General features: G+C 65.7%; 51 protein-coding genes, 1 tRNA gene and 1 pseudogene (1 of these 53 cut by a window edge). 17 read left to right on the top strand and 36 right to left on the bottom strand.

Annotated features, from left to right (window positions below; genetic code table 11):
- Window position 1: 1 nt before the first annotated feature.
- The 28 genes from AC0GNO_RS05310 to AC0GNO_RS05175 form a co-directional block, all read right to left on the bottom strand.
- Entirely contained in the window at window positions 2–622 is a 621-nt protein-coding gene (locus tag AC0GNO_RS05310; protein WP_472903215.1) for an NADH-quinone oxidoreductase subunit C, read from the bottom strand.
- A gap of 41 nt (window positions 623–663) precedes the next feature.
- Window positions 664–1,143 (bottom strand): NuoB/complex I 20 kDa subunit family protein, encoded by a 480-nt coding sequence (locus AC0GNO_RS05305; RefSeq protein ID WP_472889591.1) that lies wholly within the window; start codon window positions 1,141–1,143, stop codon window positions 664–666.
- Window positions 1,144–1,203: 60 nt separating this feature from the next.
- Window positions 1,204–1,563: an NADH-quinone oxidoreductase subunit A gene (locus AC0GNO_RS05300; RefSeq protein WP_305362421.1), complete on the bottom strand. Its 360-nt coding sequence runs from the start codon at window positions 1,561–1,563 to the stop codon at window positions 1,204–1,206.
- Between the two features lie 49 nt (window positions 1,564–1,612).
- Window positions 1,613–1,697 (bottom strand) — tRNA-Leu (locus AC0GNO_RS05295).
- Window positions 1,698–1,879: 182 nt separating this feature from the next.
- Complete coding sequence (gene secG, locus AC0GNO_RS05290; RefSeq protein WP_472889590.1) at window positions 1,880–2,275, bottom strand: preprotein translocase subunit SecG; 396 nt, start codon at window positions 2,273–2,275, stop codon at window positions 1,880–1,882.
- A 35-nt stretch (window positions 2,276–2,310) separates the two neighbouring features.
- A complete protein-coding gene (gene tpiA, locus AC0GNO_RS05285; RefSeq protein ID WP_472889589.1) occupies window positions 2,311–3,060 on the bottom strand; it encodes a triose-phosphate isomerase in 750 nt (249 codons plus the stop codon).
- Between the two features lie 14 nt (window positions 3,061–3,074).
- Window positions 3,075–4,064, bottom strand: a complete 990-nt coding sequence (locus AC0GNO_RS05280; protein WP_472889588.1) for an NAD(P)H-quinone oxidoreductase — start codon at window positions 4,062–4,064, stop codon at window positions 3,075–3,077.
- Between the two features lie 19 nt (window positions 4,065–4,083).
- Entirely contained in the window at window positions 4,084–6,222 is a 2,139-nt protein-coding gene (pnp, locus tag AC0GNO_RS05275) for a polyribonucleotide nucleotidyltransferase (protein WP_472903214.1), read from the bottom strand.
- Window positions 6,223–6,485: 263 nt separating this feature from the next.
- Window positions 6,486–6,752 carry a 30S ribosomal protein S15 gene (gene rpsO, locus AC0GNO_RS05270; protein WP_472889586.1) on the bottom strand — a complete coding sequence of 89 codons (267 nt, stop codon included), beginning with the start codon at window positions 6,750–6,752 and terminating at the stop codon, window positions 6,486–6,488.
- 134 nt (window positions 6,753–6,886) lie between these two features.
- Window positions 6,887–8,077, bottom strand: a complete 1,191-nt coding sequence (locus AC0GNO_RS05265; RefSeq protein ID WP_472903213.1) for a pyridoxal phosphate-dependent aminotransferase — start codon at window positions 8,075–8,077, stop codon at window positions 6,887–6,889.
- A gap of 27 nt (window positions 8,078–8,104) precedes the next feature.
- A complete protein-coding gene (locus tag AC0GNO_RS05260) occupies window positions 8,105–9,394 on the bottom strand; it encodes a branched-chain amino acid ABC transporter substrate-binding protein (protein WP_472903212.1) in 1,290 nt (429 codons plus the stop codon).
- A 146-nt stretch (window positions 9,395–9,540) separates the two neighbouring features.
- Entirely contained in the window at window positions 9,541–10,617 is a 1,077-nt protein-coding gene (tsaD, locus tag AC0GNO_RS05255; RefSeq protein ID WP_472903211.1) for a tRNA (adenosine(37)-N6)-threonylcarbamoyltransferase complex transferase subunit TsaD, read from the bottom strand.
- A gap of 77 nt (window positions 10,618–10,694) precedes the next feature.
- The gene (locus AC0GNO_RS05250) at window positions 10,695–11,399 is read right to left on the bottom strand and encodes a Crp/Fnr family transcriptional regulator (protein ID WP_472903210.1); all 705 of its coding nucleotides are present in this window, start codon (window positions 11,397–11,399) and stop codon (window positions 10,695–10,697) included.
- Between the two features lie 74 nt (window positions 11,400–11,473).
- Window positions 11,474–13,309, bottom strand: coding sequence for a nitric oxide reductase activation protein NorD (locus tag AC0GNO_RS05245; RefSeq protein WP_472903209.1), 1,836 nt, complete (start codon window positions 13,307–13,309; stop codon window positions 11,474–11,476).
- Between the two features lies 1 nt (window position 13,310).
- The gene (locus AC0GNO_RS05240; RefSeq protein ID WP_472903208.1) at window positions 13,311–14,369 is read right to left on the bottom strand and encodes a 4Fe-4S binding protein; all 1,059 of its coding nucleotides are present in this window, start codon (window positions 14,367–14,369) and stop codon (window positions 13,311–13,313) included.
- 53 nt (window positions 14,370–14,422) lie between these two features.
- Window positions 14,423–15,235, bottom strand: coding sequence for an AAA family ATPase (locus tag AC0GNO_RS05235; protein ID WP_472889579.1), 813 nt, complete (start codon window positions 15,233–15,235; stop codon window positions 14,423–14,425).
- Window positions 15,236–15,254: 19 nt separating this feature from the next.
- Window positions 15,255–16,706, bottom strand: coding sequence for a cbb3-type cytochrome c oxidase subunit I (locus AC0GNO_RS05230; protein WP_472903207.1), 1,452 nt, complete (start codon window positions 16,704–16,706; stop codon window positions 15,255–15,257).
- A 14-nt stretch (window positions 16,707–16,720) separates the two neighbouring features.
- Window positions 16,721–17,155 (bottom strand): c-type cytochrome, encoded by a 435-nt coding sequence (locus tag AC0GNO_RS05225; RefSeq protein WP_472903206.1) that lies wholly within the window; start codon window positions 17,153–17,155, stop codon window positions 16,721–16,723.
- Between the two features lie 110 nt (window positions 17,156–17,265).
- Entirely contained in the window at window positions 17,266–17,541 is a 276-nt protein-coding gene (locus tag AC0GNO_RS05220) for a cytochrome C oxidase subunit IV family protein (protein ID WP_472903205.1), read from the bottom strand.
- Between the two features lie 11 nt (window positions 17,542–17,552).
- Window positions 17,553–18,239 (bottom strand): cytochrome c oxidase subunit 3, encoded by a 687-nt coding sequence (locus tag AC0GNO_RS05215; RefSeq protein ID WP_472903204.1) that lies wholly within the window; start codon window positions 18,237–18,239, stop codon window positions 17,553–17,555.
- Between the two features lie 2 nt (window positions 18,240–18,241).
- On the bottom strand, window positions 18,242–19,777 hold the full coding sequence (locus AC0GNO_RS05210; protein ID WP_472903433.1) for a cytochrome D1 domain-containing protein: 1,536 nt from the start codon (window positions 19,775–19,777) through the stop codon (window positions 18,242–18,244).
- Between the two features lie 73 nt (window positions 19,778–19,850).
- A complete protein-coding gene (gene nirJ / locus AC0GNO_RS05205; RefSeq protein ID WP_472903203.1) occupies window positions 19,851–21,128 on the bottom strand; it encodes a heme d1 biosynthesis radical SAM protein NirJ in 1,278 nt (425 codons plus the stop codon).
- A gap of 15 nt (window positions 21,129–21,143) precedes the next feature.
- On the bottom strand, window positions 21,144–21,626 hold the full coding sequence (ahbB, locus tag AC0GNO_RS05200; protein ID WP_472903202.1) for a siroheme decarboxylase subunit beta: 483 nt from the start codon (window positions 21,624–21,626) through the stop codon (window positions 21,144–21,146).
- Window positions 21,613–22,113 (bottom strand): Lrp/AsnC family transcriptional regulator, encoded by a 501-nt coding sequence (locus tag AC0GNO_RS05195; protein ID WP_472889572.1) that lies wholly within the window; start codon window positions 22,111–22,113, stop codon window positions 21,613–21,615. The genes ahbB (AC0GNO_RS05200) and AC0GNO_RS05195 overlap by 14 nt, the downstream gene beginning before the upstream one ends.
- Window positions 22,097–23,104 carry a siroheme decarboxylase subunit beta gene (ahbB, locus tag AC0GNO_RS05190; protein WP_472903201.1) on the bottom strand — a complete coding sequence of 336 codons (1,008 nt, stop codon included), beginning with the start codon at window positions 23,102–23,104 and terminating at the stop codon, window positions 22,097–22,099. Before ahbB (AC0GNO_RS05190) ends, AC0GNO_RS05195 begins: the two co-directional genes overlap by 17 nt.
- A 98-nt stretch (window positions 23,105–23,202) precedes the next feature.
- Window positions 23,203–24,477, bottom strand: a complete 1,275-nt coding sequence (locus AC0GNO_RS05185) for a cytochrome D1 domain-containing protein (protein WP_472903200.1) — start codon at window positions 24,475–24,477, stop codon at window positions 23,203–23,205.
- Window positions 24,474–24,821, bottom strand: coding sequence for a c-type cytochrome (locus AC0GNO_RS05180; RefSeq protein WP_472903432.1), 348 nt, complete (start codon window positions 24,819–24,821; stop codon window positions 24,474–24,476). Before AC0GNO_RS05180 ends, AC0GNO_RS05185 begins: the two co-directional genes overlap by 4 nt.
- 123 nt (window positions 24,822–24,944) lie before the next feature.
- The gene (locus tag AC0GNO_RS05175; RefSeq protein WP_472903199.1) at window positions 24,945–26,666 is read right to left on the bottom strand and encodes a cytochrome D1 domain-containing protein; all 1,722 of its coding nucleotides are present in this window, start codon (window positions 26,664–26,666) and stop codon (window positions 24,945–24,947) included.
- A 211-nt stretch (window positions 26,667–26,877) separates the two neighbouring features.
- Here AC0GNO_RS05175 and cobA (AC0GNO_RS05170) point away from each other — a divergent pair, with 211 nt between their 5' ends.
- The 10 genes from cobA (AC0GNO_RS05170) (at window position 26,878) to AC0GNO_RS05125 (ending at window position 37,909) form a co-directional block, all read left to right on the top strand.
- Complete coding sequence (gene cobA, locus AC0GNO_RS05170; RefSeq protein WP_472903198.1) at window positions 26,878–27,732, top strand: uroporphyrinogen-III C-methyltransferase; 855 nt, start codon at window positions 26,878–26,880, stop codon at window positions 27,730–27,732.
- Between the two features lie 119 nt (window positions 27,733–27,851).
- Window positions 27,852–29,144 carry a nitrate- and nitrite sensing domain-containing protein gene (locus tag AC0GNO_RS05165; protein ID WP_472903197.1) on the top strand — a complete coding sequence of 431 codons (1,293 nt, stop codon included), beginning with the start codon at window positions 27,852–27,854 and terminating at the stop codon, window positions 29,142–29,144.
- A 364-nt stretch (window positions 29,145–29,508) separates the two neighbouring features.
- On the top strand, window positions 29,509–30,786 hold the full coding sequence (locus tag AC0GNO_RS05160; protein WP_472903196.1) for a CmpA/NrtA family ABC transporter substrate-binding protein: 1,278 nt from the start codon (window positions 29,509–29,511) through the stop codon (window positions 30,784–30,786).
- Window positions 30,787–30,916: 130 nt separating this feature from the next.
- Entirely contained in the window at window positions 30,917–31,852 is a 936-nt protein-coding gene (ntrB, locus tag AC0GNO_RS05155) for a nitrate ABC transporter permease (protein ID WP_472903195.1), read from the top strand.
- Window positions 31,849–32,661 (top strand): ABC transporter ATP-binding protein, encoded by an 813-nt coding sequence (locus AC0GNO_RS05150; RefSeq protein WP_472903194.1) that lies wholly within the window; start codon window positions 31,849–31,851, stop codon window positions 32,659–32,661. The genes ntrB and AC0GNO_RS05150 overlap by 4 nt, the downstream gene beginning before the upstream one ends.
- 313 nt (window positions 32,662–32,974) lie before the next feature.
- A complete protein-coding gene (locus tag AC0GNO_RS05145) occupies window positions 32,975–34,189 on the top strand; it encodes an MFS transporter (protein WP_472903193.1) in 1,215 nt (404 codons plus the stop codon).
- Between the two features lie 89 nt (window positions 34,190–34,278).
- Window positions 34,279–34,974 (top strand): substrate-binding domain-containing protein, encoded by a 696-nt coding sequence (locus AC0GNO_RS05140; RefSeq protein WP_472903192.1) that lies wholly within the window; start codon window positions 34,279–34,281, stop codon window positions 34,972–34,974.
- Between the two features lie 39 nt (window positions 34,975–35,013).
- Window positions 35,014–36,132 (top strand): HPP family protein, encoded by a 1,119-nt coding sequence (locus AC0GNO_RS05135; protein WP_472903191.1) that lies wholly within the window; start codon window positions 35,014–35,016, stop codon window positions 36,130–36,132.
- An 85-nt stretch (window positions 36,133–36,217) separates the two neighbouring features.
- A complete protein-coding gene (gene serA, locus AC0GNO_RS05130) occupies window positions 36,218–37,489 on the top strand; it encodes a phosphoglycerate dehydrogenase (protein ID WP_472903190.1) in 1,272 nt (423 codons plus the stop codon).
- Window positions 37,490–37,624: 135 nt separating this feature from the next.
- Window positions 37,625–37,909: a hypothetical protein gene (locus AC0GNO_RS05125; RefSeq protein WP_472903189.1), complete on the top strand. Its 285-nt coding sequence runs from the start codon at window positions 37,625–37,627 to the stop codon at window positions 37,907–37,909.
- A gap of 27 nt (window positions 37,910–37,936) precedes the next feature.
- Here the strand turns inward: AC0GNO_RS05125 and AC0GNO_RS05120 are convergent, their stop codons facing one another.
- From AC0GNO_RS05120 to AC0GNO_RS05085, 8 genes are all read right to left on the bottom strand, one after another.
- Window positions 37,937–38,305: a DUF1428 domain-containing protein gene (locus AC0GNO_RS05120; protein WP_472903188.1), complete on the bottom strand. Its 369-nt coding sequence runs from the start codon at window positions 38,303–38,305 to the stop codon at window positions 37,937–37,939.
- A 227-nt stretch (window positions 38,306–38,532) separates the two neighbouring features.
- Window positions 38,533–38,721: a type I restriction endonuclease subunit R, EcoR124 family gene (locus AC0GNO_RS05115; RefSeq protein ID WP_472903187.1), complete on the bottom strand. Its 189-nt coding sequence runs from the start codon at window positions 38,719–38,721 to the stop codon at window positions 38,533–38,535.
- Between the two features lie 86 nt (window positions 38,722–38,807).
- Complete coding sequence (locus tag AC0GNO_RS05110; RefSeq protein ID WP_472903186.1) at window positions 38,808–39,674, bottom strand: BRO-N domain-containing protein; 867 nt, start codon at window positions 39,672–39,674, stop codon at window positions 38,808–38,810.
- A complete protein-coding gene (locus AC0GNO_RS05105; protein ID WP_472903185.1) occupies window positions 39,655–40,947 on the bottom strand; it encodes an AAA family ATPase in 1,293 nt (430 codons plus the stop codon). The genes AC0GNO_RS05110 and AC0GNO_RS05105 overlap by 20 nt, the downstream gene beginning before the upstream one ends.
- Window position 40,948: 1 nt before the next feature.
- Entirely contained in the window at window positions 40,949–42,163 is a 1,215-nt protein-coding gene (locus AC0GNO_RS05100) for a restriction endonuclease subunit S (protein WP_472903184.1), read from the bottom strand.
- On the bottom strand, window positions 42,160–43,731 hold the full coding sequence (locus AC0GNO_RS05095; protein ID WP_472903183.1) for a type I restriction-modification system subunit M: 1,572 nt from the start codon (window positions 43,729–43,731) through the stop codon (window positions 42,160–42,162). Before AC0GNO_RS05095 ends, AC0GNO_RS05100 begins: the two co-directional genes overlap by 4 nt.
- 155 nt (window positions 43,732–43,886) lie before the next feature.
- Window positions 43,887–45,632, bottom strand: coding sequence for a protein kinase domain-containing protein (locus AC0GNO_RS05090; protein WP_472903182.1), 1,746 nt, complete (start codon window positions 45,630–45,632; stop codon window positions 43,887–43,889).
- Between the two features lie 3 nt (window positions 45,633–45,635).
- Window positions 45,636–46,931: a type IV pili methyl-accepting chemotaxis transducer N-terminal domain-containing protein gene (locus AC0GNO_RS05085; RefSeq protein WP_472903181.1), complete on the bottom strand. Its 1,296-nt coding sequence runs from the start codon at window positions 46,929–46,931 to the stop codon at window positions 45,636–45,638.
- A gap of 353 nt (window positions 46,932–47,284) precedes the next feature.
- Between AC0GNO_RS05085 and nirB the strand changes: the two genes are divergently transcribed.
- From nirB to AC0GNO_RS05050, 7 genes and pseudogenes are all read left to right on the top strand, one after another.
- Window positions 47,285–49,759, top strand: coding sequence for a nitrite reductase large subunit NirB (gene nirB, locus AC0GNO_RS05080; RefSeq protein ID WP_472903180.1), 2,475 nt, complete (start codon window positions 47,285–47,287; stop codon window positions 49,757–49,759).
- An 11-nt stretch (window positions 49,760–49,770) separates the two neighbouring features.
- Window positions 49,771–50,556: a type IV pili methyl-accepting chemotaxis transducer N-terminal domain-containing protein gene (locus tag AC0GNO_RS05075; protein WP_472903179.1), complete on the top strand. Its 786-nt coding sequence runs from the start codon at window positions 49,771–49,773 to the stop codon at window positions 50,554–50,556.
- A 10-nt stretch (window positions 50,557–50,566) separates the two neighbouring features.
- Window positions 50,567–50,935, top strand: a pseudogene (gene nirD, locus AC0GNO_RS05070) (nitrite reductase small subunit NirD); the annotation flags it as partial.
- A gap of 107 nt (window positions 50,936–51,042) precedes the next feature.
- Complete coding sequence (locus AC0GNO_RS05065; protein WP_472903178.1) at window positions 51,043–53,832, top strand: nitrate reductase; 2,790 nt, start codon at window positions 51,043–51,045, stop codon at window positions 53,830–53,832.
- Window positions 53,833–53,882: 50 nt separating this feature from the next.
- Window positions 53,883–54,839 carry a DNA-binding protein YbiB gene (ybiB, locus tag AC0GNO_RS05060; RefSeq protein WP_472903177.1) on the top strand — a complete coding sequence of 319 codons (957 nt, stop codon included), beginning with the start codon at window positions 53,883–53,885 and terminating at the stop codon, window positions 54,837–54,839.
- 2 nt (window positions 54,840–54,841) lie between these two features.
- Entirely contained in the window at window positions 54,842–55,648 is an 807-nt protein-coding gene (gene cobA / locus AC0GNO_RS05055) for a uroporphyrinogen-III C-methyltransferase (protein WP_472903431.1), read from the top strand.
- A gap of 30 nt (window positions 55,649–55,678) precedes the next feature.
- A protein-coding gene (locus AC0GNO_RS05050) for a BaiN/RdsA family NAD(P)/FAD-dependent oxidoreductase (protein ID WP_472903176.1) crosses the window boundary here: on the top strand, window positions 55,679–56,561 show its 5' portion. Its footprint extends 338 nt past the window's final position; 883 of the gene's 1,221 nt are visible here — the first part of the coding sequence; the start codon lies at window positions 55,679–55,681; its stop codon lies off the right edge, out of view.

Here is a 56,561-nt window from a genome sequence, read left to right as displayed (position 1 = left end):
TTCAGTGCAGGCCTCCGTAGTTGTCTTCGCGGATCACCCGCGGCGTGACTTCACGCGGCTCGATCGTGACAGGCTCGTAAACCACCCGCGCGCGCTCGGCGTCGTAGCGCATCTCCACATGACCCGAGAGAGGAAAGTCCTTGCGGAAGGGATGCCCGATGAAGCCGTAATCGGTCAGGATGCGGCGCAGGTCGTTGTGCCCCTCGAACACGATGCCGTACAGGTCAAACGCCTCACGCTCGTACCAGTTGGCCGATGCCCAGAGCGAGGTCACGGAATCAATCACGGGGAAGTCATCTTCCGGACAGAACACCCGCACCCGCACCCGCTGGTTCAGACTGACCGACAGCAAGTGCACCACCGCAGCAAAACGCGGACCTTCCCAGCGACCATCGCCGTAGGTCTGGTAGTCCATGCCGCACAGGTCGATCAACTGCTCAAAACGCGCCTCAGGCGCGTCGCGCAGGGTCTGCATGGCAGCCAGATAGTCCGACGCGGCCACGACCAGGGTGAGCTCATCCCGCTCGACATCAAGGGACTGCACGCGCTCACCCAGCAAGGCGGCGAGGGTGCTCTTCAACACTTCGGGACTGGTGGCGTAAAGGGTGGCGGTTTCGCTCATGGACCGTCTTTCTGACTGAAGCCTGTGGGCCGGTGCGGCGCTCAGGCGCGCGCGATGGTGTTGGTGCGACGGATCTTCTGCTGCAGCTGGATGATCCCGTACAGCAAGGCTTCTGCAGTCGGCGGGCAGCCGGGCACGTACACGTCGACCGGCACGATCCGGTCGCAGCCACGCACCACCGAGTAGCTGTAGTGGTAATAACCACCGCCGTTGGCGCAAGAACCCATGGACAGAACCCAGCGCGGCTCGGCCATCTGGTCGTACACCTTGCGCAGGGCGGGCGCCATCTTGTTGCACAGCGTGCCCGCGACGATCATCAGATCGGACTGGCGCGGACTGGCGCGAAACACCTCGGCGCCGAAGCGCCCGATGTCGTAGCGCGCGGCGGCCGCATGCATCATTTCGACCGCGCAGCAGGCGAGACCAAAGGTCATGGGCCACAACGATCCGGTCTTGGCCCAGTTCACCACCGAGTCGTAGCTGGTGGTGACGAAGCCTTCCTTGAAAACACCTTCAATCATGTGCTGCTCCAATGCACCCGCTCAGGGCGTGACGCGCTATACCGAACCCGCAGACCGCGGTCATTCCCAGTCCAGAGCGCCTTTTTTCCATTCGTAGGCAAAGCCCACGACCAGAATCGCCAGGAACACCACACCCGCCCAGAAGCCGGTGGCACCGATGTCGGCAAAGGCCACCGCCCAAGGGATGAGGAACGCAATCTCGAGGTCAAAAAGAATGAAGAGGATGGCCACCAGGTAGTAGCGCACATCGAACTTCATGCGCGCGTCTTCGAAGGCTTCGAAGCCGCACTCGTAGGGGGAATTTTTTTCCGCATCCGGACGGTTGGGGCCGAGGATGTAGCCCAGAACCTGCGGGATGATCCCGACGGCAATACCCACCAGAATGAACAAGAGCACGGGAAGGTATTGTTCGAGACTCATCTTGGGTAAGTTCCACTGACATGGCTCATGGGCCATGTTGTCCAAAGATTGGTGCCGACGGCGAGACTCGAACTCGCACAGCTTTCGCCACTACCCCCTCAAGATAGCGTGTCTACCAATTTCACCACGTCGGCTGGGTCTGCATTGTCTGGCTCACGAGGGACCGTGTGAGCCTTGCTGACAACCCGTAGAGTTTACCCTGAAACACCCCCCTTTTCGGGAGGGTGCATCGGATTTTCAAAAGGAAAGGGTTGATTTGCTGCAGCGCAAAAACACAGGCACGGCGCGGGATCCGGGCCTGTTGTACTCCCCCCGGTTATTTTCCGGGGATCTGCGCAGCACCTGTCGCCGGCGCTTCGGCCGGAGCGGCTGTGGCGGGCACATCGGTGCCCGCGGGAATCTGTTGTGCAGCGGGCTGCTGCACTGGAACGGCACCCTCCAGCACGCTACCCGACGACGGCGCAGCGGTGCGCAGGTTGCCAAAATAGGCCAGCCCCAGGGTGCAGGCCAGGAAGATCGCTGCCAGAACAGCGGTGGTGCGCGACAGGAAGTTCGCACCTCCCGACGCGCCGAACAGACTGGCCGAGCCAGCGCCACCACCGAAGGCCGCACCCGCATCAGCGCCCTTGCCGTGCTGCATCAGGATCAGGCCGATCATGCCGATGGCGGCCAGGATCTGCACCGCCTGAAGAATGGTCAACAAAACGTTCATGTGTTTCTCCGAAAGGGAAAGGTCGTGGACGGCGCTCAGCGAGCCGATGCCACGATTTGAAGGAAATCGGCCGCCTTGAGCGATGCACCACCGATCAGACCGCCGTCAATGTCGGGCTGCGCCAGCAGGCTGGCGGCGTTGGCAGCGTTCATGCTGCCGCCATAAAGGATGTGCACCCGCTTGGGATGGGTGGTGGCCGCAGCGAGCTGGGAACGCAGAACCGCGTGCACCGCTTGCGCCATCTCGGGCGTGGCGGTCTTGCCCGTGCCGATGGCCCAGACGGGCTCGTAAGCGACAACGATTTCGGTGATGCAGTGCCCCACCGTGTGAATCGCTGCGGCAAGCTGGCGTTTGACCACGGCCTCGGTCTCACCGGCTTCGCGCTGCGCCAGGGTTTCACCCACGCACACGATGGGCGTGACGCCAGCGGCCAATGCACGTTGAGCTTTGGCCGCAACGACCTCGTCCGTCTCACCGTGGTACTGGCGGCGCTCCGAATGGCCAACAATGGCGTAGCGGCAACCGAAATCCTTCAGCATGGCCACACTCACCTCGCCGGTGAAGGCACCCTGCTCGTGGGCCGACACGTCCTGCGCGCCCCAGGCGACGGGACTGCCCTGCAAAAGCGACTGCAATTGGGCCAGATAGGGTGCGGGCACGCACAGCGCCATGTCGGCCGCGGGTTCGCTGCCCTGCAGGCCGTCGAGCATGGCCTTGACCAGCGCTTCGTTGGCGGCCAGCGAGCCGTTCATTTTCCAGTTGCCTGCGATCAGTTTTTTCATCATGGTCTCCTTGAGTCTCAAGCCCAGGTGAGGACGATCTTGCCAATGTGCTGGTTGCTCTCCATCAGGGCATGTGCCTCGGCCGCACGGGCCGCGCCAAACACACTGTGGATGATGGGCTCAATGCGCCCCTGTTCCAGCAACGGCCAGACCTTCTCGCGCAGCGAGGCTGCAATGGCCTCCTTGAACGCCACCGGACGAGGACGCAGCGTCGAGCCGGTGATGACCAGGCGGCGACGCAGCACCAGACCGGCGTTGAACTCGGCCTTGACGCCGCCCTGCACCGCAATGATCACGAGACGACCGTCTTCGGCCAGGCACTCGACCTCGCGCGCCACATAGCTGCCAGCGACCATGTCCAGAATGACGTCGACGCCTTTGCCGTCCGTGAGCTCGCGCGCCACGGCCGAGAAGTCTTGCGTCTTGTAGTTGATGGCGTGGTCGGCACCGAGCGCCAGGCAGGCGGCGCACTTGTCGTCACTGCCCGCTGTGGCGATCACGCGCGCGCCCAGGGCCTTCGCCAGCTGGATCGCGGTCACGCCGATGCCGCTGGTGCCACCCTGGATCAACAGGGTTTCGCCCGGCTGCAACCGCGCCCGGTCGAACACGTTGCTCCAGACGGTGAAGAAAGTCTCGGGCAGCGAAGCCGCCTGAACGTCGTCGAAGCCCGCCGGCACCGGCAGGCACTGACCGACAGGAGCCACACAGTATTCGGCGTACCCGCCACCTGCCACCAGCGCACACACCCTGTCGCCGACCGAGAGGCCGGATGACGCCAGTGCATCGGCATCCCCCGCCTCAATCACGCCGGCCACTTCCAGGCCGGGCAGGTCGGAAGCGCCGGGCGGCGGCGGATAGGCACCGCTGCGCTGCAGCACATCGGGCCGGTTCACGCCGGAAGCCCGCACGCGGATCAGCACCTCGCCCACACCGGCGACCGGCATCGGACGCTGCGTCAGACGCAAAACCTCAGGTGCGCCAAAGGCGCTGATCTCAACCGCTTGCATGACCTCGGACACGCGGCGCTTATTGCTGCTGTTGCTGCTGAGCAGATTGCTCGGCAGGTGCTGCATTGCGGTCGATCAGGGCCTTCATGGACAGCTTGACGCGGCCCTTTTCGTCGGTCTCCAGCACCTTGACCTTGACGATCTGGCCTTCGCTCAGGTAGTCGGTCACACGCTCGACGCGCTCGTGGGCGATCTGGCTGATGTGCAGCAGGCCGTCCTTGCCGGGCAGCAGGTTGATCAGGGCACCGAAGTCCAGGATCTTGGTGACCGGGCCTTCGTAGACCTTGCCGATTTCGACTTCGGCGGTGATCTGCTCGATGCGGCGCTTGGCTTCATCGGCCTTGGAAGCTTCGGTCGCGGCGATGGTGATGGTGCCGTCTTCGTCGATGTTGATCTGGCAACCGGTTTCTTCGGTCAGCGCGCGGATCACGGCGCCACCCTTGCCGATCACGTCACGGATCTTCTCGGGGTTGATCTTCATGGTGAACAGCTTGGGCGCGAAATTCGACACTTCGGTCTTGGCTTCGCCCATGGATTCCTGCATCTTGCCCAGGATGTGCATGCGGGCTTCCTTGGCCTGGGCCAGCGCGACCTGCATGATTTCCTTGGTGATGCCCTGGATCTTGATGTCCATCTGCAGCGCAGAGATGCCGTTGGTGGTGCCGGCGACCTTGAAGTCCATGTCGCCCAGGTGGTCTTCGTCACCCAGGATGTCGGTCAGCACGGCGAAGCGGTTGCCGTCCTTGATCAGGCCCATGGCGATGCCGGCCACATGGGCTTTCATGGGCACGCCAGCGTCCATCAGCGCCAGGCAGCCGCCGCAGACCGAAGCCATCGACGAGGAACCGTTGGACTCGGTGATTTCCGAGACCAGGCGCATGGTGTAGGGAAAGTCTTCCTTGGTCGGCAGCGCGGCGATCAGCGCGCGCTTGGCCAGGCGGCCGTGGCCGATTTCGCGGCGCTTGGGCGAGCCAAAACGGCCGGCTTCGCCGGTGGCGAAGGGAGGCATGTTGTAGTGCAGCATGAAGCGGTCTTCGTACTCGCCAGCCAGTGCATCGATGCGCTGGGCATCGCGGTCGGTGCCCAGCGTGGCCACCACCAGCGCCTGGGTTTCACCGCGGGTGAACAGCGACGAACCGTGGGTGCGGGGCAGCACGCTGTTGCGGATTTCGATGGCGCGCACGGTGCGCGTGTCGCGACCGTCGATGCGGGGTTCGCCGGCCAGGATCTGGCCACGCACGATCCTGGCTTCGATCTCGAACAGCAGGCTTTCGATGGCCACGCTGTCGAAAGCCACGCCTTCGGCTTTCAGCGCCGCCATCACGTCGGCGTAGGCGCTGCGGCAAGCCTGGGTACGGGCCTGCTTGTTGCGGATCTGGTAGGCGGCTTCGAGTTTGGCCTTGGCCAGCTCGTCGATCTTGGCGATCAGCGGCTCGTCCTTGGCGGGCGGCTGCCAGTCCCAGGCCGGCTTGCCGGCATCGCGCACCAGCTCGTTGATCGCGGCGATGGCGATGTTGCCCTGCTCGTGACCAAACACCACGGCGCCCAACATGATTTCTTCTGACAGCTGATCGGCTTCCGATTCCACCATCAGCACGGCGGCCTGGGTGCCGGCGACCACGAGGTCGAGCTGGCTGTCCTTGAGCTGGGTCTGACCGGGGTTCAGCACGTACCGGCCATTCACGTAGCCCACGCGCGCAGCGCCGATGGGGCCGTTGAACGGGATGCCACTGACCGACAGGGCCGCCGAGGTGGCGATCATGGCGGCGATATCGGCCTGCACTTCGGGGTTCAGGCTCACCACGTGCACGATCACCTGGACTTCGTTGTAGAAGCCTTCAGGGAACAGCGGGCGAATGGGGCGGTCGATCAGGCGGCAGGTCAGCGTTTCCAGTTCGCTGGGGCGGCCTTCGCGCTTGAAGAAGCTGCCGGGGATCTTGCCGGCGGCGTACGATTTTTCGGTGTAGTCCACCGTCAGCGGGAAGAAGTCCTGACCGGCCTTGGCTTCGGTCTTGGCGACCACGGTGGCGAGCACCACGGTGTCATCGATGTTGACCAGCACGGCGCCGGTGGCCTGGCGGGCGATTTCGCCGGTTTCCATGGTGACCGTGTGCGGGCCCCACTGGAAGGTCTTGGTGACTTTGTTGAACATGGTCATGGTTTTCTCCTATGAACCACCCGCGAATCAAGGGGTGGCATGGCGTGCAGACAATCTGCACAAAACCCGGAAAAGCAACCCAGAACACGATGCCATTCCAGAGGGGCTTAGCGCACATGCACGAGACATGTACAACGCCTTTGGAATGACACAGCTTCGCTCTGTTGTCGCGGCTCCGGAATCAAAAACGGGAATTGACAAGCAAAAAACGCCCGAGCCAGCGAACCAACTCAGGCGTTTTGCGTGCCATGGCGTGGGCCAAATTACTTGCGCAGACCCAGTTTCGCGATCAGGGCGATGTAGCGCTCAGCATCTTTGGACTTCAGGTAGTCCAGCAGCTTGCGGCGACGGCTCACCATGCGCAGCAGACCGCGGCGACCGTGGTGGTCCTTGGCGTGGGTCTTGAAGTGGGGCATCAGTTCGTTGATGCGGGCGGTCAGGATGGCGACCTGCACTTCGGGGCTGCCGGTGTCGTTGGCGGCGCGAGCGTTGTCGGCGACGACGGCGGCCTTGATGGATTTTTCGATCATGTCGGATTCCTTGGGGTTACATGCGTCCCGCCGCAGCCTGCCGGTCCTCCGGAACAGGTCCGGCACCGGCCGCCGCAACGGGCGTGGTTTGTCATCTGGAAAGATGGCAACCGCAGATTATAGCCCAGCGGTTCTCAACGTTGGGCGTCCAGCCAGGCACGCAAACGCTCCACCCCCTGCACCAGGCGCTGCGGGTCGCGGCTGGCAAAACACCAGCGCAGCCAGCCGGCTGCCTCGGGACCGAAGGCGCTGCCGGGCGCCAGGCCCAGCCCGGCTTCGCGCACCAGGCGCTTGGCGGTGTCCAGGCAGTTGTCGTGCCCTTGCAGGTGAAAAAAGGCGTACATGCCACCTTTGGGTTCGGCCAGCGTCACGCCGGGCACGGCTTTGAGCAGCGGCACCAGCGTGTCGCGGCAGGCCTGCAGGTGGTCCACCAGCGCGGGTGTGACTTCTGCACCGCGCAGCAGCGCCACCGCGGCGGCGCGCTGCACGAACACCGGCGCGCACGAGGTGTTGAACTCGATCAGCTTGCCCACGGCGTGGGTCAGCGACTGGGGCAGCACCAGCCAGCCCAGGCGCCAGCCGGTCATGAGGAAGCTCTTGGAAAAACTGTGCGCGACGATGAGTCGGTCTTCGGGTTCGGACACATCGAGAAAGCTCGGCGCAGCGCCATTGGGCGAATCCGGCGCGAAATACAGGCGTTCGTACACCTCGTCGGCCAGCACCCAGGTGCCGGTGCGGCGGCAGTGCGCGAGGATGGTGGCCTGCTCGTCGCGGCTCAGCGTCCAGCCGGTGGGGTTGTTGGGCGCGTTGACGATCAGCAGGCGGGTGGCCGGGGTGATGGCGGCGAGAAGCGCCGCCATGTCCAGCGCCCAGGCGCCCGCCTGGGCACCCTGCTTCACCACCTGCAGCGGCACGGTCTTGACCCGGGCACCCATGATCTGCGGCTGGGCCACGAGGTTGGGCCAGGCGGGCGTGACCACCACCACCTCGTCACCCGCGTCCAGCAGCGCCTGCGAAGCCAGCATCAGCCCGTTGACGCCGCCGGAGGTGACCGCGATGCGGTCAAACCAGTGGTCGGTGGTTTGCTGCGGATGCAGGCCGTGGGTGTAGACGGCGATTTCCTGGCGCAGCTCGGTCAGGCCGAGGTTGTGGGCGTAGAAGGTTTCACCCGCCTGCAGCGAGGCGATCGCCGCCTCGCGGATGAAGGCCGGCGTGACCTCGTCGCTCTCGCCGAACCAGAACCTGAGCACGTCGTTGCGACCCAGACCCTCATTGGCCACTTCGCGAATGCGCGATTCCTCCAGACCTTCCACCACTGCCCGCATACCGCACTCCCGGATTCAAACCCTCGATCAGGGCCGGGACATGTTACAGGCGTGTGGCAGCTCCGCCTGCTGCGGACTCAGGCTGCGGATCACGCGAAAGCCGTAGCCCGAGCCTTCGACGTCGAATTTCACGCCCGGCGCCCCCTGGCGGTCCATCACGGCCACGGCCAGCGCTTGCTGGAACTGGTGGTCGGCGGCGCGCATGCGCGCGGTCTGACCGGCGAGTTGGACCTCGGCCCTCTCCAGCTGGACCGCAACGTCCGCGGCCTTGACCGACCCCGCGCGCTCGATGGCCTGCGCCAGCGACTCGATCATCAGCTGCATGCGCATGTGCACATAGTCGTCTGCCGGGTTGGGGAAGCGCTGGCGGAACGACTGGTAGAAGGCTTCGGACTCCTTCGTCGGCACGTTGGGGAACCAGTCGGCCACCGCCACCACCTTGCCGATGCCGGCATCGCCGATGGCCGCTGGCGCGCCCAGGGCGTTGCCGTAGAAGGTGTAGAAGCTGCCGTCAAAACCGGCCTCGCGCGCTGCCTTCACCAGCAGCGTCAGATCGTTGCCCCAGTTGCCGGTCAGCACGGCCTGCGCACCGCTGGCCTTGATCTTGGCGGCGTAGGGGGCGAAATCCTTGATGCGGGCCATGGGGTGCAGCTCGTCACCGACGATCTTCACGTCGGGCCGCTTGCTGGCCAGCTGGCTGCGGGCTTCGCGCAGCACAGCCTGGCCAAAGCTGTAGTCCTGGCCAATCAGGTAGACGCTTTTCAGGTCCTTGTCCTCGCGCAGCACACTCATGAGCGCGGTCATGCGCATGTCGGCGTGGGCGTCGAAGCGGAAGTGCCAGTAGCTGCAGTTCTGGTTGGTCAGCACCGGGTCCACCGCGGAATAGTTGAGGAACAGCACCTGGCGCCGGGGGTCACGGTCGTTGTGCTTGTTGATGGCGTCGATCAGGCCCGAGGCCGCCGCAGAAGAATTGCCCTGGGTCACCACCGTGATGTCGCGGTCGATGGCCGAGCGCAGGGCCGACAGGGCCTCTTCGGTCTGGCCCTTGCTGTCAAAGCGTTCGATCACCAGCGGGCGGTTGCCGCCGGGCAGCTTCACACCGCCACGGGCGTTGACGCGCTCGGTGGCCCAGACCAGGTTGCGGTACACCGCCTCACCGGTGTTGGCGAACGGACCCGACAGGCCCTCGATCATGCCGATGCGGATGGGGGCGGCAGCGGAAGCTGCCTGGCCCTGGGCCAGCGCAGCCGTGGCACAGGTGGCCGCCAGCAGGACGGTGGCCAGCGCGCGGCGGCGCAGACGGGTCGTGAAAATCATGGGAAAGGTCTCCGTTGTTCAGTACCTGCCGGCGGGACTGCTCGGCATCCAGTGTCGCCTGGGCGACTGGTTTGGTCAGTGTAATTCATAATTACCACGACTACCCCGCCCGGGTATTCCAACCATGAGGGCAGCGAAACGCGGGTTCAGCCGAGCGCCGACAGCGGCCAGCGGGGCCGCACGTCGAAGTGGTAGGCCGGCGCAGCGCCCCGCAGCAGCCCGGCCTGGAACCGCAGGCCGGCGGCGAGCGCAATCATGGCGCCGTTGTCGGTGCACAGGTGCAGCTCGGGGTAGTGCACGCGCACACGCCGCTTCTGGCACGCGGCGTTGAGCTGCTCACGCAGCAAGGCGTTTGCACCCACCCCGCCGGCCACCACCAGGCGGTTCAGCCCGGTAGATTCGATGGCAGCGAGCGACTTCTTCACCAGCACCTCGACGATGGCCGCCTGCACGCTGGCGGCCACGTCGGCGATCTGGGGCGCGGCCAGCGCCTCGGCCAATTGCGGCGTGGCCGGGCCTTCGGGCCGCGCGTGGGCGAGGCGCTTCACCTGGGTCAGCACCGCCGTCTTCAGGCCGGCAAAGGAAAAATCGAGGTCGCCGCTGTGCAGCAGCGGGCGCGGGAACTTGTAGGCGGTGGCGCTGCCCTGCTCCGCCCGCTTCGCCAGCGCCGGGCCGCCGGGGTAACCCAGGCCCAGCAGCTTGGCCGATTTGTCGAAGGCCTCGCCGGCCGCGTCGTCGATGGTTTCGCCCAGCAACTCGTAGCGACCCACGCCGTCCACCCGCATCAGCTGGGTGTGACCACCCGACACCAGCAGCGCCACAAACGGAAACTCGGGCGGGTCGGCGCTCAGGAACGGCGACAGCAGGTGCCCTTCGAGGTGGTGCACCGGCACCACCGGCTTGCCCAGCGCCATGGCCATCGCACAGGCCACGCCCGAACCGACCAGCAACGCACCGGCCAGGCCCGGTCCGCGGGTGTAGGCGATGGCGTCCACCGCCGACAGCGGCAGGCCCGCCTGCGCCAGCACGGCGTCGGTCAGCGGCAGCACACGGCGGATGTGGTCACGGCTCGCGAGCTCGGGCACCACGCCGCCGTAGGCCTGGTGCATCTCGATCTGGCTGTGCAGCGCATGGCCGAGCAGGCGCGGCACGGCGCTGCCACTGGCGTCCACCAGGGCCACACCGGTTTCGTCGCAAGACGATTCAAATCCAAGAATCAACATGGCGGGGAGTGTACGGGGGCGCTCTGCGCTCGAATGTGAAAGTGCTTCTGTTGCAAGAGGCTTGCCGGCGCGGGGGGTCAATCCACCGGATACCGCGTCAACCGCTGCGGGTCCGGAATGTGGATGTCGCGCTTGTCAATCAGGATCAGGCCCTTGGCCTCCAGCTCGTGCAGCACGCGCGAGAAGTACTCGGGCGTCATGGACAGGCGCGAGGCGATCGCTGCCTTGCTCACCGGCAGCGTCACGCGCTGCGCAGACTCTTCCGCACCGCCCTTGCCGGCCTCGGGCAGGTCGCGCATGAGGTAGCCGATGACCCGCTCCACGCCACTGTGCAGCGAGTAGGCCTGCACGTCTTTCACGAGACCATGCAGCCGCCGCGACAGCCCCGCGAGCATGCGCATGCAGAAACGCGGATCGTTTTCGATCTCCTGCAACACGCTTTGCTTGGACACGCTGAGCAACAGGGTGTCCGTGAGCGCCTGCGCGTTGATGAAATAGGGCTTGTCGGTGAACATCAGCGCTTCGGCGAAGCTGTTGCCCGGTCCGACGATCTCGATGATTTTTTCCTGCCCGGCTGGCGAGATGGCGAACAGCTTGATCTGGCCGGTGACGGTGACGTGGAACTCGTTGCACGGATCACCGAGGTTGAACACATCGTCGCCGCGGGCCAGCTGGCGCAGCCGGCTGGCCTGGGCCAGGCGCTGCAGCTCGGATGGTTTCATTTCCTGAAACAGTGGCAGCATCGAAAGGTAACGGGGCAGGTCGAACTGGGCAATGTCCATGGCCGGGGCGCGCTTCGCGCAAGGTCGTGATGTGGGGAATGGCGGCCCCGCACTGTACCCGCCCGACGTGGTTTTCAGCGCGCCGACTGGCGCATGAAACGCGTGTACACCCCCGTCAACCGGTCCACCAGGTCCTGCGGCCGGTGCACCAGCGCATAGCCCTGCTGGCCAAACAGCATGGGCAGGTAGTCGTGAGCCGCTTCGTCGATGGTGATGCAGAACGGGATGAGACCGGCCCCGCGCGCGGCCTGCACCGCGTGGCGCGTGTCTTCCAGGCCGTAGCGGCCTTCGTACACATCCAGGTCGTTGGGTTTGCCGTCGGTCAGGATCAGCATCAGGCGCTGGCGCTCCGGGCGCTCGCCCAGGCGCAACGTGGCCAGGCGGATCGCCGCGCCCATGCGCGTGTAGTAACCCGGCTTGATAGCGCCCACGCGGTCGCGCACCGAGGCGTTCCAGGGCTCGTCAAAACCCTTCAGGTGCTGGATGCGCACGTTCTGCCGCCGCACCGAGGAAAAGCCCAGCATCTCGAACGGGTCGCCACTGGCACTGAGGGCTTCACCGAACACGTAGAGCGCGTCGCGGATCACGTCGATCACACGCGCCGTCTGGGTGGCGTAGGCGTCGGTTGAAAGGGACAGGTCGGCCAGCAGCAGCGTGGCGAGGCTGCGCTCGGTGCGCACGCGCCGGGTGAACACGGCCGGCGATTCGCTGTGCGGCGCACCGGCAGCGTCGACGCGGTGGCGCACCCAGGCGTCGAGGTCGATCTCGTCGCCCTCGGGTTGCGCGCGCTGCCGGCCGGTGCCCGCCCGCAGGATCTCCAGCCGGCGGCGCACGCGCCGTGCCGTGGTGCGCAAGGCGGTGGGCGGCACATAGGGCTCGGCGGGTGTGGCCACCAGGGTCTGCAGGGCGCAGTGCTCCGGCAACACCGCGTTGCGCCGGAAGTCCCACTCGGGCAGGCGGATGCCGGGGCCGAGCGGCCGGTCGTCGGCGGCGGCGCTGGGCAGGTCGAGGTCGAACTTCACCCGCGCGGCCGTGCTCTGGCCGTCGGGTGCGATGGCCAGCACGTCCATGTCGTTGGCCACGCCGGCGGCGTTGTCGTCGGGATCGTCGTCGCTGGCGCGGTTGACCTTGACGAATTCGCCCCAGGACAGGATGGACTCGGCGCGGAAGAACATCATGAGCGGGGCCTTGTCGCGCTCATCGCTCACGGTCTGGGCGCGGCGGCGGCGCGCGTCCTGAACGGCGGGTTGGCGGGCATCGCCCGGCGCCGGCTCGCCGTCGGGCCGCGCCACCGCGGCCGCAGGCTCGCCACCGGCGTCGAGCCAGAGCCAGACCGGGGCCACGTCCTGCGGCTGCAGGCCGCTGCGTGCGGCGGGCGCCAAGCCGCGCAGTGCCTGCTGCACGGTGCGTTCGGCCTCGGCGGTCGCGCCCTTGAGGCGCGCCGGATCGGGTCGCAGTGCGAGCTGGGCGGCGAGCACCTCCCGGTGGCGCGCCGCCAGGCCGGGAAAGGTCCGCAGCACCTGCGCACTGGCGCGCACGTTGTCGCCGAGCCAGTCGCCCGTGGCCTCGATGCAGGCGCCCTGCGCCGCCAGCCAGAGGTAGAGCGCGCGGTTCAATGCCGCGTCGTCAAACACCGCGACGGTGGGCGGCAGCGACAGCGCCTCGGGCTCCAGCCGGCCGGTGGACGCGTGCGTGCCGCTGCCGGCGATGCGCTGCAGCCAGTCGCGCGGGCCACCGCTGCGGGTGTCGGTGGCGGGCGCCAGGCGCACGCCGTGCGCGCCACCGGCGGCGCGGAACAGCATGCCGATGGCACGCTGCACCTCCGGCAGGTGCACGGCTGCGCTCGCGTGCTGGCGACTCGCCGCCCGGTGGATGAAACGGTGCCATTGCTGGCCGACCCATTCTTCCATCTCAATGCTCCGTTTCCGTCACTGCCAGCGCAGAACCCGCATCCGGCGCACGCCGCAGAACCGTCTTCGCCGGGTTGCTGGTGGGCACCCCACTCCCCGGGGCGACGGCGCGAAGCGGCGCGGGAGCGTGTTCGCGTTCCAGTTCGGCCTTGCGTTGGCGCAGGGTTTCGCGCACCGCGTCGGCGCCGAGCTTCCACTCCAGCAGCGGTTCGCGCGCTTGTGCGGTCTGGGTTTCATCGCAGGCGTCCAGACACTGGCCGCACTGCACACAGGAGAACATCATGCGTTTGATGTTGCGCGGGTGCAGGCGCATCGGGCAGCCGTTGTCGCAGGCCGTGCCGCCGGGGTACGCCGCCGTGCTGCAGGTGCGGCAGTCGCGCGCGTGCTCGCGATCGAACGCGACCACCATGCCTTTGGGATTCGCCATCCAGACCAGACTCTGGAAAAGCCCCACGGCGCAACCGAAGCGGCAGAACAGGTGGCGGGCGAAAGCAAACTCGGCCGTGAACACCGCGGTGCCCAAGAGGAGAAAACGCGCCTGGTTGGGCGTGAGCGTGCCCGCGAACAGGTTGCTCCAGAGGGTGGCGGGCGGCAGCAGGTAGCTCAGCAGCGTGATCGCCCAGATGAAACCGAAACCCAGGCACAGCGCGCCGAACACCGGCCACCAGCGGGCCGAGGGCTTTACCCCCGCGCGGGCGGTGCGGTGTTTGTCCCAGAAACTGAGCTTGCCGCAGGCGCGGTGCAGCGCGGTGTTGAGCGTCTCGACCAGGGTGAAGTGCGGGCAGAGCCAGCCGCAATACAGACGCCCGTAGCGCCAGGCCACGCCCAGAAAGGCCACAACCACCACGATGGCGGGCAGGAAGGCGCGCAGAAAAATGCGCATCGCGGCCTCGTTGGCGCTGATCTCGCCGGCCCTGAAAGCGTCGATGCCCAGGCTCCAGCGCTGCCCCAGAAACCAGAGCTGGGCTTCGTTGAGGTCGAAGCGCAGCAGGTTCAGCGCGGGCGCCAGCAGGAACAGGGCGAAGAAGCCGAGTTGAAAGAAAAGACGGCGGCGTTGCATGGTGTGACAAACAGAGGAGGGAGCGCAACGCCGCCGCCGCAAAACAGGACGGGTTAACCGGTCGAGCCCATGACGGCCAACACCACCTCGTCCAGCGCGGCCGCGGTTTCGGCATCGTCGGTCAAGGCGTCCACGATCGCCGCGCGGCAGGCGGTCTGCAGCGGCAGGCCGCTGGCGACCAGGCGCGCGGCCATCACCAGCAGGCGGGTGCTCGCGGTTTCTTCCAGGTCGTGGTCGGTCAGGCGCCGCAGGGCCGTGGCCAGCCGCACCAGGCGATCGGCCAGCGCGGCATCCACGCCGGTTTCGGCTTCGATGATGGCGCGCTCCACGGCCGGCTCCGGGTAGCCGAAGGTCAGGGCGATGAAGCGCTGGCGCGTGCTCGGCTTCAGGCTCTTGAGCAGGTTCTGGTAACCCGGGTTGTAGCTGATGACCAGCATGAATCCGGGTGGCGCCACCAGCTGTTCGCCGGTGCGTTCGATCGGCAGCACGCGCCGGTCGTCGGCCAGCGGGTGCAGCACCACCGTGGTGTCCTTGCGGGCTTCGACCACCTCGTCGAGGTAGCAGATGGCGCCACTGCGCACGGCGCGGGCCAGCGGCCCGTCAGCCCACACCGTGCCCTGCTCGCCGATCAGGTGGCGGCCCACGAGGTCGGCCGCGCTCAGGTCGTCGTGGCAGCTCACGGTGATGAGCGGCCGGCCCAGTCGGGCCGCCATGTGCTCCACGAAGCGCGTCTTGCCGCAGCCCGTGGGGCCCTTGATGAGCACCGGCAGGCGCTGGCGGAAGGCGTGCCCGAAGAGCGCCACCTCACCCGCCTGCTCGGCGTAGAACGGCACCTGTGCCAGGCGGTGGATGTCGCTGTGGTCCATGGCGTTCACCCGCTGGGTTTCAGGCGCGCTGGGCCGGGCGGGCGCCGAGCATGCCGCCACCGGAAGAGGTCACGGCCTTGTCCGTCAGCACGTGTTTGCCGCCGACGAAGAAGCTGGCGAAGTAGGTGAACTGGCCGAGCAGGAAGATCACGCCACCGGCCACGCGCACCCAGTAAAAGAGCGCCAGCTGGTCCTGCGTGGCCATGAAGCCCATGGCACCTTCGGTGGGCATGCGCTGCAGCCACACCTGCAGGATGCCGGCACCGGTGAGGGCCAGCACCATGATGCTCATGCCGATGGTCATGATCCAGAAGCTCCACATCTCGTAGGCCTGGGCCTTCTGGCTGTTGGCAATGCGGCCGCGCAGCGTGGGCATGGCGTAGCTGATCAGCGTGATCACCACCAGCACATAGGCGCCGTAGAAAGCCAGGTGGCCGTGGGCGGCGGTGACTTGCGAGCCGTGGGTGTAGTAGTTGACCGGGCTCAGGGTGTGGGCGAAGCCCCACAGACCCGCACCCAGGAAACCCATGACGGCGGTCCCCAGGGCCCACAACACGGCGGCCTGGTTGGGGTGGTCGCGGCGACGGCGCTGCACCATGTTGAAGGCGAACACCGTCATCATGAAGAAGGGAATGGGCTCCATCGCCGAGAAGATCGAACCGATCCACTGCCAGTAACCCGGCAGACCGATGAAGAAGAAGTGGTGGCCCGTGCCCAGGATGCCGGTCATCAGCGCGAAGGCGATGATCACGTACAGCCACTTGTCGATCACTTCACGGTCCACGCCGGTGACCTTGATCAGCACATAGGCCAGCAACGCCCCCAGGATCAGCTCCCACACGCCTTCCACCCAGAGGTGCACCACGAACCACCAGTACATCTTGTCGCGCACCAGGTTTTCCGGGTTGACGAAGCTGAACAGGAAAAACAGCGCCAGGCCCCACAGCCCCATGAGCAGCACCACCGAGATGCTGGTCTTGCGGCCCTTGAGCACGGTCATGGTGATGTTGAACAGGAAGGCCAGCGCCACGATGACGATGCCCACCTTGGTCGGCAGCGGCTGCTCCAGGAACTCGCGCCCCATGGTCTGCAGCAGGTCGTTGCCGGTGAGTTCGGCGAGCTTGGCGTAGGGCAGCGTGAGGTAACCCACGATGGTCAGCGAGCCGGCCGCCAGGAAGACCCAGAACAGGATCTTCGCGAGCAAGGGACTGTAGAGCTCGGTTTCGGATTCCTCGGGCACCATGTAGTAGGCGGCGCCCATGAAGCCGAACAGCAGCCAGACGATCAGCAGGTTGGTGTGCACCATCCGCGCGATGTTGAACGGGATGTAGGGGAAAAACAGGTCCCCGATCACGTATTGCAGGCCCAGGGTGATGCCGAAGATCACCTGCCCCGCGAACAGCGCCATGGCGGCGATGAAGTAGGGCTTGGAGACCGACTGGCTCTGGTATTTGAGTGTGGCGATGGTCATGTTGTTTTCTCCTCTCAACCTTCGATGTTCGGTGGCCAGTTCTCGGTGTTGATCTCGCTGGTCCACTTGAGGAACTCGACCAGATCGTCCAGTTGCTGATCGCTCAGGTTGAACTGCGGCATCTGTCGACGGTGCGGCGCGCCGGTGGGCATGGCTTTCATCCAGGCCTTGATGAAGTCACCACCGCGGCGCGGGTAGACGTTGCCCAGCTCGGGCGCGAAGTAAGCACCCTCGCCCAGCAGCGTGTGGCAGCCGATGCAGTTGCGCGTCTCCCAGATCTTCTTGCCCGCGACCACACCATGCGTGATGGCTTTGGCGTTGGAACGCTCGGGAATGCGTTGTTCGGTGTCGAACACGATCACCGCAAACAGCAGCGCGAAAAACACGCTGCCTCCGTAAAACATGTTGCGGGCCATCTGTTTGGTAAACCCGCTTTGACTCTGGCTCATGGAACCCTCCATCGGTTGGCGATGGCGGTATCCTCCTTTTTTGCTCAGGTATCGTCCTTGAACTGGTTCAAGGAATGGCCGCAACAGCGGTGCCTGGGCTCAAAACGGCGTCAGGCCCGTGGCAGCAGACCAACCAGCAGAACCAGCCCGATCACCACCCCCAGCCAGCCCATCACCACGCGCCGCCACAACGCGGGGGCGGTGCGCAGTTCCATGTAATCGAGTGCGATCAGCGCACCCTTGAAGACGGAAAGTGCCAGCACCGCGAGCGTGGCCGCGGTGCCGAGCGACTGGCCGCTGACGACCGCGCCCTCGCCCAGCCACCAGCTCGCGGCTGTGGCCAGCACCAGCCCTGCGAACACGGTGTCTGCCTTGGTGAACCGCATGCCTTTCCCTTTCAACGGATGACGTAGACCAGCGGAAACAGCACCATCCACAGCAGGTCCACCATGTGCCAGAACACCGCGCCGGAAGCCGGCCCCATGTGGTTGACCCGGCTGTAGGCGCCGGCCCGCGCCTTGCGCCAGAGCAGCGTGAACACGATGGCGCCCACGACCACGTGCAGGAAATGGAAACCGGTGAGCAAGGTGTAGAGCAGCGTGAAGGCGTCGGTCGCCCAGTCGAATCCGGACCGCACCTTGTCCGCGAATTCGTGCGACTTGACCACCAGGAAGCCGATGGCGCCGGCGAGCGCGACCAGCAGCCAGTTCGCGCCCGCATGGCCCCGATCAGATGCAAAAGCCCGCACCGCGCGCACGGCCGCCCAGCTGGCCAGGACCAGCAGCAGGGTGTTGATCGCGCCGGTGGACAGGTCCAGCGCCGACTGTCCCTGGGCGAACACGTCGGGCTGCCGCCAGCGCGCGAATGCGAACGACACGAACAGCAGGCCGAAAGTCAGCAGCTCGGCCAGCACCAGCAGCCAGACCACGCCGTCGCCGGCCAGGCGGGGTTCAACCGACAACGCGTCCGGAGCGCGTGCCCCATCCAGGGCTGCCGTGGAACCGGCTCCGCCGGGCCACTGGCTGCGTCCCCCTCCCGCAGGAGAGGGGGAAGACGCGAAGCGGCGCAGGGGGTGCTTCTTCATCTTCAATGCGAGGTACCTTCACTGCGGCTGATCTTGTTCCACACGTTGTACTTGCCGACCGGCTTGCTCATGGGCAGGCGCTGGACCTCCTTGAAGGTGGTCGCGTCGTAGACGATGAGCGCGCCGTCCATCTCCCACACGCTGGCCAGGGCGTACCTGCCGTCTTTCGTGAACTCGATGTGCGCGAGCGTCTTGCCCGGTTCGCGCACGCTGGCGACTGGCTTCAGCGTGGTCTTGTCGATGATGGTCAGGGTGTCCCTGGCCGTCGGGCTCATCATCGAATCGGTCCAGGCGAATCGGCTGTTCTCATGGCTGCGCATGAAGAAGCCCGGCCCGGGGGTGGGGATGGTGGCGACCGGTTTCCAGGTCTTCATGTCGATCACGTCAATCGCCCCGCCTTTCAGGTTCGGACTCGCCAGCACGGTGCTGCCGTTCCAGGCGAAGGTGATGCCCGAGCCCAGGTGCGGCATGCCGGCGATGGGCAGGTCGGCGATCTTTCGGCGCGCGTCGAGGTTGACGACCTGTGCGGTGGCAGCGCCGTCGGCCGACTTGGGCCGGGTGGCGCCGAGCACATGGCGGTAGCTCTGGTCGAAGAAGAAATCGTCCAGCGGTTCGTCCAGCGGCGTTCGGCGCACGCCGTGGAAGCCCGGCTTGGCAATCGCCTCGCCCATCTGGTAGTCGTGCACCAGGCCGTCGTAGATCGGCTCGGCCTGGGGGTTGTAGGAAATCTCCCAGAGTTCGGGAATGTCCTTCAGCGCGACCACGAAGCTCTGGCGCGGCGTGGCGTCGTAGACGGCCGAGACGCGCGAGGTGGCCTTGCCGTCCAGCGTGGCGGCGGCGTAGGTCTTCTGCAGGTTCAGGTCGGCGTCGAACAGCACCACGCTGTGCGGCAGGTAGTTCGCGGCCATGACCCACTTCCCATCACCACTCACGGCCACGTTGCGCATGTTGAGTCCGGCGCGCACCTCGGCCACCACGCGCAGGCGCCAGAGGTCGTACTTGGTGATCCAGCCGTCGCGCGAGCCGAAGAACACGTAGCGGCCATCGGGCGTGAACTTGGGGCCGCCGTGCAGCGCGAAGCGGCTGGGGAAGCGGGTGATGACTTCGAATTTGTCGCCATCCAGCAGGCTGATGTGGTGGTCACCGCCCTCCACCACCACGAACAGGTTCATGGGGTCGGCGCTCCACAACGGCTTGGCGGCTTCGCCCGCGGGTGCAGGGTTGAAGCTGCGCGAGGCGCGGATGTCCGCCTCGGCCCACACGGGCGCGGGTGACACCGGTGTGCGGATGTGCGCGGCGAGCGCGGCGATGTCGGCAGCGCTCAGTTTCTCGGCAAAACCCGGCATCTGCGTGGCGGTGCGACCGTGCGTGATGACCGTCAGCGCCTCGGCCGGGCGCAGGCGCGCCAGGCTTTCCGGCAGCAGCGCCGGGCCCATGGCACCGGTGCGCTGCTCGCCGTGGCAGGCGGCGCAGTGCTGGGTGTAGAGCGCGGCGGCATTCGGCGTGGTGGTCTGTGCGCCGGCCATGTCCACCCCCATCCAGCACAGGCCCAGCACCAGCGTGGCGCGGGCGACATTGGCCAGCGCTGCGGTGGCACGTTGCTTGATCGGATCAGACATGGCTGGCCTCCTGACGCAGGATGTGGACCTTGCGGAACGGTGTGAGCGCCAGCCGGTCGGCATCGCTCCCGGCCACGGCGCCGATCTCTTCGTCGGTGAGGTAACAGCCCGGGTCTTCGGCCCAGGGATTGCCGGTGAGCTGCTGGGCGCGCGTTCGGGTGTTGCCGCCGCAGAGGGCGAAATGCTGGCAACTGGCGCAGCGGCCTTCGACCGGCCGCGGAAACGCTTTCAGGCCCGCCATCAGCGGTTCGCTGGTGTCGCTCCAGATCTGTGAGAACGGGCGCTGGCGCACATCGCCGATCGTGTGGTGCCACCACATGGTGTCGGGGTGCACATGGCCGAGGTTGTCGATGTTGGCCACGTTGACACCGCTGCTGTTGCCGCCCCAGGCCACCAGGCGTTCACGCAGCGCGTCGGCCCAGCGCGGAAAGCGGGCCTGCACCCACTGCAGCAGGTAGGGACCGTCGGCGTCGTTGTTGCCGGTCACGTACTCCTCGTCCAGCCCGCGGCGGGCGGCGTCCCAGGCGCGTTCGTACAGCAGGTCGAGCGCCTCGCGCGTGGCGAGGTGCTGCGCGTCCTGGCCACGGTGGATGTTGCCGCGGCCGGCGTAGTTGAGGTGCGAGAAATAGAACTTGTCCACCCGCTCGGTGCGCATCAGGTCCAGCAGCGGCGCGAAGTCGTGCGCGTTGAGCGCGGTCATGGTGTAGCGCAGACCCACCTTGACGCCACGGGCGCGCAGCAGGCGCACCGCCGCGAGGCTGCGGTCAAATGCGCCGTCGAGGCGGCGGAACTTGTCGTGGATTTCGCGCAGGCCGTCCAGGCTGATGCCGACGTAGTCGAAGCCGGTGGCGGCTATTCGGTCGGCCATGGGTGCGTCGATCAGCGTGCCGTTGGTGGACAGGCCGGTGTAGAAGCCCGTCGCGCGCGAGCGTTCCGCGATGTCGAAGATGTCGGGCCGCATCAGCGGCTCGCCACCGGAGAGGATGAGCACCGGCACGCGGTAGGTCTTGAGGTCGTCCATGACGGTGAACACCTCGTCGCGCGAGAGCTCACCCGCGTACTCGTGATCGGCGGACAGTGCGTAGCAATGCTTGCAGGTCAGATTGCAGCGACGGATCAGGTTCCAGATCACGACCGGACCGGGCCGTTGACCCGCCGCCACGCGGGCGTCCTTGCCGGGCTGCTGGCGCACGCGGGGCGCGGGCGTCGGATACTGGCCGGTGCGCTCGGCGTCGGCGATCTCGCGCATGTACTGGCTGATGCGAAACATGGTGAGGCTTTCGTTTCAGGATTCGGTCAACCGCAGGCCTGTCTTTTTCAGGATCGCGGTCGAATACAGGATGTCGTGGGCGCGGCAGGCACCGCCCAGCAAGACGGCAATCTCTTGCGCCTGCTGTTCGACTTCTTCGCGCGAGCGGCCGTGCAGCATGGCGAAGAGGTTGTAAGACCAGACCGGCAAGCGCCTCGGTCGGCGGTAGCAGTGGCTGACAAAGGGCAGCAGGCCGATGCGTTCACCGAGTTGATCGACCACCTCGTCGGCCACGTCCCACACGCTCATGCCGTTGGCGGTGAAGCCCAGGCGGTAGTGGTTGGGCACGGCGCCGATGCGGCGGATCAGGCCCGCATCCAGCATGGCCTGCAGGCGCTCGCGCACCTGCTCACCGCTGATGCCCAGCGTGGCGCCCACAGCCTCGTAGGGCCGCGGCACCAGGGGCAAACCGGCCTGGGTGGCGCGGACCAGGCGGCGGTCGAGTTCATCGAGGGCCATGGGCGCCTCCTTCGAACAGAGGCAGTTTCAGTTCCACAAAGAACTCGCGCTCTTTGGGGAAGGCATACACCGGCAAACCGGTCGCGATCTCGATCTGTGCGATCACCCGCTGAATGACATCCGCCGACTCGACCGCCAGCACGAACCACATATTGAGCGGCGTCGCGCCGGGCTGGTCCGGGTGCGCCGATTCGCGGCGGTAGTTGTGGGCCACCTCGTTCATCGCGTCCAGCTGTTGCACCACGGCGTCGAAGCGTTCTTCGGGCACGGCCAGGGCGGCCAGGACGAAACGGCCACCGGCGCGTTCGATCTGGAACAGCGGGCCGAAACGGGTCAGGTCGCCGTGCGACAGCAGGTGCTGCAGGCGTTCGATCACCGCGTCTTCGCTGCAGCCGAGCTGCACGGCCACGTCGGCAAACGGCCGGTCGCTCAGCGGAAAGCCGCCGTGCAAGAAGCTGACCAGGCGGGCGTCATCCGTCGAGAGCATGGGACACCTCCTGGGTGGGCAGCGGCAGCGCACGGAACCGGTGTGCGCCGGTCTGCTTGAAGCGGCGGGTGGAAAACAGCACGGTGCGCCGGTGGCCAGCCAATCCCGCGGCGGCCACCACGCGGTCGATCACGCCCTGCACCACCGCGCGGTCGGTTCCGTGCACCATGCAATACAGGTTGTAGGGCCACGGCACGGCGCGCTCGCGCCGGTAGGCCAGGGTCACGCCGGGCTGGCGCGCCAGCGCCTCGCCACACGCATCCACCTGTTCATCGGGCACGTCGAACACGGTCATGGCGTTGGCGGCAAAGCCCAGCTCGTGGTGCCGCACCACGACGCCGAAGCGTTTGAGCGTGCCGGCGTCCAGCCAGTGCTGCAGCGTGTAGAGCACATCCACCACCGACCGGCCGGTTCTTTCGGCCCAGGTGTCGAAGGGGTGCGCCGTGATGGGCAGCCCCGCTTCAACCTGTTCGGCCAGTGGCCGGTCGGCCGGTGCAATGGGCTCGGCGCCGCCGCTGGACGCACGCATGGGCCGCACGGCGGTGCTGTGGCGCAGGTCGAAACCGAGGTCGATGCGGTAGGCGCGCTGCATGCGCAGGCGCAGCGCGGGCAGACCCGTGGCCTGTTCCAGCGACAACAGGGCCGCTTCCACGGCCGGCGCGTCGCACCCGGTCATCACGAACCAGAGGTTGAAGGCGTGCTCGCGTTCGTAGTTGTGGTTCACGCCGGGGTGGGCCGACACGGTGGCCGACACCGCGGCCATGCGCTCGGCAGGCACCGCCATGGCGGCGAGCAAGGCCGCGCCACCGGCCCCGGGGGCAAAGACCCCGCCGATGCGGCTGATGGCACCTTCGCGCTGCAGCCGCTCGCAGGCTGCGAGCACGTCCGCCTCGCGCAGGTCCAGCGCCTGGGCGATGTGGGCGAACGGATCGCGCACCAGCGGGAAGCCGTGTTGCCAGGTGTTGAGCAGGGCCATATCGGCTGCGCTCATCGGGGAGAAAGAGGCATCGCGCGCGTTCACTGGACTACCCTCCGTACAGCGCACCGCGGGGCTGAGCGCCTTCGGGACGGCCGGGCGGCGCTCATGGCTCAGAACCCCACCCGCGCGGCGCGCGCGGTGAAGAAGATGCCACTGGGCGCGGGCACATCGAGCCGCGCACGGGTGGCAAAGCTCTGCGTGTCGACGATGCTCACGCGGTTGTCGTCGCGGCTGCTGATCCACACCGCTTCACCGCGCGGCGTGAACTCCATGTGCAGCACGGCCTTGCCGGGCTCCAGCGTCTGCACGATCTGCTGGCTCTGCGTGTCGATGACCTGCACGCGGTGGTAATCGGGCACGGAGAAGTTCACCCACACCTGCCGGCCATCGGGCCGCGCCATCACGAACACCGGCTGGCCGGCCACGGGGATGCGGCCGACTTCGGCCCAGGTCTCGGTGTCGACCACCAGCACCTCGTGGCGGCCGATGGCGGGCAGGTAGGCGCGGCGCCCGGCCACGGCCCAGCCGCGCAGGTGCGGCATCTTGTAGACCGGCAGCGGATCCTGGCCCTTGCCGTAACCGCCGAGGATGCGCTGGACCTTGGGCTGACAAGGAAACGCCGGGCCGCCCCAAGTTTCCTTGCCCCCCTCGGGGAGCGGGCTGGGCGCAGCCCTGACCTGGGGGCAATCTTCTGCCCAGAGGTCGATCATGGCCAGACCGTCTTCGCCGAACAGGCCCGCGATGTAGTGGCGGCCGTTGGGCGTGACCAACGCGTCGTAGGGCTGGCGGCCGATGTTCTCGAACTTCTGTGTCTTGGGGTGGCGTGGGTCCGAACAGTCGGTGACCCAGATCGCGTTGGCGTCGAACAGGCTGTAGGCGAACCGACGACCGGGCAGATCGACCAGGCCGACCACGCGAGAGAGCTTTCCGGGACCGTACTCGGCGGGGATGTCGGCCAGCAGTTCCAGCGTGCGCGCATCGAACACCTTCACGCCGCCGGGCGTGTAGTTCTGCGCCGCCACCAGCGTGCCGTCGGCGCTGATCGCGCCGCCGATGGAATTGCCCGCCTGCATCACGCGGCGGGTGATGCGGCGCTCCAGCAGGTTGACCTGGGTGAGGCCACCATCGCGCCCGAACACGTAGGCGAACAGGCCGTCGCGCGAGAACACCACCGAGGCGTGCGAGAGGTCGCCCAGGCCGGGCACCTCGCCGATCAGCACCTGGGCCGTGGTGTCCACGAGGTAGAGCGTGCCGTTGGCGCGGCCAATGACCACGCCGAGGTCGCCGGTGCCGCGCAAGACTGGTGAAGCGCAACCGTGCAGCAGGCCCAGCGCGCCGAGGGAAGACAGGGTGGCCACGGTGGCCAGCCATGTGCGGCGTTTCATGGTGCTTTCACCATTTCTTCAGGAAAGCCCTGTTGCAGGCGTTGTGCGATCCAGCGCGCCTCGGGCTCGCTGAGCATCGCCCGCCAGGGCGGCATGGGGGTGCCGGGCCGCCCGTGAAAGATCACGGCGGACAGGCTGTCAATAGGGAAATCGGCCAGCGCCGCCGGTGTCAGGGCCGGGCCCAGTCCACCGGTCAGGCGCATGCCGTGGCAGGACCCGCAGTCCTGCCGGACCATGCGCACCAGCGCCACCGCCCGCGCTGCGTCCGGCTCACCCGCGGGCTGCGCAGACGCAGCAAACGCCGGAGACACCAACAGCAGCGAAAGCAGAAAACGAAGGTTCATGGCCATCAAAAGACTCACAGCAACGAAGTGACTTCACCCAGGGCCCCGTGGAACCGGCTTTGCCGGGCCACCAGGGCCGTCCCCCCTCAGGGGGGAAGCCGCGTCAGCGGCGCAGGGGGGAGCTCAATACACGTCGTTCTGCGTGTTGTGCACGTTGAAGTGGCCCGTCGGCGTGATCAGGCGCGGGTCCTTGATCACGGCCTTGAGCTTGAGCGTCTTGTCGTCGACGATGACCAGCGCGCTCTCCTTGTTCTTGGCACTCCAGACCGCGAACCACACCTCGTCGCCCGCCTTGTTGAACTCGGGCTGCACGACGCGCTTGGCGCCGTCGTCCTTGATGCCCGCCCACTCGGCGATCGGCAGCACGACAAAGCCCTTCTCCAGGTTGTTGATGTCGTACACCGCGACCGATTGCGAGATCTTCGGATCGGGGTTCAGCGGCGTGTCCGAATACAGGTGCTTGCTCTTCGGATGGCTCTTGATGAACAGCGCACCGCCGCCTTGACCCGTCAGGGTCTGCACCACCGTCCAGGCTTGCTTGGGGTGTTTCACCGGATCGGTGCCGATCAGGGCGATGGTTTCATCGCCCAGGTGGCCGGTGGACCAGACGGGGCCGAACTTCGGATGGATGAAGTTCGCACCGCGGCCCGGATGGGGAATCTTGCCCACGTCGATCAGCTTGGTGAGCTTGCCCTCCTTGAGGTCGACCGCAGCGATCTTGTTGCTGTTGTTGGCCGCCACCATGAAGTAGCGCTTGGAGGAATCGAGGCCGCCGTCGTGCAGGAAGCGCGCGGTGCCGATGGTGGTGACCTTCAGCGCGTCGATGTTGGAGTAGTCCACCAGCAGGGTCTGGCCGGTTTCCTTCACGTTCACCACGAACTCGGGCTTGTAGTGGCTGCCCACGATGGAGGCCACGCGCGGCTCGGGGTGGTACTCCTGCTTGTCCACCGTCACGCCGCGGGTCGAGACGATCTTCAGCGGCTCCAGCGTGTCGCCGTTCATGATCACGAATTGCGGCGGCCAGTACGAACCGGCAATGGCGTACTTGTCTTCGAAGCCCTTGTACTTGCTGGTTTCCACCGAGCGCGCTTCGAGGCCGGTGCGGATCTCGGCCACGTTGTCGGGGGTCGCCATCCAGAGGTCGATCATGTTGATCTTGGCGTCGCGCCCGATCACGAACAGGTAGCGCCCGGACGCCGAGGTGCGCGAGATGTGCACCGCGTAGCCGGTCTTGACGATGTTGATGATCTTCTTGGTGTCGCCGTCGATCAGCGCCACTTCACCGGTGTCGCGCAGCGTGGTGCTGAAGATGTTGGCGATGTTGTAGTTGTTCATCTTCCTGGTGGGCCGCTTCTCGGGCGGCACGATCACCTTCCATGTCGCCTTCATCTCCTCCATGCCGAACTCGGGTGGGGTCGGTGGCTCGTGCTGGATGTAGCGCGCCATCATGTCCACTTCCTTATCGGTCATCTCGCCGCTGGTCTGCCAGTTCGGCATGCCGGCCGGCGAGCCGTAGGCGATGAAGACCTTCAGGTAGTCGGTGCCCTTGCCGACCGTGATGTCGGGTGTGAGTGCCTTGCCGGTGGCGCCCTTGCGCAGCACGCCGTGGCAGCCGGCGCAACGCTCGAAATACACCTTGCGCGCCACATCGAACTCGGCCTGCGTCATGGGCGGCGCCTTCGGGTTCACGCTCTGCACCATGGGCTCGTCGCCGATGGGCGAGCTGCCCGCCTGGTAATTCGATTCCGGCTGACTGAGGTGCTTCTTGTCCTGGGCGTGCAGGCCGCCGGCAACCAGCATGGCCGCCATCGCGAGCGAGCTCAGGATGATCTTGGTGGGTTTCATGGGTTTTCTCTCTCCGTCTTGGATCAGCTGTGGATGTGGCCCTCTGCCCTCCCGGGGTGTCAGACCCGCTCGCCTGGCTGCTGTCCATCGCCGGTCAACGAGCTGCGCCCATCGTCGGGCGGCGCGTGGGCCCTGTCCTTGAACCAGTTCAAGGACGTTGGCTTTCTGCCTGACAACAATGAACGCCAGACAACACCCAGGAGAGAGCCCCATGAGCGTGATGGAACACAGCCACTGGCTGGCGCCCGGCTGGCCCGGGGACGGCACGGCAACGGACGACCGCCCACCCGGCCTGGTGACCCTGGTGGGCGCCGGCCCAGGCGACCCCGAACTGCTCACCCTGAAAGCGGTGAAGGCCCTGCAGGCTGCGAAACTGGTGCTTTACGACCACCTGGTGAGCCCGGCCGTGCTCGACTTCCTGCCGCCCGGTGCCGACCGCGTGTATGTGGGCAAGGAATCGTCGCGCCACACCCTGCCCCAGGCCTCGATCATCGAACTCATGCTGCGGCTCGCGCGCAGCGGGCGCGCGGTGCTGCGCCTCAAGGGCGGCGACGGCTACATCTTTGGCCGCGGCGGCGAAGAAGCCCAGGCGCTGGCAGCGGCCGGCATCCCCTTCACCGTCGTGCCCGGGCTCACCGCCGCGCAGGGCGCGGCCGCGTCGGTGGGCATACCGCTGACCCACCGCGACCACGCCTGTGCGCTGGTGCTGGCCACCGGCCACACGCGCGACGAGCGCGGCCTCGACATGGACTGGCCCATGCTCGCGCGCCCGCGCCAGACCGTGGTGCTCTACATGGGCGTGAACAACCTGCCCGAGATCTGCCGCCAGCTGATCGCCCACGGCCTGCCGGGCGACACACCGGCGGCGCTGGTGGAAAAGGCCACCCTGCCCGACGAGCGCTGCATCACCGGCACCCTGGCCGATCTGCCCCAGCTGGCGCTGAGCCACGGCGTGAAGCCCCCGGCCCTGATCATGGTGGGCGGCGTGGTGGGCCTGCGCGCGCAGCTGATGCCGGATGCCGCGCTGGCCCGGATCCCACGCGAAAGCGAAGCCGCCCAGGCCTGACACCGCAGGCACCCCGGCCTGCGGGACCATCGGATACTGTCCGGGCCTGGCAGCCCGGCTCGCGCTGAAAGCCGCGCCTCTGCGGCGAACGGCACAGTTATTGCTGATCCGATTCCAGCATGACCCCCTCCGCCCTGCCCCTCAAATCGGGCCTGAACTTCCTCATCGCCGCCAAGCGCTGCGAGATCGACGCGCTGCGTCAGCTCGCCCTCACCAGCGCGCTGGTGAACGTGACCGGCCGGCTGGTGCATGGCCTGCAGCGCGAGCGCGGCCTGTCCAACCTGTTCCTCGGCTCACAGGGCACCCGCTTTGCCGAACCACGCCAGCAGCAGATCGCCGAATGCCGGGCCACCGAAGCCGAGCTGCGCTGCTGCTTTGACAGCCTCGACACCCAGGCCGCCCACCTCGGCCACGGCGCGCGCCTGTTCAGCCGCATCGCCTACGTGCTGCACGGGCTCGACGCCCTGCCCGCCCTGCGCGAGCGCATCGACACCCAGGCCTGGACGGCGCGCGAAACCACCGAAGCCTACGTGCGCCTGATCGCCGGCCTGATCGCGGTGGTGTTCGAGGCAGCCGACAGCGCCAGCGACCCCGCCATCTCGCGCCATCTGGTGGCGCTGTTCAACTTCATGCAGGGCAAGGAGTTCGCCGGCCAGGAGCGCGCTGCCGGCTCGGCCTTGTATGCCAGCGGCCGTGCCGACAGCGCCGGGCAGCAGCGCCTGCTGCACCTGATCGACTCGCAGGAGCGTTGCCTGCAGGTGTTCAAGGAATTCGCCAGCGACGAACTCGCCACGCTCTGGGCCACCGCCGACCAGGACACCGTGGCCGCCCGGGCCGAACTCGAGCGCATGCGCCGCGTGCTCTGCACCGCCGCCGACGGCAGCCCGCTCGACGCCAACCAGAGCCAGCCCTGGTTCAACTGCTGCAGCCTGCGCATGGACCGCATGAAGACGGTCGAGGACCGGCTCGCCGACAGCCTGCAGCGCCTGTGCGAGCACAAGACCCAGGCCGCCCTGGCCGAGCTGAAGGCCTTCGAGGGCATCCACCCGGCCGCCGTGCAACCCGAAGACGCGCTCTCGTTCTTCCACGACCCGGTGCCCGACCACGTGAGCGGCCCCGGCCCGGCGCAGGGCTATGGCGTGCAGCTCGACCGCTCGATCCTCGATCTGGTGCAGGACCAGTCGCGCCGCCTGCAGGCCGTCAGCGACGAGCTCGACACCGTGCGCGCCAGCCTCAACGAACGCAAGCTGGTCGAACGCGCCAAGGGCCTGCTGATGGCACACCGCAACCTGAGCGAGGCCGAGGCCCACAAGACCCTGCGCCAGATGGCCATGAACCAGAACCGCCGCCTCATCGACGTGGCCGAAGCGGTGCTGTCCATGGCCGAGGTGCTGCCCGATCGGCGGCGCTGAGCCACACGCCGTGCTGCAGCGCACAAAACCCGTGCCGCACCCCGCCGGTGCACCAAGCTGAGGCCCCCAACGCACCGGAATTTCACCGCGCTGGCGGCCGATCCGACACCAGCCACGTGCCCTGAAAAGCCATTTTGTCCTTGAATAACAAGCTTCTTCGGGTTCCGACACGGTAGATGCCTTTCATCTGGCACGGTCCCTGCTTGATAAAACGCAAAGGGTGAGCGCCAATGGCGGCGCGATCCCGAAGTCTCCCGAGACACACAGGACAACGGCGTCCATTTCAAGCCCGCACCAAGCTGGGCTGGAAATGGGCGCCGTTTTGTTTTTGGCCACCGCTTTTTTCATCAGCAAGGAGTTGGACATGACCGCCAGCAGCACCACCCCCACCGTGGCGACCGTGCCCGGGACACCGGCACAGGCCTCGCGCCGCGACTTCATCAAGAAGGGTGCGGCCACCGCCACCTTCTTCTCCACCCTGGGCCACAGCGGCGTCTGGGCCGCCGGCTCCGACGCCCCGGAGAAGACCGAGGTCAAGATCGGTTTCATTCCCCTGACCGACTGCGCCAGCGTGGTGATGGCTTCGGTGCTGGGCTTCGACAAGAAGTACGGCGTGAAGATCATCCCCAGCAAGGAAGCCAGCTGGGCCGGCGTGCGCGACAAGCTGGTCAACGGCGAGCTCGACTTCGCCCACGTGCTCTACGGCCTGGTCTACGGCGTGCACATGGGCACCGCCGGCCCCAAGAAAGACATGGCCGTGCTGATGAGCCTGAACAACAACGGCCAGGCCATCACGCTGAGCAAAGCACTGGCCGACAAGGGCGCCGTGGACGGCCCGTCGCTGGCCAAGTTCATGGCCGCCAACAAGCGCGACTACACCTTTGCCGGCACCTTCCCCACCGGCACGCACGCCATGTGGATGCACTACTGGCTGGCCGCCGCGGGCATCAACCCGATCTCGGGCGCCCGCCTGATCACCGTGCCTCCGCCGCAGATGGTGGCCAACATGCGCATCGGCAACATGGACGGCTTCTGCGTCGGCGAGCCCTGGAACCACCGCGCCATCATGGACGGCGTGGGCGTGACCGCCAACACCACGCAGGACATCTGGCGCGACCACCCCGAGAAGGTGCTGGGCACCACGGCCGAGTTCACCCAAAAGTACCCCAACACCACGCGCGCCGTGATGATGGCCGTGCTCGAAGCCAGCCGCTGGATCGACGCCGGCCTGCAGAACAAGATGAAGATGGCCGAGACCGTGGCGCAGAAGTCCTACATCAACACCGGTGTGGACGCGATCAACCAGCGCATCCTGGGCCGCTACCAGAACGGCATGGGCAAGACCTGGGACGACCCCAACCACATGAAGTTTTTCAACGACGGCAAGGTCAACTTCCCCTACCTGTCCGACGGCATGTGGTTCCTCACGCAGCACAAGCGCTGGGGTCTGATCAAGAGCCACCCCGACTACCTCGGCATCGCCAAGCAGATCAACCAGATCGATCTGTACAAGTCGGTCGCCAGCGCCATGGGCATCAGCGTGCCCAAGGACCCGATGCGCAGCAGCAAGCTGATGGACGGCATCGTGTGGGACGGCAAGGACCCCGCGAAGTACGCCGATGGCTTCAGTATCAAGGCGTAACCCCCCGCGCCGGCCTTCGGCCGTCACCCCCCAAGGGGGGCAACGCTGGCGGCCCGGCAAAGCCGGTTCCGCGGCGTTCTTGGATTGAAATCATCTCGCTCGTTGCATTGCACTGAAAGGACCCATGACCATGGTTTCCGCCGTTTTTCATTCACCGCTGGAGGCCATCGCGCCGCCCGCCACGTCCCATGCCAGCCCCATTGGAAAAGCCATGAGCCCACCCAAGACCGAAGCCCCCGCTGCACCCGCCGCGGTCAGCGCCCGGCCATCGGCCGCGAGCCGCGATTTCCGCGGTTTCTGGATGGCGGTGTTGCCGCCCGTGCTGGGTCTGGCCTGCCTGGTGCTGGTCTGGCAACTGATCGCCAGCACCGGCAACACCGGCATCCCCAAACCCCTGGAAACGTGGGCGCAGGCCGTCACGGTGTTTTCTGACCCGTTCTACAGCAACGGCCCCAACGACCAGGGCGTGGGCTGGAACGTGCTGGCTTCGCTGCAGCGCGTGGCCATCGGCTTCGGTCTGGCCGCAGCGGTCGGCATTCCCGCCGGCTTCGCCATCGGGCGTTTCGAGTTTCTGAGCCGCATGTTCAACCCGCTCATCAGCCTGCTGCGCCCGGTCTCGCCGCTGGCCTGGCTGCCGATCGGCCTGCTGGTCTTCAAGGGCGCCGACCCGGCCGCCATCTGGACCATCTTCATCTGCTCCATCTGGCCCATGATCATCAACACCGCGGTGGGCGTGCAGCGCGTGCCGCAGGACTACATGAACGTCGCGCGCGTGCTCAACCTCAGCGAGTGGAAGATCTTCACCAAGATCCTGTTCCCCGCCGTGCTGCCCTACCTGCTGACCGGCGTGCGCCTGGCGGTGGGCACGGCCTGGCTGGTGATCGTCGCGGCCGAGATGCTGACCGGCGGCGTGGGCATCGGCTTCTGGGTCTGGGACGAGTGGAACAACCTCAACGTCTCCAGCATCATCATCGCGATCTTCGTCATCGGCATCGTCGGCCTGCTGCTCGAATTCGCCCTGATCAAACTCGCCACCCTGTTCACGTTCGAAGAGGTGAAGTCATGAGCAACAGCAACGAAGCCAAGTACATCGACATCCAGGGCGTCGAGCAGACCTTCAAGACCAAGAAGGGTCTCTTCCCCGCGCTCAAGGACATCAACCTCACGGTCGCCAAGGGCGAGTTCGTGGCGCTGATTGGCCACTCGGGTTGCGGCAAGTCCACCCTGCTCAACCTGATCGCCGGCCTGACCACGCCCACCAGCGGTGTGCTGCTCTGCGCGGACCGCGAGATCGCCGGCCCCGGCCCCGAGCGCGCGGTGGTGTTCCAGAACCACTCGCTGCTGCCCTGGCTCACCTGTTACGAGAACGTCTTCCTGGCGGTCGAGCGTGTGTTCAGCCGCACCGAAACCCGCATCCAGTTGAAGGTGCGCACCGACGCCGCGCTGGCCCTGGTGGGCCTGACCGCCGCTGCGCAGAAACGCCCCGGTGAAATCTCCGGCGGCATGAAACAACGCGTGGGCATTGCCCGGGCGCTGTCGATGGAACCCAAGGTGCTGCTGATGGACGAACCCTTCGGCGCGCTGGATGCACTGACCCGCGCCAAGCTGCAGGACGAACTGCTCGACATCGTGGCCCGCACGCACAGCACGGTGGTGATGGTCACGCACGACGTGGACGAAGCCGTGCTGCTGTCCGACAAGATCGTGATGTTGACCAACGGCCCCGCCGCCACCATCGGCGAGGTGCTGCACGTGGACCTGCCGCGCCCGCGCCACCGCGTGGCCCTGGCCGACGATCCGCGATACCAGCACCACAGAAAAGCGGTCATTGACTTCCTCTACACGCGTCAGGCGCACGTGGAAAAGGCGGCTTGAACTGGCACGCGGCCCGCGCCGCACCCAACCCAAAAAGGGGCATGCTTTGTGGCATGCCCCTTTTCTTTGCGCCGCCGGCTCCTCGCGACACAAGCTTGGTGCACAGCGGGCCATCCGCACCCCTTGAAACGCCCCTGAATCGGGCATGAAATCTGCTTGATACGAGCAAGGCTAACGAAGGCCTTTTCAGTTGCAGCAGACGGCCGGCTCCGGCCGCCTGGCGCACCCCAAACACCGCACCCGGCCGTCTGGCCCGGACGCTCTGCGGCCTGGGTTTCCATCCCCTCCCACCTCTCTCTCAAAGGTTCACGCCATGGCGGGTTTCCGTACGTTCCTGAAAAGCGGACACACACCGACGCTGTTTGCAGCGTTCTTCTACCTCACGTTCTCGTTCGTGATCTGGGTCATGAACGGCGCCATGGCGCCCTTCATCAGCGAAGAGTTCAACCTCACGCCGGCCCAGAAGGGCCTGCTGCTGTCCATCCCCATCGTCGCGGGCGCGATCATGCGGTTCCCGCTCGGCCTGCTCGCGCAGTACGTGGGCCGCAAGACCGCCACCCTGGTCGAGCTGGCGCTGATCTGCTTCACGATGGCGTACGGCTACTTCTTCGTGCAGAGCTACGACGACATGCTCAAGATGGCGCTGTTGCTGGGCGTGGCCGGCGCCAGCTTCGGCGTGGCCATGTCGCTGGGCTCGGGCTGGTACCCGCCCAAGTACAAAGGCCTGGCCATGGGCCTGGTGGGCGCGGGCAACGCCGGCACCGCCATCGCCGCGCTGCTGGCGCCGCCGCTGGCGCAGGCCTACGGCTGGCAGACGGTGTACGGCTTTGCGGCCATCGCCTCGGTCGTGCCCATGCTGGTGGTGGCCTTCATGGCCAAGGAACCGCCCGACCGCGATGAACACGCCAAAATCAAAGACCACCTGGCCTGCCTGCTGGAAAAAGACGGCTGGGTCTTCAGCCTGATCTACGTCGTCACCTTCGGCGGCTTCATCGGCATCACCACCTTCCTGCCCACCTTTTACTACGACCAGTTCGGCGTGAGCAAGGTGCAGGCCGGTCAGCTCACCATGCTCGCCGCGCTGATGGGCGCCGTGGTGCGCATCTTCGGCGGCTGGATTTCCGATCACTGGGGTGGCGTCAACACGCTGACCGTGGTGCTGGTCGTGGTGTCGTTCGCGCTGGTGGGCGTGGGCCTGTCGTCGCACTCCATCGTGCTGACCACGCTGCTGCTGATCGTCTGCTTCGCTGCGCTGGGCGCGGGCAACGGTGCGCTGTTCCAGCTGGTGCCGCTGCGCTGGCCCACCTCCACCGCCGTGGCCGGCTCCATGATCGGCGAGATCGGCGCGCTGGGCGGCGGCCTCGTGCCGGCCATGATGGGCCAGTCCAAACAGCACACCGACAGCTTCCTCTCCGGCTTCGTGATCATGGCGGTGTTCTCGGTGCTGATGCTGGGCGTGATGCGCACGATGCAGGTGCGCTGGACCCGCACGTGGGCTGAGAAAGGGGGGCGGGCGCGTACCGCCTGAGTGGCATCGCAGCGGTGGTTATATTGCACGGGTTCGTGCCGCAGCACTGCGGCGCCCCCTCCAACCCCCGCCCACTCGGAGTTGCCCCCATGGCGTCCCCCATCCGCATCATTTCTTCCATGGCCACCAAGCAGGTGCTGGCCGACCTGATCGCCCTCTACCGGCAGGCGCACCCGGACACGGTCATCGAACTCGAGTCCGTGGGCGGTGTGGACGCCGCCAAACGCGTACAGGCCGGTGAAGCCTTCGACATCGTGGCCCTCGCCTCCAACGCGGTGGCCCAGCTCACCACCGACGGCAAGGTCGTGGCGGGCAGCACCGTGGACGTGGTGCGCTCCGGCGTGGCGCTGGCCGTGCGCAGCGGTGCACCGCACCCCGACATCACCAGCGAAGCCGCCGTGAAACAGGCCGTGCTCGCTGCGCGCACCCTCGGCTATTCCACCGGCCCCAGCGGCGTGCAACTGGCCAAACTGTTCGAGCGCTGGGGCATCGCCGAACAGATCAAAGACCGCATCGTCACCGCCCCGCCCGGCGTGCCCGTGGGCTCGCTGGTGGCCAAAGGCGAGGTCGAACTGGGCTTCCAGCAACTGAGCGAACTCATGAGCCTGGAGGGCATCGACGTGCTCGGCCCGCTGCCCGCCGACATCCAGATCATCACCACCTTCTCGGCCGGCCTGGCCACGGCCTCCACGCAGCCCGACGCGGTGCGCGCGCTGCTGGCGTTCCTCGTGTCGCCCGCGACCGGGCCCACGAAGCAACGCAACGGGATGGAGGCCGCAGGCTGATCCGGTCGGCGTCGACACACGGCCGCTGAAAGCCCGCCCTTGAATCCGCTGCTGAACTGGCTGCGTTCGTTCTACCCGGCCCCGCTGGCCATCGGTCGCGGGGAGCTCTGGCTGAGCAGCGTGGGCGTGGGCCTCGGGCTGCTGTGCACCGACTGGCTCAGCCGCCACGCGCTGGGGACGTCCAGCGTCTGGTTCATCGCGCCCATGGGCGCCTCGGCGGTGCTGCTGTTTGCGGTGCCGGCGAGCCCGCTGGCGCAGCCCTGGTCCATCATCGGCGGCAACGTGCTCTCGGCGCTGATCGGCGTGGCCTGCCACCAGTGGCTCGGATCGACGGGCCTGGCCGCGGCGGTGGCGGGCACCGGCGCCGTGGCGGCCATGTTCGCGCTGCGCTGCCTGCACCCGCCCGGCGGCGCGGTGGCGCTCACGGCCGTGCTGGGTGGCCCCGCGATCCACGAGCTGGGTTTTGGTTTTGCGCTCTGGCCCGTGGCCGCCGATTCGGCGGTCATGCTGGCGCTGGCCCTGCTGTTCAACAACGCCATGGGACGCAGCTACCCGCACCACGGCGTGGCCAAGAGCCGCCCCCACGACACGCGCGACCCGCTGCCCACCCAGCGCGTGGGCTACAACAAGGAGGATCTGGACGCCGCGCTGGCCTCGTTCGGCGAGCTGCTCGACATCGACCGCCACGACCTCGAAGAAATCATGACGCGCGCGCAACTGCACGCGCAGCGCCGCCACTGGGGCGGCGTGCGGTGCGAGGACATCATGTCGCGCGACGTGGTGAGCGTGGGCCCCGGTGATTCGGTGGACGAAGCCTGGGCGCGCCTGGCACACCACAAGATCAAGGCGCTGCCCGTGGTGGATGCCGGCAACCAGTTGGTGGGCATCGTGTCGTTGCACGACTTTTTCATCGGCCAGAGCGCGCCGGCCCCCAGCCGCGTGCCGCGCATGAACACCGCGCGCCGGGTCGAAGACATCATGACCCGCAAGGTGCGCACCGCCCGCCCCGAACAGGCCATCGCCGACCTGGTGCGCGGGTTCTCCGACGGTGGCCTGCACCACATGCCCGTGCTCGACGCGCAGGACCGTCTGGTGGGCATGGTCACGCAGTCGGACCTGGTGGCCGCGCTGTTCATGGCCCCCGCCGGCCCGGCCTGAAACCCGCGGTGAATCCCCCGCGCGGCGCGGGGACGAAGGCGTCAAAAATGGCCTTGGGCGCCATACCCGACTACATTAGTCAACTATGAACGCCGCCACCACCACCCCGACCCAAGCCGTCCCGCCCGGCCCCAAGACATCCATCAACAAGCACAAGATCCGCTTCCTGCTGCTGGAGGGCATCCACCCCTCGGCCATCGAGGTGCTGCGCGCGGCGGGCTACAGCCAGATCGAAAGCCTGCCCGGCGCCCTGCCCGACGATCAGCTCCTGGCCAAGATCGCCGACGCGCATTTCGTCGGCATCCGCTCGCGCACCCAGCTCACCGCCGAGGTGCTGAGCCACGCCCACCGCCTCGCCGCCGTGGGCTGCTTCTGCATCGGCACCAACCAGGTGGACCTGGCAGCGGCGCGCGAGCGCGGCATCGCGGTATTCAACGCGCCCTTCTCCAACACCCGCTCGGTGGCCGAGCTGGTGCTGGCCGAGGCCATCCTGCTGATGCGCGGCATCCCCGAAAAGAACGCCGTGGCGCACCGCGGCGGCTGGCTGAAATCGGCCAGCAACGCGTTCGAGATCCGCGGCAAGACGCTGGGCATCGTGGGCTACGGCGCCATCGGCACGCAGCTCTCGGTGCTGGCCGAAGCGCTGGGCATGAACGTGGTGTTTTTTGACGTGGCGACCAAGCTGCCGCTGGGCAACGCCAGGCCGCTCACCAGCCTGGACGAGCTGATGGCCACCGCCGACGTGGTGAGCCTGCACGTGCCCGAAACACCCGCCACGCAATGGATGATCGGCGCGGCGCAACTCGCGCGCATGAAGCCCAGCGCCGTGCTCATCAACGCCTCGCGCGGCACCGTGGTGCAGGTGGACGCGCTCGCCAGCGCGCTGCAAAACCAGGCCCTGCTCGGCGCCGCCATCGACGTCTTCCCCGAAGAACCGCACAGCAACAAGGACATATTCGAATCGCCACTGCGCGGCCTCGACAACGTGATCCTCACGCCGCACATCGGCGGCTCCACGCTGGAGGCGCAGGAAAACATCGGCATCGAGGTGGCGGAAAAGCTCGTCAAGTACAGCGACAACGGCACCTCCACCTCGGCCGTCAACTTCCCCGAAGTCGCCCTGCCCGCGCACCCCGGCAAACACCGCCTGCTGCACATCCACCGCAACGTGCCCGGCGTGCTCTCCGGCATCAACCGCGTCTTTTCCGACCACGGCATCAACATCTCGGCGCAGTACCTGCAGACGCGCGAAGACGTGGGCTACGTGGTGATGGACATCGACGCAGCGCACTCCGAGCTGGCGCTGGCCGAGCTCGCCCGCGTGCCCGGCACCCTGCGCAGCCGCGTGCTGTTCTGAAGGCCGGATCAGCGCCCCGCCAGCCAACAACAGAATGCGCCCGAACGCCAGCGCAAAGACCCGGGTTGCGCGAAAAATCAACGGTCCGACAATGATCCTGGCGCGGCACCGCGCGCCCCCAAGCAGGAGCCCCACATGTCCGAGAAATTGCACCCCACTTCCCCCGCATCGGGCGACAGCCCCGCCCTCAGCAACGCCGAGCTGGTGCAACTGCGCGTGCGCGTGGTCGCGCTGGAAAACATGGTCATCGCCCTGCTGGCCAACGCACCGCCCGAGCAACAGGCGCTGGCGCGCGAAATGGCCAGCTACATCTCGCCCCGCCCGGGCTACACGCCCCACACGGTCACCATCCACGCCGCGGACCAGATGCGCAGCCTGGTCGATCGCGCGGATCGGTTTCAGCCCATGCAGGCGAGCTGAAGAGACACGCGGTCAGGCCCCTGCCACTCAAGCCTTCACTTCGACCACCTGTTCGAAGCCGCCGAAGATCATGCGTTTGCCGTCGAAGGGCATGGGCAGGTTGCCGGGCGTGGACGGATCCATGCGCGGGTCTTCCATCATCTTCTTCATGCCGGCGTCGCGCGTGGCCTTGTCCGGCCATTCGACCCACGAAAAAGCCACGGTCTCCTCGGCCGTGGCCTGAACCGCGCGACGGAAGTCGGTGACCTTGCCGTCGGGAACGTCATCGCCCCAACCCTCGATCACCCGGATGGCGCCCAGCTCGATGAACAACGAGTCGAAATGGCGCGCGTGTTCGATGAACTTCTGCTTGTTGGCGGTGGGGACCGCGATCACGAAACCATCGATGTATGACATGTCTTCACTCCTGTTGGGTTGATCGGTCAGCGTCCGCCTGTTGACGCCCCGTACCCCTTCGACGAACAACGGGGTGCCAAATCGACATGGCCTGCCCGGCAGGAGGACACTCACCCTTTGGCGGCGCTGCTGGAGCAGTGCCACTGCGCTCACAGCTTAGACCCGGCCTCGAAGGTCGCGTTGATATCGGGTCACCGCCTGGTATCTGTTTTTTTGGCGTATTGCGATCAAATCCGCCCACCCACGCCTTTGAATTTCTCAACAAAGGCCGCAACTTTCTGGAACACGTTTTGCTTTTTTGTTAAGTACTGAGGATTCAGCGGACTCATCTTGGGCAGAACGGCATTGAGCTCCGTGCCGCTGTCACTGGCAAATTCACGTTTTAGTGACGCGGTGATGTAGCGCTTAGCTCTCATTGACCTGCCAGTCCTTGGTGTACTTGTCCAGAACGATGAAGTTCTTCGATTCGGCAATGGTTTTGTAGTCCGCCATGAAAAGGGCCTCAATCACTGTTCTTGGTTTTGTTCAACTGCTGCAACTGCTTGGCACTTTGCCGGCTGACCACCTTCTTGCCCGTTTCGGCTTCCAGCTTCAGCCGCGCCCCTCTGGCGACACCACCACCCCGCTTGGCCACCTCTTCGTGCTCTTTCATAGACTCGGGCTGCACAGCCTCTGAAATTTCCTTGGTGGACAGCTCAGCCAGCATGCTCATCACCAACTCTTTGTTGGTCATGTTGTCCCGCAGGTTTTCCTTCTTCAATCCCTTGTAGTGCTTGTATTCCCTGGCGGTCTTGCCGGCCCAGGTTTTGTAAATCACGTCGGTCAGGAAGGCGAACTCCAGCCCCTCTTGCAGGCCATGCTTCTTCCATTCGTCGGTGAGTTCCTTGCGGATCTCGATGCTTTTGAGCCGCTGGTTGATCCAGTTTTCCGAATAGCCCAGGCGCTTGTAATCCTGCATGGCCTGCTCGATGGACAGCTCCGGGTCTTGAAGCTGGTCCATCCGCTGCCTGGCCACATCGGCCAGCCACAGCTTGAAGGGTTCGGCCTTTCTTGACGGAATGGACTGGATGATGCGGAACACCTGCTGGGTGTCCAGCACGTCCGTGAGCCGTTGCTTGCCGTCCGGTGCCTCCAGCTTCAACTGGTGAGTGACGCTAACCACTTCACTGCCCTCTTGCTTGAGCTTGCCCTTCAGCCACTTCCAGTAGTTCCGGGCTTTGGTGTAGTCGGACTGGTCGGTCAGTGCTGCGACCACGTCCAGTGCAGAAAACCACCACTTCTCCTCCGCTTCGTCCCAGGCGGTGCGGATATGGGCAGATTCAAACCATTGCACTTTTACGGGGCGATCATTAGACATCTGCCTCTCCATTGGTATCAGGCTGCCAGAATCGATGCTGTTCGACCAAGCCCTTGACCAGCTTCTCCAGGACCTGCTTCTCTTCGGGCTTCAGTGGCGACACCTCTTCGGCGGCGTGCTTCGAATGACTTGAGAAATTCACAATGCGCTTTGCAAACGGATTGGGTAAGCCATCAACAGTTTTTGGCAAAAGATGTTCCCACCTTTTGTAGCCAAGGAATGTCGCCGTCTTTTCTAAAATGTTTCTAAGCAGATTGAAGTGATACTTTTCGATCTGCCCGTTTTTTATGGCTTCTTGAAGCTGTGAAATCAGATGCAGGTGATATGCAAACGGGGAGTCGTTTGGTTGCTCCACAAGGTGAAGACTGCCGTCCTCATTTTTCTCCAAACGTGCCTTACTGAACCATTTTGATTTCCAGCTGTAGCGCTCCGTTTTTTCATCGCTGCCGAACTCGTTGCAAAGCACGTTAAGGAAAAGTGGATTATGCGTTGTAATAATGAACTTGATACTAGACTTGTTTGATTTAATCAGCTGCGCCAAATCTACCGCCAACTGAATCAAATGATTGTCATCCAGGGAGCTAACCGGGTCATCAATAAACACATACTCAAGGCTGTCAAATGGGGTTGATTCAGGGAAGTCTGGGTGAACATCGTTCAGCGTAAAAATTGCCTGCTCAAGCAACGCGTAGAAAAGACTCCAGATGAAGTTGCTTTCTTCTCCCTTGGAGATTTTCAAAATCCCCGAGTGTGTTGAATCACCGCTCTCAATCGAAAAGGTGACTTCCGAGAAGGCCTTGATGGTAATTTCTACCTCTTCATCGTTCTTGTTTTTGGTCTTTTCTTTTCGCTCCGCATTGAAGCGCGGCGTCAGCTTTTCGTTGGTGTAACGCTGAAACGTCGTAATGACGTTCATATCCTGCCCTTGATCCTTCAACACCCAATCCGTGAAGGTGTTGGGCTGAATTCTGAGCTTGGGCTCAGCGTCTTCTTCCAGATCGTTATCCCAATAGAACAGGTCTTCGGTGAAGGCGTTGTAGTAGAGAATCTTGTTGCGTGATAACTCGGACGTGTCGGTTTCATCATCGCTGTCAGCCTTGGGCGCAATCAGTTGCTTGAACACTCGCGACAAACGCGTCTTGCCCGTACCGTTGAAGGCGTAAATCAGTTGAACCTTCGGAACGGGTTTGACTTCGTCAACTTCCTTCGTCTTCTCAGGGACAGTTTTTCTAACAGTCTTTGGTGTGCTCAGTTGCTGAGCAATTTTAGTCAGCGTCTTGCCCATGTCATACCTCTACTGCTTTCGGCTTGGGGAAGCTCAGCAGCAAATCACGGTAATGCTCGTATTGCTTCTGGCGCAGCGCGATTTCGCGGGGCAGGCCTTCGCCGATGGAATTGGTCAAGGCGTCGAATTTATCGAGGATGGCGACGATGCGGGCTTGTTCGGCAAGTGATTTCTCAGGATCACTCGCGAACGGAACAGGAATCTTTGTCTTCTTAATGTTGTCGTTATACAGCCGATCTATTGTTCCGCCCTCCGAAACAAACCATTTGGCAATTTTGTAAAAGTGCCAAAGATATCTGTTGGTCACGACACTTTCATCGTTATCCAGCCAGACAATATTGCTATCCTGAAAATATGCAGGCTTGCCGTCATAGACCACAGCCCGGCCGATGGTCCCTGCTGCAGAGATCAGGACTTCACCTTTTCTTGGGAAAGAATATCTATTTTTATAGGACTCATAAACATCGATGGAGATAAAGGCATCAGCCCTCTTTCCAAATGTGCCAATCTTATAAAAAGGTACATCTCCTTCCGGCAGCGTCTCGCTTTTAAGAATCCGCTTGCACATCTTTACATCACCAATATCCCCTAGCGTCATCCATTCCAATCCTCCATCCTCAAACCGAAACAACTGATCGCGATAGTGCATGTATTGCTTCTTTCGGGCTGTAAGCTCGGCTGTAAGCTCGGCTGTAAGCTCGGCTGTAAGAGAGGTGAATGCGTCCAGAATACGGACAATTTCGGCTTGAATTTCAAGCGATTTTTTGGGGTTTTCTGGGCAAGGAATGGGGAGAGGGATCTTTATCATCTCCCCTTTTGTCAACTTCGATCGGTCTTTGTTTGGCAAGTAAGGGACGAAATCCACAACACGCAAATAGTGGTGGAGAAAATTAGTATTGAGCCCATTCTTTCCACGCACAACATGTACGTGATTATTTGCCCAGAACTTGCCCGTCGCGTATTGCACAGAGTAATTTTCAAGGCTTGCCGAACCATCCTCTGCGATTAGGACGTATTCGCCGTCGTGGGTGTGACCATCCACGTAATCTTGGATCTTGTTTGCGCCGTAATACGGTGTGTCGCCTGTTTTGCGTAGCGAAGCCTTTACTGGTCGTCTCGCAGCATTCGCCACTTCAACAAAGCGTTCATCCCCTAATGCCGTCCACTTCACCTCAACGCCATCCAGTAGCTTGTCCAAGAAACTCACGCCGCTCATGCCTCCAGCTCCCCGCCTTCAATCTCCGCAACGAGGGCATCAATTTCCTTACGCAGTTGGTCGATCTTGGCAACCGTGGTTTTCAACTCGGCATTGAGCTGGGAGATGTTCACCACCTCGCGGTTGTCCTTGGCTTCGACGTAGCTGCTGACCGAGAGGTTGTAGTCGTTGGCGGCGACCCTCTCGTGCGAGACGGACTGTGCGAAGTGATCCACGTTCGCCTTGCTGTCGAACACAGCCATGATCTGTTCGATGTGCGCGTCCGACAGCTCGTTGTTGTTGGTCTTTTTGTCAAACAGACCGCTGGCTTCGATGAGCTGCGTGTTGGTGTCGGTCTTGTGTTTGGACAGCACCAGGATGTTCACGGCGATGGTGGTACCGAAGAACAGATTGGGCGCCAGCGATATCACCGTTTCCACATAGTTGTTGTCCACCAAGTATTGGCGGATCTTCTGCTCGGCACCGCTGCGGTAAAAGATGCCGGGGAAGCAGACGATGGCGGCGCGGCCTTTGCTGGAGAGGTAGCTGAGCGCGTGCAGCACAAAGGCAAAGTCGGCCTTGGACTTGGGCGCGAGCACGCCGGCCGGGGCAAAGCGGTCGTCGTTGATGAGGGTGGGGTCGTCCCCGCCCACCCACTTCACCGAATACGGCGGGTTGGAAACGATGGCGTCAAACGGTTTGTCGTCGCCAAAGTGGGGCCCAGTGAGGGTGTCGCCCAGTTGGATGTTGAATTTGTCGTAGTTGACGTTGTGCAGGAACATGTTCATCCGCGCCAGGTTGTACGTGGTGTGGTTGAGTTCCTGACCGAAGAAGCCGTCTTCGATGATGTGGGCGTCAAACTGCTTTTTGGCTTGCAGCAGCAGCGAGCCCGATCCGCAAGCCGGGTCGTAGATCTTGTTGATGCTGCTCTGCCCATGCATGGCCAGCCGGGCGATCAGCTTGGAGACCTGCTGGGGCGTAAAAAACTCGCCGCCCGACTTGCCTGCGTTGGCGGCGTAGTTGGAAATGAGGAATTCGTAGGCATCGCCAAACAGGTCGATTTTGTGACCTTCAAAACCGCTGTCGTCAAAGGTGCCGAAGTCCAGTTCGGCCACGCCTTTGAGAACCTTTGCCAAGCGGTCGTTCTTGTCTTTGACGGTGTTGCCCAAGCGATTACTGGTGGTGTCGAAGTCCCCAAACAGGCCGCGGATGTCGCGCTCCGACGGGTAGCCCAGGGCGGATGTCTCAATGGCAGAAAAGATCTTGGCCAAGTCGGTGTTCAGGCTCTCATTGTCTTTTGCGCGGGTGGCCACGCTGGCAAACAGCTGACTGGGGTAGATGAAGTAGCCCTTGGTTTTGACGGCGTCGTCCCGGATTTCCGGCGTGATGACGACGTCGGACAGAGCTGCGTAGTCGACGTTGTCATCACCTCCTTCGATGTAGTTGGCGAAGTTCTCGCTGATGAAGCGGTAGAACAGGGCCCCCAGCACGTACTGCTTGAAGTCCCAGCCATCGACGGCGCCACGGACATCGTTGGCGATTTTCCAGATGCTGTTTTGCAGTTTGGTGCGTTGTTCGTTGCTGGTCATGTGTTTATCTGGTTTCGATTCGTTATGGCAGGCTGGGCTGAAATGAGAGCTTCTTGAGCATTATCGAGAGCAATGCAGATGGTCTCGACGGTGGGCAGGTTTTCAGGCCGCGTGCCAGTCTACTTGGGCGTCACATGCAGCCACATCACTCCCACTCACTTCGGCAAAAACAACAGCCAATACACCAGCAGCAAGTTGAACATCACGCTCAACCCCAGCAGCAGTTTCCAAAGCATGGTCGGGTCGCGTTGCAGCAGCGCCGAAGCAGGCGGCACGGTGAGCGGGCGTGAGGCGCCACGCTCCAGCGCGAGCAGGAATTCTTCGGCGGTTTCGAAGCGCAGCGACTTGTCGCGCGCCACGGCTTTGAGCACCACGTGATCGAGCCAGATCGGCACTTCGGGGTTGTGTCGGCTGGGCGGCGTGGGGTCGCGGTAGTAGCGACCCACCTGGTAGGGCAACACCTCGCCATAGGGCAGCTTGCCGGTGAGCAGCTGGTAGAGCGTGACGCCGAGCGCGAACAGGTCGCTCTGGGCGTCGGGCAGTTCGGGTTCGCCTTCGGTGGCGCCGGCCTTGCCGTGGTGGCCCCACTGCTCGGGGTTGATGTAGCTGGGCGTGCCGGCGTGCAGCCGGCGCATGCTGTCGGGCTCGCGCCCGCTCAAGGCCACGCCGAGGTCGAGCACGCGCAACACGCCGTCGTCGCCCTGGTGCAGGTTGGCGGGTTTGATGTCGCGGTGGATCACGCCCTGGCGGTGCAGCAGGCCGAGCACGCGCAGGGTCTGCATGGCGGCGCTGACGGCCTGCAGGGCGCCGAGTTTGTGTTGCTGGTCCAGCGTCTGCTGCAGGGTTTCGCCGCCGTGCCAGTCGTAGAGCAGGTAGTAGGCCGAGCGCGACTGGCCGGTGGGCAGCTGTTCGTGCACGTGGACCAGGTTGCCGGCGGCGCGGGACGACACCATGCGCCGGGCGAGCCAGGCTTCGTGCGCGAGCATGGCGCGTTCGTCCTGGTCGTGCGCGCGGGCGGGGTGGAGGGTCTTGAGGGCGTAGAGGGTCTGGGTGGCGGGGTCGCGCAGCTGGTAGATGAGGTTGATGCCGTTGTCGGCCACGAGCGCGGTGACGGTGAAGCCGTCGATGGCTTCGCCCACGCGCAGGCGCGGCGGGATGGGCAGGCTCTGGACGGCGCGGTTGGCGTCGTGCAGGTTGGCGTCGAGCAGGCCCAGCACGCGCACGACGACGGCGGTGAGGTTGTCGTCGCTGCCGGCGGCGAGGGCGGTGTCCACCAGCCAGCGGGCGGCTTCCTGCGCGGTGGGCAGGGCGGCGCATTCGCGCCAGCGGCGCTCGGGCAGGCGGCCGTGCACGCCGTCGGTGAGCAGCACGAAGCTGTCGCCGACCTGCAGCTCGCCCTGCAAGTAGTCCACAACGAGGTGGTCTTCGACGCCCACGGAGCGCAGCAGCTGGTGTTTGAAGTCGGGGTGGTTGACGACGTGGTCGTGCGTGAGCTGCAGGGTCTGCCCCTCGCGCAGCAGGTAGCAGCGCGAGTCGCCGACATGGGCCAGGGTGTACGACTGGCCGCGCAGCACCAGCGCGGTGAGCGTGGTCAGACCCATGGCGGGCTGGCGGCGGCGGTTGATGCCGGCGAGCCAGGCGTTCTGGGCGCCGATGATGCGGTCGAGCGCGACGGTGGTGTCCCAGGTTTCGGGGGTGCCGTAGTAGTCGCGCACCAGGCTGGTGACGGTGGTCTGCGCGGCTTCGCGGCCCATGCCGCCGGCGCTCACGCCGTCGGCGATGGCGACGATGGAGCCCATGTCTTCCTGCCCCTCGGCGGGCAGCATGGCGGCGCAGAAGTCTTCGTTGACGGCTTTGCGGCCCGTGAGGGACACAAAGCCGATGTCGAGTTCAAAGGCCATGCGTCAGCCCATGAGCATCTGCATGCTGCGCTCGTACTGTGCGGACAGGGCTTCGAAGTTGTCGAGCAGGCTTTCGCTGGCGGCGGCCAGGCCTTCGAGGCGCAGCAGGCGGTCGCGCCCGGCCGGGCGGTGCACGTGGTCGGCGCCCGCGAGCAGCGCCTGCCAGCCCTCGGCGGCGTCTTCCAGCGTGCGGCGGATGTCGGGCGTGGACAGCGGCAGGCCGTTCAGATAGGCCAGCCCCTGCTCGAAGCCCTGGCGCACGGCTTCCATCTCGGCACGGCGTTGTTGCAGCGGCTCGCCGGTTTCCAGCGCGCCGAGCAGCGCCAGCTTGGCAAAGCGCTGCGACAGCATGCGCTGGCGCCCGGCCATGTTGAGCATGCGCAGCGGGCTCACGGAACCGGCGCTTTCCAGACTGGCGGTCAGGCGTTCGGCGTCCTGCAGCAGCTGCTCGGCGAGCGCGTTGATGGGGCCAACCTGGTCTTGCGCGGGCTCGGCCTTGAGCGCTTTCTTCAGGACTTTCCAGGTGACCACCACGCGGTCCAGCAGATCGCCAAAAGTGGGCTGCGAGAGGTTCTTGCCGAGCAGCGCGAGGTTGGCGTCGATGCGCTGGGCCGACTCGGTCTGCAGCGTCAGGTGGCGCGCGGCCTGCACGCCCGCGAGCCGCAGCAGCCAGTGTTTGACCAGGCGCTGCGACAACATGCGCAGCTGCCCGGCGCGGTTCACGCCTTCGGCGAAGTGCGCCGACTGGATGATGTGCTGCGCCACCTGGCCGAGGCGCTGGTTGCTGTGCATCGAAGCGGTGCGCAGGATCTCGAAAGCGGCGTCGTCGCTGACCTGGCGCGCGCTCATCAGGATGCCTTTGGCGCGCTCCACGGCCTTGCGCTCCTCAAAACGCGAGGTCACGTCTTTCAGCTCATCCAGCAGGACCTGCTCGCGGCGAAAGCGGGCCTGCGCCAATTGAATCAACGGGCGCAGGCGCTGCGCGCTGTAGCCGTTGACCACCCAGGCGTGGATGCCCGAGGCCACCGCGCGCTCGATGCGTGCGGCGTCGCCGTCGTGCGTGAACACGATCACCGGGCACGGGGCCACGCTGGCCAGCGTTTGGGTGGTCTCAAACAGCGCGTCGCCGGGCTGCGGCACCTCGCCAATCACCAAGTCTGGTGCATGGCGCACCACGCCCTGCACCAATTTGCTGCCGGCATCCAGCACGGCGAGCACCTGGACCCCGCAGGCTTCCAGGTCGTTCACCAGCGGTTGAGGGCTCGCAGAGCCTTCGAGGAAAACCAGCGCAGAAGTCATATGAATCAAGGACTTGGATAAACCGGAGGATGGCACAAACGGGTCACGCAGCATCGCCGCGGGCGCCCCACTGTGCCACCCGCGGCGAGCGCCGGATCATATGGCACAGCTTTTGCATTGTCTGAGGCGAGCGTGACGAAGCGCTCGACCCCGACCGCAGCGTCGTGGGCTCTGCATACAACGACGTGTGCAGCGTGATACCGGTTTTGCAACTTGGCAAGCCCGGCTTTGGCCAACGGCCACTGAATCTGCATTTTCCCCAGACCTTTCCTGGTGCCGCATGGCGCCCGTGCGCCTCTGCGCCGGCCATGGCTTGCACCCCCCTTTTGCGAATCACAACTGGAGTAGCCGCGATGAAAAAATCTAAACTGGTGATGGTGGGCAACGGCATGGCCGGTGTGCGCACGCTCGAAGAGCTGCTGAAGATCGCGCCCGAGTTCTACGACATCACCGTCTTCGGCGCGGAGCCGCACCCCAACTACAACCGCATCCTGCTGTCGCCGGTGCTCGCGGGTGAGCAGACGCTGGAAGAGATCGTGCTGAACGACTGGTCCTGGTACACCGACCACGGCATCACCCTGCACGCCGGCTACAAGGTCACCGAGGTGGACCGCATCAAGCGCATCGTGCACGCGGTCGGCCCGAACGGCGAGAAGGTCTCGGCCGAATACGACCGCCTGATCATGGCCACCGGCTCCAACCCCTTCATCCTGCCCATCCCCGGCAAAGACCTGGAGGGCGTGCTCGCCTACCGCGACATCGCCGACACCCAGGCCATGATCGACGCGGCCAAGACCTACAAACACGCGGTGGTCATCGGCGGCGGCTTGCTCGGCCTGGAAGCGGCCAACGGCCTGATGAAGCGCGGCATGACAGTGAGCGTGGTGCACGTGGCCCCGTGGCTGATGGAGCGCCAGCTCGACGACGTGGCCGGCAAGATGCTGCAGGCCTCGCTGGAAGAGCGCGGCATGAAGTTCCTGATCGGCGCGCAGACGCAGGAGCTGGTGGGCGACAAGGACGATGGCAAAGGCGGCCGCGTGAAGGCCATCCGCTTCAAGGACGGCACCGAGGTACCGGCAGACCTTGTGGTGATGGCCGTGGGCATCCGCCCCAACACGGCGCTGGCCGAGAGCATGCGCCTGCATGTGAACAAGGGCATCGTGGTGAGCGACACCATGCAGACCATCACCGACGCGCGCATCTACGCGGTGGGCGAATGCGCGGCGCACCGCGGCATCGCCTACGGCCTGGTGGCGCCGCTGTTCGAGCAGGGCAAGGTGCTGGCCACGCACCTGGCCGAGTTCGGCATCGGCCGCTACACCGGCTCGCTCACCTCCACCAAACTCAAGGTCACGGGCATCGACCTCTTCAGCGCTGGCAACTTCACCGGCGGCGACGACACCGAAGAAATCGTCATGAGCGACCCCTCGGGCGGCGTCTACAAGAAGCTCGTGATCCAGGGCGACAAGCTGATCGGCGCCTGCCTCTACGGCGACACGGTGGACGGCAGCTGGTACTTCAAGCTGCTGCGCGACGGCCGCAGCGTGGCCGACATCCGCGACAAGCTGATGTTTGGCGAGAGCAACATCGGCGACGTGGGCCACCAGGGCCAGAACAAGGCCGCCGCCATGAAAGACAGCGACGAGGTCTGCGGCTGCAACGGCGTGACCAAGGGCACCATCTGCAAGGCGATCCGCGACAAGGGCCTGTTCACACTGGACGAAGTCAAGAAGCACACCAAGGCCAGCGCCTCGTGCGGCTCCTGCACGGGTCTGGTTGAACAGATCCTCATGTTCACCGCCGGCGGCGACTACTCGGCCACGCCCAAGCTCAAGGCCATGTGCGGCTGCACCGAACACGGCCACGAAGCCGTGCGCGAAGCGATCCGCACGCCGCTGGCCGACGGCAGCAAGCTGCTGACCACCGCTGCGGTGTTCTCGCACCTGGGCTGGAAGACGCCCAACGGCTGCGCCAGCTGCCGCCCGGCCGTCAACTACTACCTGATCAGCACCTGGCCCAAGGCCGCGAAGGACGATCCGCAGAGCCGCTACATCAACGAGCGCTCGCACGCCAACATCCAGAAAGACGGCACCTACAGCGTGATCCCGCGCATGTGGGGCGGCGAGACCACGGCCGACGAGCTGCGCCGCATCGCCGACGTGGTGGACAAATACAAGATCCCCACCGTCAAGGTCACCGGCGGACAACGCATCGACCTGCTGGGCGTGAAAAAGGAAGACCTGGTCAACGTCTGGAAAGACATCGGCATGCCATCGGGCCACGCCTACGCCAAGGCCCTGCGCACGGTGAAGACCTGCGTGGGTTCCGAGTGGTGCCGCATGGGCACGCAGGACAGCACCCAGATGGGCAAGGACCTGGAAAAAGCCATGTGGCGCATGTACGCGCCGCACAAGGTGAAGTTCGCCGTCTCGGGCTGCCCGCGCAACTGCGCCGAGGCCGGCATCAAGGACGTGGGCATCATCGGCGTGGACTCGGGCTGGGAGATGTACGTGGCCGGCAACGGCGGCATCAAGACCGAGGTGGCGCACTTCTTCGTGAAGCTCAAGACCGCCGAAGAGGTGATGGAGTACACCGGCGCGTTCATGGAGCTGTACCGCACCGAAGGCTGGTACCTGGAGCGCACGGTGCACTACATCAACCGCGTGGGGCTGGACTACGTGAAGAAACGCATCCTGGACGACGCCGCCGGTCGCAAGGCGCTGTGGGAGCGCCTGCAGTTCGCGCTCGACGGCGAGCCCGATCCCTGGTTCGACTTCAAGGAAGCGGCCGTGGACACGCGCCAGTTCATCCCGCTCGTGCCCGCCTGAGGACGGTCGCCATGCAACGCAGACATCTGATGATCCTGGCCGCAGCAGCGGCCACCACCCCGGGCGTTCAGGCCCAGGTGGTGGACCTCAACGACGCCATCAACAAGGCCGGCCGCCAGCGCATGCTTTCGCAGCGCATGGGCAAGGCCTGGCTGGCGCTGGTGCACAAGACACAAAGCGCCAACGCGCAGGTGGTGCTCGACAAATCGATGGCCCTGTTCGACCGCCAGCTGGTCGAGCTCAAGGCCTATGCGCCATCGAACGACATCCGCGACACCTACGTCAAGCTCGAAGGCGCCTGGAGCGATTACAAGACCGCGCTCGTGGGCGCCGCGCCGGGCAAGCCGGGCGCAGCCGCCGTGCTGCAGGCCGATGCCCGCGTGCTGGCGCTGGCCCACCAGGGCACGCTGCAGTACGAAGCCGCCTCGGGCCGCCCGGAGGGCAAGCTGGTCAACGTGGCCGGTCGCCAGCGCATGCTCTCGCAGCGCATGGCCAAGCTCTACTTTGCGGCCACGCTGCCGATCGATGCGCCCACCGCCACCGCCGAAGTCGGCAAGGCCCGCACCGAGTTCCTGAGCGCCATGGACCTGCTGCGCAACGCCCCCGAGGCGACCGACCGCATCCGCGCGGAACTGCAATTGGCTGACGGCCAGTGGTTCTTTTTTGACCAGGCCCTGCAGCGCATGCAGACCTCGGGCGCCGCCGCCAAACCTTTGTCCGACGTGTTCGTGACGAGTGAAAACCTGCTCAGCGTCATGGACCGGGTCACCGGCATGTACGCCGCCATCAAAACCTGAGGACCCCGACATGAACCCATGGAAAGCCATCTGCCGCGTTGAAGACATCCCCGTGCTCGGTTCGCGCCGCGTGGCGCGCGACCAGGGCCTCGATGTCGCCGTGTTCCGCAACGACAAAGACGAGGTGTTCGCCCTGCTCGACCGCTGCCCGCACAAGGGCGGCCCGCTCTCGCAAGGCATCGTCTTCGGCACCAGCGTGGCCTGCCCGCTGCACAACTGGACCATCGGCCTGTGCACCGGCCAGGCCGCCGCGCCCGACGAAGGCTGCACGCCGAAGTTCACCGTGAAGGTGGAAGACGGTCAGGTGTTCCTGGACGCGAACGAACTGGCCACACAAGCCACCGATCAAACCCGCCCGATCGCCGGCCCGGCACGTCGCAAGAACGATGACCCCCACGCTCCGCCGCTGCGCGGGTCGCTGCCCCCCGAGGGGGCGCAGCCTTGCTTGGGGCGGCCCGGCGCTGCGGCTGACACCTGCGCATGACCATGAGCACGTCCATCACCCGATCTACCTGCCCCTACTGTGGTGTGGGCTGTGGTGTGCTCATCGAAACCGAGGGGCAGCAGATCACCGGCGTGCGCGGTGACCCGGACCACCCGGCGAACTTCGGCAAGCTCTGCACCAAGGGCACGACGCTGCACCTCACGGCCACGCCCGAGCTGACACGCCAGACCCGGCTGCTGCAGCCGCTGCAGCGCCTGACCCGCAAAGCCGCGCCCACGCCGCTGGCCTGGGACGGGGCGCTGGACCTGGCTACCGACCGTTTTGCGAAAACCATCGCCACGCACGGCCCCGACGCCGTGGGTTTCTACATCAGTGGCCAGCTGCTGACCGAGGACTACTACGTCTTCAACAAACTGGCCAAGGGCCTGATCGGCACCAACAACGTCGACACCAACTCGCGCCTGTGCATGAGCAGCGCGGTGGCCGGCTACAAGCTCACCTTGGGCGCCGACGCGCCACCCGCCTGCTACGACGACGTGAACCACGCCGCCTGCCTGTTCATCGTCGGCAGCAACGCGGCGTATGCGCACCCGGTGCTGTTCCGCCGCATCGAGGAAGCGAAGAAAAAGAACCCGGCCATGAAAGTGATCGTGGCCGACCCGCGCCGCACCGACACCGCCGAGCTGGCCGACCTGTTCCTGCCCATCCAGCCCGGCAGCGACGTGATGCTGTTCCACGGCCTGCTGCACATCATGCTGTGGGAAGGCTGGATCAAGGCCGACTACATAGCGGCACACACCACCGGCTTCGACGCGCTCAAGGCCCTGGTGCGCGAGTGCACGCCCGAGCGCGTGGCCGAGGTGTGCGGCCTGCGCAAAGAAGACATCTACACCGCAGCACAGTGGTTCGCGACCTCGCCGGCCACGCTCAGCCTCTACTGCCAGGGCCTGAACCAGAGCATCAGCGGCACGGCGAAAAACGCGACCCTGATCAACCTGCACCTGGCCACCGGCCAGATCGGCAAACCCGGCGCCGGCCCGTTCAGCCTGACCGGCCAGCCCAACGCCATGGGCGGGCGCGAAGTCGGTGGCCTGGCCAACCTGCTGAGCGCGCACCGCGACATGGGCAACCCGGCACACCGCGCCGAAGTGGCCGCGCTCTGGGGCGTGGCCGATGTGCCGTCCAAGCCCGGCAAGACCGCGGTCGAGATGTTCCAGGCCGCGGCCGACGGCGAGATCAAGGCGCTGTGGATCGCCTGCACCAACCCGGCGCAGTCCATGCCCGACCAGGCCACCGTGCGCCGCGCGCTGGAGCGCACCGAGTTCGTGGTGGTGCAGGAGGCCTACGCGACCGCCGCCACCTGCGACTGGGCCGACCTGCTGCTGCCCGCCACCACCTGGGGCGAAAAGGAAGGCACCGTCACCAACAGCGAACGCCGCATCAGCCGCGTGCGCGCCGCCGTGCCCGCGCCCGGCGAGGCCCGGCACGACTGGCGCATCGTGGTGGACTTTGCGCAGCGGCTCGAAACCAGGCTGCGCCCCAGCCAGCCCACGCTCTTCCCCTACCCCGACGCCGAATCCATCTGGCTCGAACACCGCGAGTCCACCCGCGGCCGCGACCTCGACATCACCGGCCTCTCCTGGCCGATGCTGGACGCGCAGGGCCCGCAGCAATGGCCGCTGCGCGAAGGCGAAACAAAAGGCCAAGTCCGCCTCTACGCCGACGGCATCTTCCCCACCGCCGACGGCAAAGCCCGCTTCGCTGCCATGCCCTGGCAGCCGCTGGCCGAGCCGCGCGAATCGCGTTACCCGTTCTCGCTCACCACCGGCCGCCTGCGTGACCAGTGGCACGGCATGACACGCACCGGCACCATCGGCCGCCTGTTCGGCCACGTGGCCGAGCCCGCGGTGCAGATGCACCCACAAGACATGGAGCGCCGCGGCCTCACCGAAGGCGACTTGGTGCACGTGACCAGCAAGCGCGGCTCCATCGTGCTGCCGCTGCAAGCCAGCAAAGAAATCGGCCTGTCGCAGGCCTTCATCGCCATGCACTGGGGCGCGGAATACCTGAGCGGGCGCAGCAGCATGGGCGAGCCGCTGGCGGGCGTGAACGCGCTCACCACCTCGGCCCACTGCCCCACGTCGAAACAACCCGAGCTCAAACACGCGGCGGTCAAGATCCTCAAGGCCGAGCTGCCCTGGAACCTGCTGGCCGTGGCCTGGCTGCCGGCCGACCGCGCGCTCGCCGTGCAGGCCGAACTGCGCGCGCTGATGCCGTCGTTCGAGTTCGCGTCGTGTGTGCCGTTTGGCCGTGAACGCACTGGCGTTCTGTTCCGCGCCGCGGCGCACGAGGCACCCGAAGCCGCAGTGATCGAACGCATCGAAGCCCTGCTCGGCCTGGGCGGCACCGACGCGCTGCGTTACGTGGACAAGCGCCTGGGCCAACGCCGCACCGCGCGCCTGCTGCGCACGGACGGTGCCACCCGGCTCGAAGGTTTCGTGCTCGCGGGCGACGTGCGCGCCGAGGCCTGGATCAAACCGCTGCTGCAAGACGAATTGCCGGCCGATGCCTACGGTCGCCTGCTGCTGATGCCCGGCGCCAAGGCGCCGGTGGCGGTGGTGGCCCGGGGCAAACAGGTCTGCACCTGTTTCAACGTGAGCGAAGACGACATCGGCGCGCAGCTGCAGACCAGCCGCGGCAGCGACGACCAGCGCCTGGCCGCGCTGCAGAGCGGGCTCAAGTGCGGCACCAACTGCGGTTCCTGCATCCCCGAGCTGCGGCGCCTGGTGCGCGCCCACCCGGCGACAGGGCATGTGCTGCAGGTGGCCTGACAGCCTGCATATAACCCGAAGTCATCAGGCTTGCCGGACAATCGCCCACCATGAGCATCAGCCACTACATCAAGGACATCGGTCGCGGCAAGGACGGCGCGCGCTCGCTCCAGCGCGAGCCCGCCACCGACCTCTTGGGCCAGGTGCTCGACGGCAGCGTGACCGACCTTGAAATCGGCGGTTTCTGCCTCGCCATGCGCATCAAGGGCGAGACGCCGCAGGAGATGGCCGGCTTCCTCGACGCCACGCACGCGCGCCTGCAACGCGTGCCGGACAACGGCCTCACCACCGTGGTGCTGCCGAGCTACAACGGTGCGCGCAAGCTGCCGGTGCTCACGCCCCTGCTGGCCCTGCTGCTGGCGCGCCGCGGCGTGCCGGTGCTGGTGCACGGCACGGCCACCGAAGACCGCCGCGTGACCAGCGAGGCCGTGTTCGCGGCGCTGGGCGTTGAGGCGGCGCGCAATGTGCCCCCGCTCGGTGCGGGCGAGCTGGCTTTTGTGCCCACCGAGGTGCTGCTGCCCAGCCTCAAGCGCCTGCTCGACGTGCGCCGCGCGGTCGGCCTGCGCAACCCGGCGCACAGCCTGGTCAAGCTCATGAACCCCTGCCAGGGCCGGGCGCTGATCGTGGGCAGCTACACCCACCCCGAATACGCCGTCTCCATGGCTGAAACTTTCGCCCTGACCGGTGCGCACGCACTGCTGCTGCGCGGCACCGAAGGCGAGCCGGTGGCCGATGCGCGCCGCACGCCGCAGATGGAAGCCTTCCGCGACGGCCAGCGCCACCTGCTGCAAGCCGCGCAGGACGGCCCGCTGGCCAGCCTGCCCGATCTGCCGCGCGAAGTGGATGCGGCGAGCACCGCGGCCTACATCCGCTCGGTGCTCGATGGCGAACGCCCGGTGCCCGCGCCGATCGCGCTGCAGGTGGAACACATCTTGCGAGAAGTGCAACGTCAGCCCACAACACAGACCGCAGAGACAACTGCCGTTCCAGCCGTCAGCCCACCATGAACATGCCCGCCACCGTCATCGCTTCCGCCACCCGGTTCAACCCCGGCACCGTCACGCTCGTCGGCGCCGGCCCGGGCGACCCGGAACTGCTCACCATCAAGGCCGCCAAGGCCATCGCCGCCGCCACTGTGCTGCTGGTGGACGACCTGGTCAGCGACGCGGTGCTGGAGCACGCATCACCCAAGGCACGCATCGTGCACGTGGGCAAGCGCGGCGGCTGCAAGAGCACGCCGCAGGCCTTCATCGAAAAGCTCATGATCATGGCCGCGCGCGAAGGCGAGGTGGTGGTGCGATTGAAGGGCGGCGATCCTTTCATCTTCGGTCGCGGCGGCGAAGAGGTGGAACACCTGCGCGAAGCCGGCATCGAGGTACAGGTGCTCAACGGCATCACCGCCGGCCTGGCCGGCCTGACCTCGCTCGGCGCCCCGCTCACGCACCGCGATCACGCGCACGGCGTGGTCTTCATCACCGGCCACGCCAAGCCCGGCGACAGCGGCACCGACTGGCAGGCCCTGGCCGCCACGGCGCGGGACGCCAGGCTCACGCTGGTGATCTACATGGGCGTATCCAGCGCCGCGGCCATCCAGGCCGACCTGCTGACCGGCCTGCCCGCCAGCACGCCGCTGGCCATCATCCAGCACGCCAGCCTGCCGCAGCAACGCCACGCGCTCACCACGCTGGGCGGACTGCAAACCACCATCGCCCAGGAGCAACTCGGCAGCCCGGCCGTGATCGTGGTGGGTGATGTGGTGCGCGGTGTCGCCGCGCTGGCGCAGCCGGAAGTCCGCACCCAGCGCTTCGCGGCCTGAGCCGGCCGGCACCCGCATACACTGCGGGCCATGCAAAAGTTCGATGTGGTGGTGGTCGGCGCGGGAGCGGCCGGCCTTTTTTGTGCGGGCGTGGCCGGCCAGCGTGGCCTGCGCGTGCTGGTGCTCGACCACAGCGAGAAGGTGGCGGAAAAGATCCGCATCTCGGGCGGCGGCCGCGCCAACTTCACCAACCGCGACATCGACGTGCGCCAGCCGCACAAACACTTCGTCAGCGAGAACCCAAACTTCTGCCGCTCGGCCCTGTCGCGCTACACGCCGGCCGATTTCGTCGCACTGGTGCAGAAACACGGCATCACCTTCCACGAAAAGCACAAGGGCCAGCTGTTCTGCGACCGCTCGGCCGAAGACCTGATCGCGATGCTGCTGGCCGAGTGCGAAGCCGGCGGCGTGATGCGCTGGCAGCCCTGCGGCGTGAAGGGCCTGCGTGTGGCGGGTGACGGCGCCTACGAGATCGACACCGAGCGTGGCACGGTGCAGAGCCGGGCGGTCGTGATCGCCACCGGGGGCCTGTCCATTCCCAAGATCGGTGCCACCGATTTCGGCTACCGGGTCGCGAAACAGTTCGGCCTGCGCACCGTCGAGCCACGCCCCGGCCTGGTGCCGCTGACCTTTGACGGCGAAGCCTGGGCGCCCTACGCGCTGCTCGCCGGGCTGTCGCTGCCGGTGTTGATCGAGACCGGAGACAAGAAAAGCCGGGCCAGCTTCGCCGAAGACCTGCTGTTCACCCACCGCGGCCTCTCGGGCCCGGCCGTGCTGCAGATTTCGAGCTATTGGCGCGAAGGCACACCGATCCGCATCAACCTGGCGCCCGAGGTGGACCTGCCTGCGGCCCTGGCGCGTGCCAAAGCCACGTCGCGCAAGCTGATCGCCAACGAACTGGCCGCCTTTGTGC

The organism is Hydrogenophaga sp. L310, from assembly GCF_055703065.1.
The sequence above is the reverse complement of the archived record's forward strand: the minus strand, read 5'-3'. Positions and strand labels throughout refer to the sequence as shown.

What these genes read in the sequence shown, in the direction of transcription:
- AC0GNO_RS05310 (WP_472903215.1), bottom strand. Translation starts at nt 622, where the DNA reads ATGAGCGAAACCGCCACCCTTTACGCCACCAGTCCCGAAGTGTTGAAG.
- AC0GNO_RS05305 (WP_472889591.1), bottom strand. Translation starts at nt 1,143, where the DNA reads ATGATTGAAGGTGTTTTCAAGGAAGGCTTCGTCACCACCAGCTACGAC.
- AC0GNO_RS05300 (WP_305362421.1), bottom strand. Translation starts at nt 1,563, where the DNA reads ATGAGTCTCGAACAATACCTTCCCGTGCTCTTGTTCATTCTGGTGGGT.
- secG (WP_472889590.1), bottom strand. Translation starts at nt 2,275, where the DNA reads ATGAACGTTTTGTTGACCATTCTTCAGGCGGTGCAGATCCTGGCCGCC.
- tpiA (WP_472889589.1), bottom strand. Translation starts at nt 3,060, where the DNA reads ATGATGAAAAAACTGATCGCAGGCAACTGGAAAATGAACGGCTCGCTG.
- AC0GNO_RS05280 (WP_472889588.1), bottom strand. Translation starts at nt 4,064, where the DNA reads ATGCAAGCGGTTGAGATCAGCGCCTTTGGCGCACCTGAGGTTTTGCGT.
- pnp (WP_472903214.1), bottom strand. Translation starts at nt 6,222, where the DNA reads ATGACCATGTTCAACAAAGTCACCAAGACCTTCCAGTGGGGCCCGCAC.
- rpsO (WP_472889586.1), bottom strand. Translation starts at nt 6,752, where the DNA reads ATGATCGAAAAATCCATCAAGGCCGCCGTCGTCGCCGACAACGCTCGC.
- AC0GNO_RS05265 (WP_472903213.1), bottom strand. Translation starts at nt 8,077, where the DNA reads ATGCGGGCAGTGGTGGAAGGTCTGGAGGAATCGCGCATTCGCGAAGTG.
- AC0GNO_RS05260 (WP_472903212.1), bottom strand. Translation starts at nt 9,394, where the DNA reads ATGATTTTCACGACCCGTCTGCGCCGCCGCGCGCTGGCCACCGTCCTG.
- tsaD (WP_472903211.1), bottom strand. Translation starts at nt 10,617, where the DNA reads ATGTTGATTCTTGGATTTGAATCGTCTTGCGACGAAACCGGTGTGGCC.
- AC0GNO_RS05250 (WP_472903210.1), bottom strand. Translation starts at nt 11,399, where the DNA reads ATGGACATTGCCCAGTTCGACCTGCCCCGTTACCTTTCGATGCTGCCA.
- AC0GNO_RS05245 (WP_472903209.1), bottom strand. Translation starts at nt 13,309, where the DNA reads ATGGAAGAATGGGTCGGCCAGCAATGGCACCGTTTCATCCACCGGGCG.
- AC0GNO_RS05240 (WP_472903208.1), bottom strand. Translation starts at nt 14,369, where the DNA reads ATGCAACGCCGCCGTCTTTTCTTTCAACTCGGCTTCTTCGCCCTGTTC.
- AC0GNO_RS05235 (WP_472889579.1), bottom strand. Translation starts at nt 15,235, where the DNA reads ATGGACCACAGCGACATCCACCGCCTGGCACAGGTGCCGTTCTACGCC.
- AC0GNO_RS05230 (WP_472903207.1), bottom strand. Translation starts at nt 16,706, where the DNA reads ATGACCATCGCCACACTCAAATACCAGAGCCAGTCGGTCTCCAAGCCC.
- AC0GNO_RS05225 (WP_472903206.1), bottom strand. Translation starts at nt 17,155, where the DNA reads ATGAGCCAGAGTCAAAGCGGGTTTACCAAACAGATGGCCCGCAACATG.
- AC0GNO_RS05220 (WP_472903205.1), bottom strand. Translation starts at nt 17,541, where the DNA reads ATGCGGTTCACCAAGGCAGACACCGTGTTCGCAGGGCTGGTGCTGGCC.
- AC0GNO_RS05215 (WP_472903204.1), bottom strand. Translation starts at nt 18,239, where the DNA reads ATGAAGAAGCACCCCCTGCGCCGCTTCGCGTCTTCCCCCTCTCCTGCG.
- AC0GNO_RS05210 (WP_472903433.1), bottom strand. Translation starts at nt 19,777, where the DNA reads ATGGGGGTGGACATGGCCGGCGCACAGACCACCACGCCGAATGCCGCC.
- nirJ (WP_472903203.1), bottom strand. Translation starts at nt 21,128, where the DNA reads ATGTTTCGCATCAGCCAGTACATGCGCGAGATCGCCGACGCCGAGCGC.
- ahbB (WP_472903202.1), bottom strand. Translation starts at nt 21,626, where the DNA reads ATGGCCCTCGATGAACTCGACCGCCGCCTGGTCCGCGCCACCCAGGCC.
- AC0GNO_RS05195 (WP_472889572.1), bottom strand. Translation starts at nt 22,113, where the DNA reads ATGCTCTCGACGGATGACGCCCGCCTGGTCAGCTTCTTGCACGGCGGC.
- ahbB (WP_472903201.1), bottom strand. Translation starts at nt 23,104, where the DNA reads ATGAGCGCAGCCGATATGGCCCTGCTCAACACCTGGCAACACGGCTTC.
- AC0GNO_RS05185 (WP_472903200.1), bottom strand. Translation starts at nt 24,477, where the DNA reads ATGAAACGCCGCACATGGCTGGCCACCGTGGCCACCCTGTCTTCCCTC.
- AC0GNO_RS05180 (WP_472903432.1), bottom strand. Translation starts at nt 24,821, where the DNA reads ATGAACCTTCGTTTTCTGCTTTCGCTGCTGTTGGTGTCTCCGGCGTTT.
- AC0GNO_RS05175 (WP_472903199.1), bottom strand. Translation starts at nt 26,666, where the DNA reads ATGAAACCCACCAAGATCATCCTGAGCTCGCTCGCGATGGCGGCCATG.
- cobA (WP_472903198.1), top strand. Translation starts at nt 26,878, where the DNA reads ATGAGCGTGATGGAACACAGCCACTGGCTGGCGCCCGGCTGGCCCGGG.
- AC0GNO_RS05165 (WP_472903197.1), top strand. Translation starts at nt 27,852, where the DNA reads ATGACCCCCTCCGCCCTGCCCCTCAAATCGGGCCTGAACTTCCTCATC.
- AC0GNO_RS05160 (WP_472903196.1), top strand. Translation starts at nt 29,509, where the DNA reads ATGACCGCCAGCAGCACCACCCCCACCGTGGCGACCGTGCCCGGGACA.
- ntrB (WP_472903195.1), top strand. Translation starts at nt 30,917, where the DNA reads ATGGTTTCCGCCGTTTTTCATTCACCGCTGGAGGCCATCGCGCCGCCC.
- AC0GNO_RS05150 (WP_472903194.1), top strand. Translation starts at nt 31,849, where the DNA reads ATGAGCAACAGCAACGAAGCCAAGTACATCGACATCCAGGGCGTCGAG.
- AC0GNO_RS05145 (WP_472903193.1), top strand. Translation starts at nt 32,975, where the DNA reads ATGGCGGGTTTCCGTACGTTCCTGAAAAGCGGACACACACCGACGCTG.
- AC0GNO_RS05140 (WP_472903192.1), top strand. Translation starts at nt 34,279, where the DNA reads ATGGCGTCCCCCATCCGCATCATTTCTTCCATGGCCACCAAGCAGGTG.
- serA (WP_472903190.1), top strand. Translation starts at nt 36,218, where the DNA reads ATGAACGCCGCCACCACCACCCCGACCCAAGCCGTCCCGCCCGGCCCC.
- AC0GNO_RS05125 (WP_472903189.1), top strand. Translation starts at nt 37,625, where the DNA reads ATGTCCGAGAAATTGCACCCCACTTCCCCCGCATCGGGCGACAGCCCC.
- AC0GNO_RS05120 (WP_472903188.1), bottom strand. Translation starts at nt 38,305, where the DNA reads ATGTCATACATCGATGGTTTCGTGATCGCGGTCCCCACCGCCAACAAG.
- AC0GNO_RS05115 (WP_472903187.1), bottom strand. Translation starts at nt 38,721, where the DNA reads ATGAGAGCTAAGCGCTACATCACCGCGTCACTAAAACGTGAATTTGCC.
- AC0GNO_RS05110 (WP_472903186.1), bottom strand. Translation starts at nt 39,674, where the DNA reads ATGGAGAGGCAGATGTCTAATGATCGCCCCGTAAAAGTGCAATGGTTT.
- AC0GNO_RS05105 (WP_472903185.1), bottom strand. Translation starts at nt 40,947, where the DNA reads ATGGGCAAGACGCTGACTAAAATTGCTCAGCAACTGAGCACACCAAAG.
- AC0GNO_RS05100 (WP_472903184.1), bottom strand. Translation starts at nt 42,163, where the DNA reads ATGAGCGGCGTGAGTTTCTTGGACAAGCTACTGGATGGCGTTGAGGTG.
- AC0GNO_RS05095 (WP_472903183.1), bottom strand. Translation starts at nt 43,731, where the DNA reads ATGACCAGCAACGAACAACGCACCAAACTGCAAAACAGCATCTGGAAA.
- AC0GNO_RS05090 (WP_472903182.1), bottom strand. Translation starts at nt 45,632, where the DNA reads ATGGCCTTTGAACTCGACATCGGCTTTGTGTCCCTCACGGGCCGCAAA.
- AC0GNO_RS05085 (WP_472903181.1), bottom strand. Translation starts at nt 46,931, where the DNA reads ATGACTTCTGCGCTGGTTTTCCTCGAAGGCTCTGCGAGCCCTCAACCG.
- nirB (WP_472903180.1), top strand. Translation starts at nt 47,285, where the DNA reads ATGAAAAAATCTAAACTGGTGATGGTGGGCAACGGCATGGCCGGTGTG.
- AC0GNO_RS05075 (WP_472903179.1), top strand. Translation starts at nt 49,771, where the DNA reads ATGCAACGCAGACATCTGATGATCCTGGCCGCAGCAGCGGCCACCACC.
- AC0GNO_RS05065 (WP_472903178.1), top strand. Translation starts at nt 51,043, where the DNA reads ATGAGCACGTCCATCACCCGATCTACCTGCCCCTACTGTGGTGTGGGC.
- ybiB (WP_472903177.1), top strand. Translation starts at nt 53,883, where the DNA reads ATGAGCATCAGCCACTACATCAAGGACATCGGTCGCGGCAAGGACGGC.
- cobA (WP_472903431.1), top strand. Translation starts at nt 54,842, where the DNA reads ATGCCCGCCACCGTCATCGCTTCCGCCACCCGGTTCAACCCCGGCACC.